The sequence below is a fragment of the Kineosporia sp. R_H_3 genome, from assembly GCF_002198675.1.
GTDB lineage: Bacteria > Actinomycetota > Actinomycetes > Actinomycetales > Kineosporiaceae > R-H-3.
Map to the genome: position 1 here is coordinate 1 of NZ_MWLL01000080.1, position 55,352 is coordinate 55,352.

The 55,352-nt window shown below is 75.9% G+C and carries 50 protein-coding genes, 1 tRNA gene and 2 pseudogenes (1 of these 53 running past the window's edge); 30 read left to right on the forward strand and 23 right to left on the reverse strand.

Features of this window, described 5'->3' with window-relative positions; genetic code table 11:
* Positions 1–146: 146 nt before the first annotated feature.
* A tRNA-Pro gene (locus ECOMGDLI_RS05120) sits at positions 147–220 on the reverse strand.
* Positions 221–272: 52 nt separating this feature from the next.
* Positions 273–1,292 (reverse strand): metallophosphoesterase, encoded by a 1,020-nt coding sequence (locus ECOMGDLI_RS05125; RefSeq protein WP_369812717.1) that lies wholly within the window; start codon positions 1,290–1,292, stop codon positions 273–275.
* 40 nt (positions 1,293–1,332) lie between these two features.
* Between ECOMGDLI_RS05125 and ECOMGDLI_RS05130 the strand changes: the two genes are divergently transcribed.
* A complete protein-coding gene (locus ECOMGDLI_RS05130) occupies positions 1,333–1,809 on the forward strand; it encodes a GatB/YqeY domain-containing protein (RefSeq protein ID WP_088314650.1) in 477 nt (158 codons plus the stop codon).
* Between the two features lie 202 nt (positions 1,810–2,011).
* On the opposite strand, the pseudogene ECOMGDLI_RS36680 reads toward ECOMGDLI_RS05130, so the two are convergent.
* Positions 2,012–4,428: pseudogene (locus ECOMGDLI_RS36680) on the reverse strand (penicillin-binding protein); the annotation flags it as partial.
* 364 nt (positions 4,429–4,792) lie between these two features.
* On the opposite strand from ECOMGDLI_RS36680, the gene ECOMGDLI_RS05140 reads away from it, so the two are divergent.
* The gene (locus ECOMGDLI_RS05140; RefSeq protein WP_088290673.1) at positions 4,793–5,122 is read left to right on the forward strand and encodes a WhiB family transcriptional regulator; all 330 of its coding nucleotides are present in this window, start codon (positions 4,793–4,795) and stop codon (positions 5,120–5,122) included.
* Between the two features lie 258 nt (positions 5,123–5,380).
* Here the strand turns inward: ECOMGDLI_RS05140 and ECOMGDLI_RS35270 are convergent, their stop codons facing one another.
* Both ECOMGDLI_RS35270 and ECOMGDLI_RS35275 read right to left on the reverse strand, forming a co-directional pair.
* Positions 5,381–6,589 (reverse strand): ArsA family ATPase, encoded by a 1,209-nt coding sequence (locus ECOMGDLI_RS35270; RefSeq protein ID WP_198954568.1) that lies wholly within the window; start codon positions 6,587–6,589, stop codon positions 5,381–5,383.
* Complete coding sequence (locus ECOMGDLI_RS35275; protein WP_198954569.1) at positions 6,586–7,590, reverse strand: ArsA-related P-loop ATPase; 1,005 nt, start codon at positions 7,588–7,590, stop codon at positions 6,586–6,588. The genes ECOMGDLI_RS35270 and ECOMGDLI_RS35275 overlap by 4 nt, the downstream gene beginning before the upstream one ends.
* A gap of 139 nt (positions 7,591–7,729) precedes the next feature.
* Here ECOMGDLI_RS35275 and ECOMGDLI_RS05150 point away from each other — a divergent pair, with 139 nt between their 5' ends.
* Together ECOMGDLI_RS05150 and ECOMGDLI_RS05155 are read left to right on the forward strand one after the other, a co-directional pair.
* A complete protein-coding gene (locus tag ECOMGDLI_RS05150) occupies positions 7,730–7,891 on the forward strand; it encodes a DUF4177 domain-containing protein (RefSeq protein WP_088290672.1) in 162 nt (53 codons plus the stop codon).
* Positions 7,888–8,358: a RidA family protein gene (locus tag ECOMGDLI_RS05155; RefSeq protein ID WP_088314656.1), complete on the forward strand. Its 471-nt coding sequence runs from the start codon at positions 7,888–7,890 to the stop codon at positions 8,356–8,358. The genes ECOMGDLI_RS05150 and ECOMGDLI_RS05155 overlap by 4 nt, the downstream gene beginning before the upstream one ends.
* Before the next feature lie 34 nt (positions 8,359–8,392).
* Here ECOMGDLI_RS05155 and ECOMGDLI_RS05160 read toward each other — a convergent pair whose 3' ends face one another.
* Positions 8,393–9,100, reverse strand: coding sequence for a MerR family transcriptional regulator (locus tag ECOMGDLI_RS05160; RefSeq protein WP_158220903.1), 708 nt, complete (start codon positions 9,098–9,100; stop codon positions 8,393–8,395).
* A 268-nt stretch (positions 9,101–9,368) separates the two neighbouring features.
* Between ECOMGDLI_RS05160 and ECOMGDLI_RS05165 the strand changes: the two genes are divergently transcribed.
* Positions 9,369–10,283: an NUDIX hydrolase gene (locus tag ECOMGDLI_RS05165; RefSeq protein WP_198954570.1), complete on the forward strand. Its 915-nt coding sequence runs from the start codon at positions 9,369–9,371 to the stop codon at positions 10,281–10,283.
* A 20-nt stretch (positions 10,284–10,303) separates the two neighbouring features.
* Positions 10,304–11,122, forward strand: a complete 819-nt coding sequence (locus ECOMGDLI_RS05170) for an MBL fold metallo-hydrolase (RefSeq protein ID WP_088314781.1) — start codon at positions 10,304–10,306, stop codon at positions 11,120–11,122.
* Between the two features lie 13 nt (positions 11,123–11,135).
* On the opposite strand, the gene ECOMGDLI_RS05175 is transcribed toward ECOMGDLI_RS05170, so the two are convergent.
* A complete protein-coding gene (locus tag ECOMGDLI_RS05175) occupies positions 11,136–11,813 on the reverse strand; it encodes a Crp/Fnr family transcriptional regulator (protein ID WP_233153322.1) in 678 nt (225 codons plus the stop codon).
* Between the two features lie 206 nt (positions 11,814–12,019).
* Entirely contained in the window at positions 12,020–12,547 is a 528-nt protein-coding gene (locus ECOMGDLI_RS05180) for a hypothetical protein (protein WP_088314663.1), read from the reverse strand.
* Positions 12,548–12,804: 257 nt separating this feature from the next.
* Here ECOMGDLI_RS05180 and nth point away from each other — a divergent pair, with 257 nt between their 5' ends.
* The 3 genes from nth to ECOMGDLI_RS05195 are packed head-to-tail and all read left to right on the forward strand — an operon-like array spanning position 12,805 to position 15,445.
* Positions 12,805–13,575 carry an endonuclease III gene (gene nth, locus ECOMGDLI_RS05185; RefSeq protein WP_088314667.1) on the forward strand — a complete coding sequence of 257 codons (771 nt, stop codon included), beginning with the start codon at positions 12,805–12,807 and terminating at the stop codon, positions 13,573–13,575.
* Complete coding sequence (locus ECOMGDLI_RS05190) at positions 13,572–14,267, forward strand: CoA pyrophosphatase (RefSeq protein ID WP_198954571.1); 696 nt, start codon at positions 13,572–13,574, stop codon at positions 14,265–14,267. The genes nth and ECOMGDLI_RS05190 overlap by 4 nt, the downstream gene beginning before the upstream one ends.
* Positions 14,264–15,445, forward strand: coding sequence for a MarP family serine protease (locus ECOMGDLI_RS05195; RefSeq protein WP_088314670.1), 1,182 nt, complete (start codon positions 14,264–14,266; stop codon positions 15,443–15,445). The genes ECOMGDLI_RS05190 and ECOMGDLI_RS05195 overlap by 4 nt, the downstream gene beginning before the upstream one ends.
* 45 nt (positions 15,446–15,490) lie before the next feature.
* Here ECOMGDLI_RS05195 and ECOMGDLI_RS05200 read toward each other — a convergent pair whose 3' ends face one another.
* The 4 genes from ECOMGDLI_RS05200 to nhaA all read right to left on the reverse strand — a co-directional run bounded on the left by ECOMGDLI_RS05200 (position 15,491) and on the right by nhaA (position 19,035).
* Entirely contained in the window at positions 15,491–16,060 is a 570-nt protein-coding gene (locus tag ECOMGDLI_RS05200) for an Hsp70 family protein (protein ID WP_158220904.1), read from the reverse strand.
* A 214-nt stretch (positions 16,061–16,274) separates the two neighbouring features.
* Positions 16,275–17,192 carry an alpha/beta fold hydrolase gene (locus tag ECOMGDLI_RS05205; RefSeq protein WP_088314677.1) on the reverse strand — a complete coding sequence of 306 codons (918 nt, stop codon included), beginning with the start codon at positions 17,190–17,192 and terminating at the stop codon, positions 16,275–16,277.
* Positions 17,193–17,211: 19 nt separating this feature from the next.
* Positions 17,212–17,601: a phage holin family protein gene (locus tag ECOMGDLI_RS05210; protein WP_088290665.1), complete on the reverse strand. Its 390-nt coding sequence runs from the start codon at positions 17,599–17,601 to the stop codon at positions 17,212–17,214.
* A gap of 117 nt (positions 17,602–17,718) precedes the next feature.
* The gene (gene nhaA / locus ECOMGDLI_RS05215; RefSeq protein WP_088314680.1) at positions 17,719–19,035 is read right to left on the reverse strand and encodes a Na+/H+ antiporter NhaA; all 1,317 of its coding nucleotides are present in this window, start codon (positions 19,033–19,035) and stop codon (positions 17,719–17,721) included.
* A 259-nt stretch (positions 19,036–19,294) separates the two neighbouring features.
* Here nhaA and ECOMGDLI_RS05220 point away from each other — a divergent pair, with 259 nt between their 5' ends.
* From ECOMGDLI_RS05220 to ECOMGDLI_RS35285, 4 genes are read left to right on the forward strand one after another with little or no spacing between them, the layout of a single operon-like run.
* Entirely contained in the window at positions 19,295–19,900 is a 606-nt protein-coding gene (locus ECOMGDLI_RS05220) for a SigE family RNA polymerase sigma factor (RefSeq protein ID WP_088314683.1), read from the forward strand.
* The gene (locus ECOMGDLI_RS05225) at positions 19,897–22,245 is read left to right on the forward strand and encodes a hypothetical protein (protein WP_088314686.1); all 2,349 of its coding nucleotides are present in this window, start codon (positions 19,897–19,899) and stop codon (positions 22,243–22,245) included. Before ECOMGDLI_RS05220 ends, ECOMGDLI_RS05225 begins: the two co-directional genes overlap by 4 nt.
* A 21-nt stretch (positions 22,246–22,266) precedes the next feature.
* Positions 22,267–23,700 carry a hypothetical protein gene (locus ECOMGDLI_RS35280; protein WP_198954572.1) on the forward strand — a complete coding sequence of 478 codons (1,434 nt, stop codon included), beginning with the start codon at positions 22,267–22,269 and terminating at the stop codon, positions 23,698–23,700.
* A complete protein-coding gene (locus ECOMGDLI_RS35285; protein ID WP_198954573.1) occupies positions 23,697–24,218 on the forward strand; it encodes a SigE family RNA polymerase sigma factor in 522 nt (173 codons plus the stop codon). Before ECOMGDLI_RS35280 ends, ECOMGDLI_RS35285 begins: the two co-directional genes overlap by 4 nt.
* A 27-nt stretch (positions 24,219–24,245) precedes the next feature.
* Here the strand turns inward: ECOMGDLI_RS35285 and ECOMGDLI_RS05235 are convergent, their stop codons facing one another.
* A complete protein-coding gene (locus tag ECOMGDLI_RS05235; protein ID WP_143447521.1) occupies positions 24,246–25,247 on the reverse strand; it encodes a hypothetical protein in 1,002 nt (333 codons plus the stop codon).
* Positions 25,248–25,452: 205 nt separating this feature from the next.
* On the opposite strand from ECOMGDLI_RS05235, the gene ECOMGDLI_RS05240 reads away from it, so the two are divergent.
* The 4 genes and pseudogenes from ECOMGDLI_RS05240 (at position 25,453) to ECOMGDLI_RS05255 (ending at position 32,273) form a co-directional block, all read left to right on the forward strand.
* Positions 25,453–26,025 (forward strand): SigE family RNA polymerase sigma factor, encoded by a 573-nt coding sequence (locus ECOMGDLI_RS05240; RefSeq protein ID WP_088314692.1) that lies wholly within the window; start codon positions 25,453–25,455, stop codon positions 26,023–26,025.
* Positions 26,022–28,742, forward strand: coding sequence for a hypothetical protein (locus ECOMGDLI_RS05245; RefSeq protein WP_088314695.1), 2,721 nt, complete (start codon positions 26,022–26,024; stop codon positions 28,740–28,742). Before ECOMGDLI_RS05240 ends, ECOMGDLI_RS05245 begins: the two co-directional genes overlap by 4 nt.
* A gap of 91 nt (positions 28,743–28,833) precedes the next feature.
* Positions 28,834–29,325 (forward strand): annotated as a pseudogene (locus tag ECOMGDLI_RS05250) (SigE family RNA polymerase sigma factor); the annotation flags it as partial.
* Positions 29,326–29,444: 119 nt separating this feature from the next.
* A complete protein-coding gene (locus ECOMGDLI_RS05255) occupies positions 29,445–32,273 on the forward strand; it encodes a hypothetical protein (protein ID WP_088314701.1) in 2,829 nt (942 codons plus the stop codon).
* A gap of 91 nt (positions 32,274–32,364) precedes the next feature.
* Here the strand turns inward: ECOMGDLI_RS05255 and ECOMGDLI_RS05260 are convergent, their stop codons facing one another.
* Positions 32,365–33,192 (reverse strand): MerR family transcriptional regulator, encoded by an 828-nt coding sequence (locus tag ECOMGDLI_RS05260; protein WP_088314704.1) that lies wholly within the window; start codon positions 33,190–33,192, stop codon positions 32,365–32,367.
* Between the two features lie 98 nt (positions 33,193–33,290).
* On the opposite strand from ECOMGDLI_RS05260, the gene ECOMGDLI_RS05265 reads away from it, so the two are divergent.
* Positions 33,291–33,887: a DinB family protein gene (locus tag ECOMGDLI_RS05265; RefSeq protein ID WP_088314708.1), complete on the forward strand. Its 597-nt coding sequence runs from the start codon at positions 33,291–33,293 to the stop codon at positions 33,885–33,887.
* Between the two features lie 93 nt (positions 33,888–33,980).
* Here ECOMGDLI_RS05265 and acs read toward each other — a convergent pair whose 3' ends face one another.
* From acs to ECOMGDLI_RS05280, 3 genes are all read right to left on the reverse strand, one after another.
* Entirely contained in the window at positions 33,981–35,948 is a 1,968-nt protein-coding gene (gene acs, locus ECOMGDLI_RS05270; protein WP_088314712.1) for an acetate--CoA ligase, read from the reverse strand.
* A 162-nt stretch (positions 35,949–36,110) separates the two neighbouring features.
* Positions 36,111–36,680 (reverse strand): Asp23/Gls24 family envelope stress response protein, encoded by a 570-nt coding sequence (locus tag ECOMGDLI_RS05275; protein ID WP_143447522.1) that lies wholly within the window; start codon positions 36,678–36,680, stop codon positions 36,111–36,113.
* The gene (locus ECOMGDLI_RS05280; RefSeq protein ID WP_198954574.1) at positions 36,677–37,228 is read right to left on the reverse strand and encodes an RNA polymerase sigma factor; all 552 of its coding nucleotides are present in this window, start codon (positions 37,226–37,228) and stop codon (positions 36,677–36,679) included. The genes ECOMGDLI_RS05275 and ECOMGDLI_RS05280 overlap by 4 nt, the downstream gene beginning before the upstream one ends.
* A gap of 173 nt (positions 37,229–37,401) precedes the next feature.
* On the opposite strand from ECOMGDLI_RS05280, the gene ECOMGDLI_RS05285 reads away from it, so the two are divergent.
* The 8 genes from ECOMGDLI_RS05285 (at position 37,402) to ECOMGDLI_RS05320 (ending at position 42,970) form a co-directional block, all read left to right on the forward strand.
* Positions 37,402–37,908: an Asp23/Gls24 family envelope stress response protein gene (locus ECOMGDLI_RS05285; protein ID WP_088314724.1), complete on the forward strand. Its 507-nt coding sequence runs from the start codon at positions 37,402–37,404 to the stop codon at positions 37,906–37,908.
* Positions 37,905–38,108: a hypothetical protein gene (locus ECOMGDLI_RS05290; RefSeq protein ID WP_088314728.1), complete on the forward strand. Its 204-nt coding sequence runs from the start codon at positions 37,905–37,907 to the stop codon at positions 38,106–38,108. The genes ECOMGDLI_RS05285 and ECOMGDLI_RS05290 overlap by 4 nt, the downstream gene beginning before the upstream one ends.
* A complete protein-coding gene (locus tag ECOMGDLI_RS05295) occupies positions 38,105–38,542 on the forward strand; it encodes a hypothetical protein (RefSeq protein WP_088314731.1) in 438 nt (145 codons plus the stop codon). Before ECOMGDLI_RS05290 ends, ECOMGDLI_RS05295 begins: the two co-directional genes overlap by 4 nt.
* A complete protein-coding gene (locus ECOMGDLI_RS05300; protein WP_088314734.1) occupies positions 38,539–39,183 on the forward strand; it encodes a hypothetical protein in 645 nt (214 codons plus the stop codon). The genes ECOMGDLI_RS05295 and ECOMGDLI_RS05300 overlap by 4 nt, the downstream gene beginning before the upstream one ends.
* Positions 39,180–39,794 carry a hypothetical protein gene (locus tag ECOMGDLI_RS05305; protein ID WP_088314737.1) on the forward strand — a complete coding sequence of 205 codons (615 nt, stop codon included), beginning with the start codon at positions 39,180–39,182 and terminating at the stop codon, positions 39,792–39,794. Before ECOMGDLI_RS05300 ends, ECOMGDLI_RS05305 begins: the two co-directional genes overlap by 4 nt.
* Positions 39,795–39,901: 107 nt before the next feature.
* The gene (locus ECOMGDLI_RS05310; protein ID WP_198954575.1) at positions 39,902–40,480 is read left to right on the forward strand and encodes a SigE family RNA polymerase sigma factor; all 579 of its coding nucleotides are present in this window, start codon (positions 39,902–39,904) and stop codon (positions 40,478–40,480) included.
* Positions 40,477–42,132, forward strand: coding sequence for a hypothetical protein (locus ECOMGDLI_RS05315; RefSeq protein ID WP_088314741.1), 1,656 nt, complete (start codon positions 40,477–40,479; stop codon positions 42,130–42,132). Before ECOMGDLI_RS05310 ends, ECOMGDLI_RS05315 begins: the two co-directional genes overlap by 4 nt.
* Before the next feature lie 85 nt (positions 42,133–42,217).
* The gene (locus ECOMGDLI_RS05320) at positions 42,218–42,970 is read left to right on the forward strand and encodes a response regulator transcription factor (RefSeq protein ID WP_198954576.1); all 753 of its coding nucleotides are present in this window, start codon (positions 42,218–42,220) and stop codon (positions 42,968–42,970) included.
* A gap of 19 nt (positions 42,971–42,989) precedes the next feature.
* Here the strand turns inward: ECOMGDLI_RS05320 and ECOMGDLI_RS05325 are convergent, their stop codons facing one another.
* From ECOMGDLI_RS05325 to ECOMGDLI_RS05345, 5 genes are all read right to left on the reverse strand, one after another.
* On the reverse strand, positions 42,990–43,430 hold the full coding sequence (locus ECOMGDLI_RS05325) for a hypothetical protein (protein WP_143447523.1): 441 nt from the start codon (positions 43,428–43,430) through the stop codon (positions 42,990–42,992).
* A gap of 65 nt (positions 43,431–43,495) precedes the next feature.
* Positions 43,496–44,047, reverse strand: a complete 552-nt coding sequence (locus tag ECOMGDLI_RS05330; RefSeq protein WP_088314747.1) for an ArsR family transcriptional regulator — start codon at positions 44,045–44,047, stop codon at positions 43,496–43,498.
* A gap of 79 nt (positions 44,048–44,126) precedes the next feature.
* Positions 44,127–44,996, reverse strand: coding sequence for a LamG domain-containing protein (locus ECOMGDLI_RS05335; RefSeq protein ID WP_143447524.1), 870 nt, complete (start codon positions 44,994–44,996; stop codon positions 44,127–44,129).
* A gap of 78 nt (positions 44,997–45,074) precedes the next feature.
* A complete protein-coding gene (locus ECOMGDLI_RS05340) occupies positions 45,075–48,125 on the reverse strand; it encodes an aminotransferase class III-fold pyridoxal phosphate-dependent enzyme (RefSeq protein ID WP_088314753.1) in 3,051 nt (1,016 codons plus the stop codon).
* A gap of 16 nt (positions 48,126–48,141) precedes the next feature.
* Positions 48,142–48,810, reverse strand: a complete 669-nt coding sequence (locus ECOMGDLI_RS05345) for a PadR family transcriptional regulator (RefSeq protein ID WP_158220905.1) — start codon at positions 48,808–48,810, stop codon at positions 48,142–48,144.
* A gap of 79 nt (positions 48,811–48,889) precedes the next feature.
* On the opposite strand from ECOMGDLI_RS05345, the gene ECOMGDLI_RS05350 reads away from it, so the two are divergent.
* The 4 genes from ECOMGDLI_RS05350 (at position 48,890) to ECOMGDLI_RS05365 (ending at position 54,052) form a co-directional block, all read left to right on the forward strand.
* The gene (locus tag ECOMGDLI_RS05350) at positions 48,890–50,455 is read left to right on the forward strand and encodes a GMC family oxidoreductase (RefSeq protein ID WP_088314760.1); all 1,566 of its coding nucleotides are present in this window, start codon (positions 48,890–48,892) and stop codon (positions 50,453–50,455) included.
* Positions 50,452–51,225, forward strand: coding sequence for a maleylpyruvate isomerase family mycothiol-dependent enzyme (locus ECOMGDLI_RS05355; protein ID WP_088314763.1), 774 nt, complete (start codon positions 50,452–50,454; stop codon positions 51,223–51,225). The genes ECOMGDLI_RS05350 and ECOMGDLI_RS05355 overlap by 4 nt, the downstream gene beginning before the upstream one ends.
* Positions 51,226–51,315: 90 nt before the next feature.
* Positions 51,316–52,407: a HAMP domain-containing sensor histidine kinase gene (locus tag ECOMGDLI_RS05360; protein ID WP_198954577.1), complete on the forward strand. Its 1,092-nt coding sequence runs from the start codon at positions 51,316–51,318 to the stop codon at positions 52,405–52,407.
* Positions 52,400–54,052, forward strand: coding sequence for a DUF4153 domain-containing protein (locus ECOMGDLI_RS05365; protein WP_088314766.1), 1,653 nt, complete (start codon positions 52,400–52,402; stop codon positions 54,050–54,052). The genes ECOMGDLI_RS05360 and ECOMGDLI_RS05365 overlap by 8 nt, the downstream gene beginning before the upstream one ends.
* Positions 54,053–54,067: 15 nt before the next feature.
* Here ECOMGDLI_RS05365 and ECOMGDLI_RS05370 read toward each other — a convergent pair whose 3' ends face one another.
* A protein-coding gene (locus tag ECOMGDLI_RS05370) for a nitronate monooxygenase (RefSeq protein WP_088314769.1) crosses the window boundary here: on the reverse strand, positions 54,068–55,352 show its 3' portion. 206 nt of this gene lie beyond the right edge of the window; only the last 1,285 of its 1,491 coding nucleotides appear in the window; its start codon lies beyond the right edge, outside the window; it ends in the stop codon at positions 54,068–54,070.

Consider the following 55,352-nt stretch of genomic DNA (forward strand, 5'->3'; position numbering starts at 1 on the left):
GGGTGGGCCGATAGAGGAGGTGGGGGTGACAGGACCCGTCGCGGCCGGGTCCTGCTCCTTCGTCGCAGGTCCCGGACGCTCCTCCCAAACCTGTCACCCCGACAATGCGAGAGGCCCGGTCCTGGCGGACCGGGCCTCTCGCATTGTCGGGGTGACAGGATTTGAACCTGCGACCTCTTCGTCCCGAACGAAGCGCGCTACCAAGCTGCGCCACACCCCGGTGGAGCGTCGCAAGCATAGCCGAGGGCGTGCCGTGGCACGAAACCGGTTCCCTAGGACACCCCGGCCGGTACCGCCCAGGCGTCCGCCAGGTCCTCGGTGCGGGCGTCCGCGGCGCCGGTCGGCACGAAGGTCAGCAGGCTCGCCTCGGGGCGGCAGGCGAAGCGCACAGGGGTGTACGGGTTGGTGCCCAGACCTGCGGAGACGTGGAGCCAGGGCCGCGGGTCCGGCGTCCCCGGGAGCCCGCCCGCGGCCGGCCGGGCGGGCCAGCGGGAGACCCCCTTGGCCTGACGGCGGGGCAGGTCGCAGTTCGTCACGAGCGCGCCGACGCCCGGCAGGCAGAGCTGGCCGCCGTGCGTGTGGCCGGCGAGGAGGAGCTCGGCGCCGTCGGCCGTCATCGCGTCGAGGACCCGGCGGTACGGGGCGTGCATGACACCGACGGTCAGGGTCGCCGTCGGGTCCGCCGGGCCGGTGACCCGGTCGTAGCGGTCGAGCCCGAGGTGCGGGTCGTCGACGCCGACGAAGTCGAGGCGCGAGCCGCGGACCGTGAGGCTGCCGCGGCGGTTCGTCAGGTCGAGCCAGCCGGCGCCCCGGAAGCCGTCGACGAGGTCGGACGTCGGGAGCCGGCGGCCCAGCAGCTTGGGGCCGCCGTTGCGCAGGAGGTAGCGGGCCGGGCTCTTGCGGCGCGGGGCCCAGTAGTCGTTCGAGCCGAGGACGAAGACCCCCGGCCGGGTCAGCAGGTCGCCGTGCGCCTCGAGGACGGCGGGGACGGCGTCCATGGCCGCGAGGTTGTCCCCGGTCGACACGACGAGGTCGGGCTCGAGGGCCGCGAGGGAGCGCACCCAGGCGAGCTTGTCGTGCTGACGGGGGACCAGGTGCAGGTCGGACAGGTGCAGCACCCGGATCGGGGCGCTGCCCGCCGGCAGCACGGGCAGCACGAAGCGGCGCAGCGTGAAGGACCGGGCCTCGTAGGTGGCGTAGGCGAGACCGGCGGCGCCGGCGGCCAGGACGGCGAGGGGCAGGGTCGGGCGCACCGGACCAGTGTCCCCGAAGCGCGGCGTCGGCGCGGACAGTCGTGGGAGCCCGGCGCGGCCCCGGTGGGAGGATGCCCTCATGTCCGACACCCCGACCGGCCTCAAGGCCCGTATGCAGTCCGACCTCACCGAGGCGATCCGCAGCCGCGACGAGCTCACCGCCGCCACCCTGCGGATGGCGCTCACCGCCGTCCGCTCCGAGGAGGTGGCCGGTACGTCCGCCCGGGAGCTGAGCGAGGACGAGGTCGTGACCGTGCTCGGCCGCGAGGTGAAGAAGCGTCGCGAGGCGGCGACCGCGTTCGCCGACGCCGGCCGGGCCGAGTCCGCCGAGCGCGAGCGGGGCGAGCTCGCCGTGCTCCAGACGTACCTGCCCGCGCAGCTGTCCGACGAGGACCTCGCCGCGATCGTCGCCGAGGCCGTGGCCGCCGTCGCCGCGGAGGGGGCCACCGGGATGGCGGCCATGGGCAAGGTCATGAAGGCCGTGCAGCCGAAGGTCGCCGGCCAGGCCGAGGGCGGCCGGGTCGCCGCCCTGGTCCGGGCCGCGCTCGCCGGCTGACGCACCCGCCTCCACGCGGAAGGCCCGCCCCGTTGTCGGGGCGGGCCTTCCGCACGAGGGTGGTGCTCGGTGGTCAGCCGCCCGGCGGCCGGATCGGCGAGACCGCAGGGTTGGTGATCACCGGGGTGTTGTTGTTCCCGTTGTTGCCACCCCCGCCGTTGCCGCCGCCGTTGTTGTTACCGCCACCTACGAGGCCCGGTCNACCAACCCTGCGGTCTCGCCGATCCGGCCGCCGTTGTTGCCGCCGTCGTTGCCACCGCGGCCGGTCGAGGGGTAGATCGTGACCCGGGCGCCGCGGGCCGACCGCGACCCGCCACCGGGCGAGGTCTCGGCGACGTACCCGGCGGGCACCTTGGAGTCGCGCGGTGATCCGATGGAGACCTTGAACCCGGCGCCCTCGAGGATGGCTCGGGCCGTGCCGATCGAACGGCCCTTGACGTCCGGGACGCCCACGCTCTCGCCGCGGAGCATCTTCGCCGGCGGGCGCGGCCAGTCCTTGTCGGGCAGCCCGGCCTGCGCCGTCCGCATGATCTGCACCCAGATCGGGCCGGCCAGCGTCGCGCCGTACACGGCCCGGTAGCCCTGGCCGTTGATCGTCACGCCCTGCAGGTTCTTGCGGCGTCCGCTCTCGTAGATCGTCGGGTTGCCGACCCACACCGCCGTCGCGCGCTGCTTGGAGTAGCCCGCGAACCAGGTGTCGAGCGAGCGGTTCGTCGTCCCGGTCTTGCCGGCCGCCGGGAACGGCTGGCGGCCGAGCCGGGCGGCGGTGCCGTCGATGAACGCGCGCTTGAGCGTGAACGTGACGCCGTGCGCGACGTCCTCGCTGAAGGCCTGCTTGCACGACAGACCCGGGACCGCGACGGAGACGTCCTTGTTGTTCGACCGCTTGGTGATCTTCGTGATGGCCCGCGGGGCGCAGTACTTGCCGTCGGCCGCGAAGCCGGCGTAGGCGGCCGCCACCGTCAGCGGCGCGACCTCCTTCGGCCCGAGGGTCAGGGACGGGATGCACGCGGGGATCTTCGACGTCACCGGTGCGCCCTTGGCCCCGCAGACGTTCTGCGGGAACGCCAGGTGCATGCCGAGGCTCATCTGGGTCTGCGCGATGTCGCAGAGGTCGAGCTGGGACTCGATGTCGACGTACGCGGTGTTGACCGAGTTCCGGGTCGCGTCGAGCACGCTCATCGAGCCCGACCCGATGCCGTCGCCGGCGTTGCCGAACGAGTAGGGCTGGCTCGAGCGCAGCGGCGACCCGCAGGACTCGAAGTCGCTGAACGGCCGGACGTCCTGGGAGGCGTCGACGTACGCGTACACCGACTTGCCCGCCTTGAGCCACGTCGCGAGCGTGAACGGCTTGTTCGTCGACCCGTTCTGGAACCCGTTGGAGCCGCCGAGCTCCTTGTCCACGCTGTAGTTGAGCACCGTCGACGAGGGCTTGCGGTCGGGGGAGTAGATCCGGTTCTGGGTCATCGAGATGACCTTGCCGGTGCCCGGCTCCACGGTGACCGCCGCGGTCGCGACCCGGCTCTTGTCGTTGTACGGGATGTACTTGTTGACGGCCTTCCAGGCTGCGAGCTGGGTCTTGACGTCGACGGTCGTGTAGATCTTCAGGCCGCCGCGCTTGAGGGTGTTGAGCCGGTCGGCCTCGGTCTTGCCGAGCGCCTTGAACGCCGGGTCGATCTGGATGAGCTTCTCGACGTAGGCGCAGAAGTAGTGGGCCTGCTTCGAGGCGTTGACGCAGCCGCTGCGCACGGGCGTGCGCTTGAGCATCTTCGAGACCGGGATCGCCTTGGCCTTGTCGTACTGCGCCTGGTCGATCTTGCCGAGCTGGAGCATCCGCAGCAGGACGGTGTCCCGGCGGGCCTGCGCGAGCTTGGCGTCCTTGAACGGGTTGTACCGCGACGGCTGCTGGACGAGCCCGGCGAGCAGGGCCGACTGCTCGACGTTGAGCTTGGCGGCGGAGGTGCGGAAGTAGTACCGCGCCGCGGCCTCGACGCCGTAGGCGTTGTTCCCGAAGAAGGCGATGTTCAGGTAGTTCTCGAGGACCTGGTTCTTGCTGATCTTCTTCTCGAGCGCGATCGCCTGCCGCATCTCGGTGATCTTGCGGGCCGGGGTCTGCGCGATGGCGGCCTTGTACGCCGCGTCGTCGTTCGCGATGACGGCCCGCTCGATGTTGACGTTCTTGATGTACTGCTGCGTCAGCGTCGAGGCGCCCTGCGTGCCGCTGCTGCCGAACTGGTTGTTCACCGCGGCCCGGACGACGCCCTTGGGGTCGATGCCCCCGTGCTCGTAGAAGCGCGAGTCCTCGATCGAGATGATCGCGGTCTGCATCGTCGGCGAGATCGACTTCAGCGGCGTGAGCACGCGGTTCTCGTCGAAGAAGGTCGCGATGACGGTCTTGCCGTCGTTGGCGTACATCTTCGAGGCCTGCGACAGCGGCGGGCTCTCGAAGTCCGTCGGCAGGTTGTTGAAGTAGTCGACGCCCGAGCGGGTGGCCATCGCCGAGGCCCCCACGGCCGGCAGGAAGAGACCCGCCCCCAGGGCCCCGACCAGGACGCTCACGACGACGAACGAGCCGAGGAGCGCCAGGGCGCGGGCGGCCGTTGCGGAGGTGCTTCGCATGCTCTGGTTGCTCCTCGCGGTGCGGACCGAACGGATGACAGCCTACGTGCTCCCGCGGGTTGCTCCGGTCGGGTGACGCATGACCTGCCAGCCGGAGGACGCGCGACACGCCGTCGGGGTTGCGCCGGTCCCGGGATGCCCGCAAGGATCCGTGGCTTGGTGTCGGGTCACCGGGGGGCGACCAGGCATGAACCGATAGAGGTTGACCAGTGACGCACGGTGAGAAATCGCCAGTTCGGTCCAGGCACAATCATCCGTCTGGCCCGTATCCGCACCACTGACGGTCACCTAGGGTTTCGAGTCAGGTCCTCCTCGGGGGCGAGGCAGGACCTGACCGGGGGCACACGGGAGGAATGAGTTTCTGATGGTGAACATGTACGACTGGGCGTCGCGGGGTGCGTGCCGGACCAGCGACCCGGACTCGCTCTTCGTCCAGGGCGCTGCCCAGAACCGGGCCAAGACGGTCTGCATGGGTTGCCCCGTGCGCACCGAGTGCCTGGCGGACGCGCTCGACAACCGTGTCGAGTTCGGTGTCTGGGGCGGGATGACCGAGCGCGAGCGTCGTGCGCTCCTGCGCCGCCGCCCGAACGTCCAGTCGTGGCGTCGTCTGCTCGAGATCGCCCGCGACGAGCACGAGCGCGTGGTGGCCATCGCCGCCTCGCGCGAGGAGAGCGCGTCGCGGCTCGTCGGCTGATCTGAAGGACGCACCACCTCTCACGACGGCGTGGGGTGGCGTCGCCCGGGAGGCGATGCCACCCCACGCCGCTCGTTTGGGGCGTGGTCGCGCAGGGGTAGCAGGGGTAGATGTCCCGGTCGTCCGCGACCGGGGCGGGGGGTAGCAGCGCCGGCTCCGCCGGGATCGGTCGTGGTGAGGGCGAACGACCGCATCCGGCCGGGGCCGGCGCTCTCCTGCGTGCGCCACCGGGCCCGGCCGTCGGGCGGGGTGCGGCGGTCAGCCCTTCGAGAGGTCGGCCCCGACGGCGCGCAGGCCCTCGAGGTCGTGGACGTCCTCCGCCCGCGCCGGCACCTCGACGACGGGAACCGTCGGGTGGGCGCTGGTGAACCGGACGGCGAGCGACCGGTCCCGGTCCCGCCGCCGCATCCGGTCGGCGTGCACCCGGAGGAGCCCGGCCGTGAGGGCCTGACCGCCGGTGGCGTCGAGGTCCTCGGCCGCGGCGGCCGCCCGGTCGGCGGACAGGTCCTCGGCGAGGGCGACGTGCACCCGGTTGAGCACGAGCCCCGCGAGCGGCATCCGCTCCGCGCCGAGCCGCTCCACGAAGTAGGAGGCCTCGCGCAGGGCGTCGGGCTCGGGGGCCGCGACGACGACGAACGCCGTCCCCTCGGCCTGGAGCAGCCGGTAGGTCCGGTCGGCCCGCTCCCGGAACCCGCCGAACATCGTGTCGAGCGCCGAGACGAACGTCTGGACGTCGGTGAGGAAGCCGGCGCCGAGGATCTTCGTCATGACGTTGCCGGCGGTGCCGACGGCGAGCGAGACGACCTTGAGGTAGGCCCGGCCGCCGGCCTTGGCGGGTGCCGAGAGGATCCGGATGAACCGGCCGTCGAGGAACGAGCCGAGCCGCTGCGGGGCGTCGAGGAAGTCCAGGGCCGACCGGCTGGGCGGGGTGTCGACGATGATGAGGTCCCACGCCTCGTCGGTGCGGCCGGCGGCCTTCGCGGCCTCGGCCCGGGTGCGCAGCTGGCCGAGCTTCTCCATGGCCATGTACTCCTGCGTGCCCGCGAAGGAGCTGGAGAGGGCCTGGTAGAAGGGGTTCGCGAGGATCTGCTCGGCCTTCTCCGGGGTCGCGTGCGCCTCGATGACCTCGTCGAAGGTCCGCTTCATGTCGAGCATCATCGCGTCGAGCGAGCCGCCCGCCGCGGTGTCCGCGCCCTTGACCGGGCGCGGTGCGTTGTCGAGCTCGACGAGGCCCATCGACTGGGCGAGCCGGCGGGCCGGGTCGATCGTCAGGACGACGACGCGCCGTCCGCGCTCGGCGGCCCGCAGGCCGAGGGCCGCGGCCGTCGTGGTCTTGCCGACGCCGCCGGAGCCGCAGCACACGATGACGCGCGTCGCCGGGTCGTCGAGGAGCGCGTCGACGTCTAGCGGGGCGCTGCGGCGTCCGGACGAGGTCTTCGCGGGGCGGGCGGTTCGCTTCTCGGTCACGCCATGCCCTGCTCCCGTAGCTCCTCGGCGAAGTCGTACAGGGCACCGAGGTCGATGCCCTCCGACAGCGCCGGCAGCTCGTAGACCGGTCGTTCGAGGGCCGCGAGCTCCTTGCGCTGGGCCGACTCGAGCGCGACCCGCAGCGCGTGCTCGCCGGCCTCCGCGAGCAGCCCGTCGACGAGGGTCGCGGAGCGGCCGCCGAGCCCGGCGGCCTCCAGGCCCGCCACGACCGCGGCGCGGTCCAGCCGGCCCTTCGCGGCGGCGGCGAGGCTGCGCTGCGGCAGGACCGGGTCGCGCACCATGTTGACGACGACCCCGCCGACCGGCAGCCCGGCCTCGTGCAGCTGGGCGACGCCGTCCTGGGTCTCCTGCACCGGCATCTCCTCCAGCACCGTCACGAGGTGGACGACGGTCTGCGGGCTGCGCAGCAGGCTCATGATCGAGCCGGCCTGGTTGCGGACCGGGCCGACCTTCGCGAGGCCGACGACCTCTTCGTTGACGTTGAGGAACTGGGTGATCCGGCCCGTGGGCGGTGCGTCGAGGACGACGGCGTCGTAGACCGGCCCGGTCTTCCCGCGGCGGCGCGCGGCCTCGTAGACCTTGCCGGTGAGCAGGACGTCGCGCACGCCCGGTGCGATCGTCGTCGCGAAGTCGACGGCGCCGAGACGCTCGAGCATCTTGCCCGCCCGGCCGAGCCGGTAGAACAGCTCGAGGTACTCCAGGAGAGCGGCCTTGGGCTCGATCGCCAGGGCGAAGACGTCGCCGCCGCCGGGGGCGACGGCGATCTTGCGCTCCTCGTACGGCAGCTGGGGGACGTCGAAGAGCTGCGCGATGCCCTGCCGGTTCTCGACCTCGCAGAGCAGGGTCCGGCGGCCGCCCGCGGCGAGCGCCAGGGCGAGCGCGGCCGCGACGGTCGTCTTGCCCGTGCCGCCCTTGCCGGTGACGACGTGGAGCCGGACGCCGTCCCAGTCGGTGTCGGAGCTCGGCTCGGTGGGGGGCACCTGACGAGCGTATAGACCTCACGCCGGGACCGCCGGGTGGAGGGGGCCGGTGCCCCCGGACGGGTGCCGGCAGGGTGCCGGACGCGTGCCCGCCGGGCTCCGGCCGCAGGCCCGCCGGCCGGGCAGTAGGGTGCGCTCCATGTCGCAGAAGTGGGAGTACCTCACGGCACCGCTGCTCATCCACAACACCAAGGCGATCCTCGACAACTGGGGCGAGGAGGGCTGGGAGCTGGTCCAGATCGTCCCGGGCCCGACCGGCGGGGAGAGCCTGGTGGCCTACTTCAAGCGACCGAAGCCGTGAGCCCCGCCGAGGGCGTGACGGCGCGGCTCGCAGAGCTGGGCATCGTGCTGCCGCCGGTGGCCGCACCCGTCGCGGCCTACGTCCCGGCGGTGCTGGACGGCGACCGGGTGTGGACGTCCGGCCAGCTGCCCTTCGTCGACGGCGCGCTGCCGGCGACCGGCAAGGTCGGCGAGGGGCCCGGGCTGGTCCCGCCCGCCGACGCCGCGGGCCTGGCGCGGGTCGCCGCGCTCAACGCGCTCGCGGCGCTGGGCTCGGTCGTCGACCTCGACCGGGTCGAGCGCATCGTCAAGGTCGTCGTCTTCGTCGCGAGCGACCCGTCGTTCACCGGCCAGCCCGCGGTGGCGAACGGCGCGAGCGTGCTGCTCGGCGAGGTCTTCGGCGTCCCGCACGCGCGCAGCGCCGTCGGGGTGGCCGTGCTCCCGCTCGACGCCCCGGTCGAGATCGAGGTCGTCGCGCGGCTGCGCTGACCCGCCCGCGCCGCCGTCGGTCAGCCGGGGGCGGTCAGCCGGTCGCCGCGGCCCGCTCCGCGAGCGCGCCGTAGAGCACGCCGCGCAGCACCCCGGACGCGAGGTCCGCGACGTGGTCGACCACCTCGGGCGTCCCGGACGTCACCTCGGTGCCGAACCGCCCCGCGAGGTCGGCCGCACCCTCGGCCGCGCGCAGCGCCACCGTGAGGCACAGCCCGACGGGCAGGCCGTACCGGTGCAGCGCCGTCACCGCGGCGACGAGGCCGGGGCCCGCGACGATCCGCCGTCCGTGCCGGGCGACCACGCCCGCGGACAGGAGGTCCTCGACGATCGCGAGGACCGCCGGGTCGTCCGCGACCCGGGCCCGGTCGAGCAGCGGCGAGAGGTCGGCGCCGCGCTGCTGCTGCGGCACCCGCGACCGGCTCGTCCCCGCCTCGGTGAGGTCCGCCGAGACCCGGGGGCCGGGCAGCCACTCGTGCGCGGACGACGACGGCAGCCGGGTGAGGTCGATCGTGTCGCCGCGCGAGAGGCAGTCGGAGATGAGCGTGAGCGTGGCGCCCTGGGCCCTGGCCCGGTGGATGGCGCGCAGCCGCTCCAGGTGGTGCGTCGTGTACTCCGACCGGCGACCGACCCGCAGCGGCGGTGGGATGAGCCCGCGGGTCTGGTACGCCCGGACGTTGCGGGTGGTCATCCCGGCCGCTCTGGCCAGCTCCCCGAGGGAGAAACGCGTCTCGTCCCCCATGCGTGGTACGTCCCCGTGACAGCGCGACCGGGTCGTCCCGGCCGCGGAACCTTGCAGCCGGCGGACCCCGTGCTCTGCGAACCGGCTGTCACTGCTACGGCGGACCGGGTGCAGTACCGGCCAGCCGGGCTCACGCTCGGTGCCCCTGGCGGGGGCACTCGCTACCGTGAGTCCGAGACAGTAGCAGGTGGCGATCATCATCTGTCAGCAGGCTGATGATTCACCCGGACGAGGTCGACGAGGGCGTCGACGACGAGGAGCGACACCCGTGATCCGACAGTTCCCGGCGCCCGCCGCGCTCGCGGCCCAGCTCACCGGAGCCGGGCCCGGCGCGGGCGGCGATCCTGCCGGGCCGGCCCTCCTGCGGGACGCCGCCACCGTCATGCTCGTGCGCGACGGCGCCGACGGCGTCGAGGTCTTCCTCTTCCGCCGGGTCCGGAGCATGGTCTTCGCCGCGGGCATGCACGTCTTCCCGGGCGGGCGCACCGACGCCGCCGACGCCGACCCGGCCGTCCCCTGGGAGGGACCGGACCCGGCGGTGCTCGGCGCGGCGCTCGGGGCCCCGCCGGACGCCGCCCGCGCGCTCGCCGTGACCGCCGTCCGGGAGACGTTCGAGGAGTGCGGCGTCCTGCTCGCGTCACCGCCCGGCGGCGGCCCGGTCGTCGGCCTGCCCGGCGGCTGGGACGACGCCCGCCGCGCGCTGCTCGACGGCTCGACGACGCTGCCGGACCTGTTGCGGGACAACGGTCTCGTGCTGCGGGCCGACCGGTTCGCGGCCTGGGCCCGCTGGGTGACGCCGCCCGGTGAGGTCCGCCGCTACGACACCCGGTTCTTCCTCGTGCCGATGCCGCCCGAGCAGACCGCGCACGACCTCGGCGGCGAGGGCGAGCGGGCCGAGTGGGTCCCCGCGCGGGAGGCGGTGCGGCGCTGGCGGACGGGGGAGGCCGCGATGCTGCCGCCGACGATCGTCTGCTGCGAGGACCTCGCCGCGGCGCCCGACGTCGCGGCCCTGCAGGCCACGCCCCGGGCGATCTCGCCGGTCATGCCGTGGGCCGTGCGGGCCGCGGACGGCGGGGTCGTCGTCCAGGTCGTGCTCGACGGGCGCGGCGGGGGTGCGTACGGCGACCCGGCCCACGGTGCCACCGGTCCGGACGCCACCGACTTCTCCGGGGTCCGGCCGTGAGCGCCCGGCCGCCGGCGCGGATGCCGACCGGCGCCTGGACCGGCGGCGCCGCCGGCCCGGCGGCGCTGTGCGTGCTCGCCCCGAACGCCTCGCCGATGACGCTCGACGGCACGAACACGTGGGTGCTCGGCAGGCCGGGCGGGCCGTGCGTCGTCGTCGACCCGGGGCCGGACGACGAGCCGCACCTGCGTGCCGTCCACGAGGCCGTCGCGGCCCGCGGCTCGACGGTCGCCGCCGTGCTGCTCACGCACGGGCACGCCGACCACAGCGAGGGCGCGGCGGCCTTCGCGCGGGCCTGCGGGGCCGGTGTCCGGGCGCTGGACCCCGCTTACCGGCTCGGCACCGAGGGACTGGCCGCGGGGGACACCGTCGACCTCGAGGGCGGCCGGCTCGACGTCGTCGCCACGCCGGGCCACACGAGCGACTCGCTGTGCTTCGTGCTCCGCACGGACGACGAGGCGCCCGCCGTCCTCACCGGGGACACCGTGCTCGGGCGCGGCACGACGGTGGTCGCCCACCCCGACGGCCGGCTCGCGGACTACCTGGCCTCGCTGCGCCGGCTCGAGGCGCTGCTCCGCGACGAGGGCGTCGGCGCGGTCCTGCCGGGGCACGGGCCCGTGCTCGCCGTGCCGGACGTGCTGCCCGCCGACGTCGTCGCGTTCTACCTCGCGCACCGCGCCGAGCGGCTCGACCAGGTGCGTGCCGCCGTCGCCGCGGGCGCGACGAGCGCGCGCGAGGTCGTCGAGACGGTCTACGCCGACGTGCCGCGCGCCGTCTGGCCCGCGGCCGAGCTCAGCGTGCGGGCCCAGCTGGAGTACCTGGGCGTTACCCCGGTCTGACCGGGGCGGCGGGTCAGCGGGCGCGGCGGCGCATCCGCTCGATGTCGAGGAGGACGACCGCGCGGGCCTCGAGGCGCAGCCAGCCGCGGGACGCGAAGTCCGCGAGGGCCTTGTTCACCGTCTCGCGGGAGGCGCCGACGAGCTGGGCGAGCTCCTCCTGCGTGAGGTCGTGCGCGACGCGCAGCCCGTCGTCCGTCGGGCGGCCGAAGCGCTCGGAGAGGTCGAGGAGCGCCTTGGCGACGCGGCCGGGGACGTCGGAGAAGACGAGGTCGGCGAGCGCCTCGTTCGTGCGGCGCAGCCGGCGGGCGAGCGCGCGCAGGAGCTGCCGGGAGACGTCGGGGCGGCCGTCGAGCCAGGACCCGAGGTCGTCGCTGCCGAGGCCGATGAGGGTGGTGTCCGCGACCGCGGTCGCGGTGGCGTTGCGCGGGCCCGGGTCGAAGAGGCTGAGCTCGCCGAACATCTCGCCGGGGCCGAGGATCGCCAGGAGGTTCTCCCGGCCGTCGCCCGAGGCGCGCCCGAGCTTCACCTTGCCGTCGACGATCACGTAGAGGCGGTCCCCGGGGTCACCCTCGTGGAAGAGGATCTCGCCACGGCCCAGCTCGACCTGCGTCATGGTCGAGCGCAGGGCCGAGGAGGCCTCCTCGTCCAGGGCAGCGAACAAGGGCGCCTGGCGCACGACGTCGTCGTCCACCGCTCCTCCTCTGCGACCGTCCGCCGGGTTCCGCCCCCGGCGTGCCAGGACGCAGTCTGCCGCACCGGACGCCCCGCCGGGTGGGCGGGGTCACACCGCGTGCCGCAGATCCGGCCCGCTCACCCGCTCGGAGGGGTGCGTGCACCCACGGGAACGGATGAATCGGACCTCTCGCCACCCGCGGCCGCAGGCGGCGTGTCGGTGCGTCAGGAGGCGTCGGCGGCGGGCCGCGGGGGCGGCACGAGGCGTGGCCGGAACCGCTCGACGCCGTTCTCGGCGGTCGCGAGCCGGGGCGTCCGACGGGTGCCGGACGCCGCCCTGGACGCCCTTGTCCGGGACGGCGGGTTCGTGGGGCGAGCCGGGGCGACCGCCATCCGGGCCCGCGGGACGCCGGCCGCGCGGGCCGCGGCGCTCACCCCGGGCCGCAGGGCGCAGGCGTAGGCGTCGAGCTCGTCGAGGGCGGCGCGCAGCCGCAGCAGGACCGCGGCCTCGGTGCAGGCGTCCTCCACGTGCGGGATCCCGAGCAGGCCGCGCAGGTCGACCGGCGGCGGGCAGCCGCCCGGCAGCGGGTGGCTCGCGAGCTCGTCGATGTCGGTGACGGCCGCGACGGCCAGGTCGAGCCGGGCGGCGACCAGGCGGCGCCAGTGCTCGACGTCGCGCAGCTCGGCGACGAGCTGGTGGTACGTGTCGAGGGCGTCGTCCCGGGTCGTTCCGCCGGGCAGTGTCACCGACATGCCGTGTCCCTCCTGTTCGCCCGTCTCGTCGGGGTGCTGCAGGTCCGTGGTCGTCCGTCCGCCGTCCGCCCGTGGTGCGGGTTGCCGGCAGGAAGGGGTTCGTCGGCGGCGGGGGGCCGCTTGAGGCGGTGATCCACCGCACCACCCCCGTGGCGCAGGGCGCTCACCCGGTTGCGCGGCGACGACCCGCTCGGCGGGGCGGCGCCGTCCACCCGGACGGGCGACGGCGGGTGCGCCGGGGATCGTAGGCTGGGCGGGTGAGCACCCCCGAGACGCCGCTGGCGCGCACCCGCCGGGCCCGGCGGATCAACAGCCTCCTCGGGGAGCGGTACCCGGACGCGCACTGCGAGCTCGACTTCCGCAACCCGCTCGAGCTGCTCGTGGCGACGATCCTGTCCGCGCAGACGACGGACAAGCGGGTCAACCTCGTGACGCCCGTGCTCTTCGCGAAGTACCGGACGGCGGCCGACTACGCCGCGGCGGACCGCACCGAGCTCGAGACGATCATCCAGTCGACGGGCTTCTTCCGGGCCAAGTCGGACTCCCTCATGAAGCTCGGGGCCGCGCTCGTCGCGGACTTCGGCGGTGAGGTGCCGGGCCGGCTCGACAAGCTCGTCACGCTGCCGGGGGTCGGCCGCAAGACCGCGAACGTGGTGCTCGGGAACGCGTTCGGCGTCCCCGGGATCACCGTCGACACGCACTTCGGCCGGCTCGCGCGGCGCTTCGGGTGGACCGAGGAGGAGGACCCGGTCAAGGTCGAGGCCGAGGTCGGGGCGCTGTTCCCCAAGCGGGACTGGACGATGCTGTCCCACCGGCTGATCTTCCACGGCCGCCGCACCTGCCACGCCAAGCGCCCCGCGTGCGGCGCCTGCCCGGTCGCCCGGCTGTGCCCCGCCTACGGCGAGGGCGAGACCGACCCGGCGAAGGCCGCGAAGCTGCTCAAGGACGCCGCGTTCGAGCACACCCTCTCCGAGGCCGCGCTCGTCGCCGGCGCCGGCCGCGGCGGGCGGGCCGGTGACCGCGCGTGACCGCCGACCCCGTGCAGCACCTGCCGTCGTCCCGGGCGGACCAGCCGGACGGCGGCTGGCCCGACTGGTTCGAGCCCCTGGCACGGATCATCGGCAGCACCCCGGCCGACGCGCTGAGCCGGTTCCACCCGCCGCCGGGGCACCGGCGCACGTCCGCCGTCCTCATGCTCTTCGCCGAGGGCGAGCACGGGCCGGACGTCCTGCTCACCGAGCGCTCGGCGACCCTGCGCTCGCACGCCGGCCAGGTCGCGTTCCCCGGCGGGGCGATCGACCCCGGTGACGGCGGCCCGGTCGGTGCGGCCCTGCGCGAGGCGCAGGAGGAGACCGGTCTCGACCCGGCGGGCGTCGTCGTCGCGGGCACCCTGCCCGATCTCTACCTGCCGGTGAGCGACTTCGCGGTGACGCCGGTCCTCGCCTGGTGGCGGACGCCGTCCCCGGTCGGGCCGGTGGACGCCGCCGAGGTCGCCAAGGTGGTGCGGGTGCCGGTCGCCGAGCTCGTCGACCCGGCCAACCGCTTCCGGTGGCAGCACCCGAGCGGGTACATCGGCCCCGGCTTCCGGGCCGGCGGCCTGTTCGTCTGGGGCTTCACGGCGGGCATCGTCGACCGGCTGCTGCACCTGTCCGGATGGGAACGTCCGTGGGACGCCACACGTGTTGAGACCATGAGCCTGCCCCGGGACGACGCCTCGTGATCGACCTCATCCTCGTCCTCGTCCTGCTGGCCTACTCGGTGTCCGGGTTCCGCCAGGGCCTCGCGCTGAGCGCGCTGTCGCTCGGCGGGTTCGTGCTCGGGGCCTTCGCCGGCATCCTCGCCGTCCCGCTGCTCGCCGAGCGGCTCGAGGCCGGGCCGCAGCGCTCGTTCGCCGTGCTGGCCGCCGTCCTCGTGCTCGCCTGGCTCGGGCAGGTGCTCGGCGCGATGATCGGCGGCCGGCTGCGCGACCAGCTGCCCAAGGGCGGGGCACGGCACGTCGACCAGGCGCTCGGCGCGGTCGCGGGCATCGTCGCGGCGGCCGTCGTCATGTGGTTCGTCGGCGGTGCGCTGCGCAGCGTGCCGGCCGTCTCCAGCGCGATCGGCTCCTCGCGCGTGCTCCAGGGCATCGACGCGTTCATGCCGCAGAAGGCGAGCACGCTCGCGAGCCGGTTCCGGGAGAGCGTCGCCGCGAGCGACTTCCCGCGCGTGTTCAGCGGGGCCGGGCCCGAGCAGATCTCGCCCGTCGAGCCGCCGAGCGAGACCGCGGTGTCGGCGGCGGTCGCCAAGCGGGTCAAGGCGGCCACGGTGAAGATCACCGGTGACGCGCGCAAGTGCGGGCAGACCCAGGAGGGCAGCGGCGCCGTCGTCGCGCCCGAGCGGGTCGTGACGAACGCGCACGTCGTCGCGGGCGTGACCCGCCCGCAGATCCAGCTCGGCGGCACGGGCCGGCGCTACGCGGGCAAGGTCGTGCTCTTCGACCCGCAGCGGGACCTGGCGGTCATCGCGGTCCCGGGGCTGCCGGCGTCCGCCAAGCCGCTGCCGATCGGGGCCGACATCGCGCGCGGCGCGGACGCCGCCTTCGCGGGCTACCCGCGCAACGGCCCCTACGTGCTCGGTGCCGCCCGGGTCCGGTCGGTGCTGCGGGCCAGCGGCGACGACATCTACGGCAAGCCCGGTGCGGTGCGGCGGGTCTACTCGCTCTACGCGACGGTGCAGCCGGGCAACTCCGGCGGACCCGTCGTCGACGCCCAGGGGGCGCTTGTCGGCGTGGTGTTCGCGAAGTCGCTCGACGACGCGAACACCGGCTACGCGCTGACGATGCAGGAGGCCCGCTCGGACATCGACGCCGGGATCGGCGCCGTCGACGCGGTCTCGACCGGGGGCTGTGCGGCGGGCTGACGCGCCCGGCGCGCCGTGATCGGGCGCCGAGGTGCACCCGGCCGGTCAGTTCCGTGCGGTGACCGTCACCGGCGCTCCGGTGGCCGAGTCGGTGGCGGTCAGCCGGAAGACGCCACCGGCGTCGACGTCGAAGGTGACCCTGATCTGCGGAACGCCCTTGGGCTGGGCCGCAGGCACGCTCAGCTCGTAGCCGCCGATGCGACGGGCGTCGGCGAGGCTCGCGGAGACGCTGTAGAACACCGCGATCTTGATCGTCTCCTGGTTGTCCTCGTCGGTGGTGAAGTTCTCGCTGGTGCTCGCCGGCAGGGCCGTGCCCCGGTCGATGAGCGGAAGGAACGTGCCGCCCTTGAGCTCGATCCCGAGGTCGGCGTCGCTCGTGCCCTCGCGGACCGGGACCGTCGGTGCGGGCCGGGGCTCGGCCGCCGCTGTCTCGACCGTCGCCGTCGCGGCCGCGTCGGTCACGACCGCCCCGGTCGTGCGGCCGGTCGCCGACGGCACGGCGGGATCCGGGTCGCCGCTCGGTCGTGAGCACGCTGCGAGCCCGAGCCCGAGGGCGAGCCCGATCACGACGACGGCGGCGTCCGCCCGCAACGCCCACGTGGGCATCCTGCCCATGGAGTCCCTCCTGATCGCTGCTGGTGCACAAGGGAAACGAACGCATCCGGCCGGGCATGGACCCTGTGCGCGAGCGCTGAACGAGTCACGGCCGGCCCGGATGCGTGACATGAGCAGATGATGAACATCTGCCCTGCTGCGCCACATTATCGGCGGGCCGATCACCACGACCGGTCGCGTGCGCCGGCTCGAGCGCGCGCAGGCACGAGCCGGCTCAGGCGTCGAGGCCCTTGAGCCACGTGAGCAGGGCCTGGGTCACGGCGTCCGGGGCCTCCTCGGGGAGGAAGTGCCCGGCCCCGGGGACGACCTCGTGCGTCCACGGCCCGGCCACCCAGCGCCGTGACCGTTCGACGGCGCCGGCGGGCACGAAGCGGTCGTCCGCCCCGGCGAGGGCGAGCACGGGGACCTCGATCGGGACGTCCACCCCGGCGGCGAACCGGCGTCCGTCGCGCCGGTACCGCGAGCGCAGGGCCCAGCGCAGGTACTCCAGCGAGGTGTGCGCGACGAACGGCACCTGCATGGCGCGCTCGTAGCGCTCGAGCGTCGCGGCGTCCGGGTAGCCCGGGCCGCCCCACGCGGTGAGCAGGTCGCGGACCTCGGTGCCGTGCGCGAGCCGCCGCTCGGGGAGCATCGGCACCTGGAACGACAGGACGGCGGCCGCGGCCGCGCGCTCGTCGGCGCCGCGGAACGGCGCTGCCGCGAAGTAGGGCCGCAGGAGCAGCGGGTGCGCCGCCGAGACGACGGCGACGGCCCGGGTGACGCGCGGCGACAGGCCCGGCATCGACCAGGCGACCCAGCCGCCCCAGTCGTGCCCGACGACGACCGCCTCGGACTCGCCGAGCGAGCGGACGACCCCGGCGACGTCCGCCGCCGTGGTCATCGTGTCGTAGCCCCGGGGCGGCTTGTCGCTCGCGCCGTAGCCGCGCAGGTCCATCGCGGCGACCCGGTAGCCCGCGGCCGCGATCGCGGGGACCTGGTGCCGCCAGGCCCACCAGAACTGCGGGAAGCCGTGCAGGAGGACGACGAGCGGGCCGTCCCCCGTCTCCGCGACGTGGAAGCGTGAGCCGTTCGCCGCGACGAACCGGTGCCGCCACGGGCCGTCGACGAGCACCTCGGAGGAGTCGACGCTCATCCGCCGGCCGCCGGGGGCGTCATCCGACGCGGGCGGATCCCGGCTTGACCGCCGCGATCGCCGCCTTGGTCGAGCGGATCGTCCGCTCCGGCGGGCGCACCTTCGAGACCTGGCCCTTGCCGACGAGCGCGAGGATCCCCGCGACGACCAGGAGGGCCACCCCGAGCACGAGGAAGGCCGCCCAGGCCGGGAGCCCGGCCTCGGTGAGGCCGTAGCCCGCCGAGATCGTCAGGATGATCGAGGCGAGGAAGCCCAGGTACCCGGCGGCGCCGAACATGCCGGCCCCGACGCCCACCCGCTTGGCGTCCTGTGCGAGCTCGGCCTTCGCGAGGGCGATCTCGGCCCGGACGATCTCCTGGACGTCGGCCGTCGCCTCGGCGACGAGCTGGCCCAGCGTGCGCTCCGTCATGGCTGCCTCCCTGCCCGCACGAGGCGTGGCCGAACCCTTCGGGCGGCGCCCGGGGGCCCGGACCACCCTCCGTACGAGCCTAGAGGGTGATCGCGGGCCCGCCAGGGCGGGAGGGCATCAGCTCTGGCCGGCGGGCTGCCCGGCCGGCCGCCCCGACGGCCCGGGGCCCGCCGCGTCCCGGGCCTCCGCCTCGGCGATGAGGCGGTAGTGCCGGTCGCGCCGGCGCAGCACCACCGCGGCGAGCGCGGCGGCGAGAAGCGACCCGGTGAGGACGGCGGCCTTCACGTGGTCGTCGCGCTCGCTGCCCGCGCCGAAGGCGAGCTCGCCGATGAGCAGCGACACGGTGAAGCCGATGCCCGCGAGCAGGCTCACCGCGAGCACGTCGCTCCAGCCGAGGTCGTCGGACAGCTCCGCGCGGGTGAAGCGGGCCGTGAGCCACGTGCCGCCGAGGACCCCGACGGCCTTGCCGAGCACGAGCGCGACGGTGATCCCGATGAACACCGGGTCGCGGACCGCCTCGCCGAACCCGCCGCCGACGACGGTGACGCCGGCCGCGGTGAGGGCGAAGACCGGGACGGCGACGCCGGCGCTGAGCGGCCGGACGACGTGCTCGAGGTGCTCGCCGATGCTGTGCTCCTGGCCCGCGCGGGCGACGACCGGGACCGCGAAGCCGAGCAGCACGCCCGCGACGGTCGCGTGCACACCGGAGGCGTGCACGAGGGCCCAGGTCGTGAAGGCGAGCGGGAGGAGGAGCCAGGGCGTCGTGATCCCGCGGCGGACGACGAGGGCGAAGACCACGAGCGGCACGAGCGCACCGGCCAGCGGGAGCAGCGCGAGGTCGCTCGTGTACGCGACGGCGATGATCGTGATGGCGATGAGGTCGTCGACGACCGCGAGGGTCAGCAGGAAGGACCGCAGCGCGGTCGGCAGGTGGCTGCCGAGGACCGCGAGGACCGCGAGGGCGAACGCGATGTCGGTCGCGACGGGGATCGCCCAGCCCTGCGCCGTCCCGGGCTCACCGGCCGCGAAGGCGAGGTAGACGCCGGCCGGCAGCAGCACGCCGCAGATCGCGGCGACGACGGGGAGGGCGGCCTTGGCGGGGTCGCGCAGGTCGCCCGCGACGAGCTCGCGCTTGAGCTCGACCCCGGCGACGAAGAAGAAGATCGCGAGCAGCCCGTCCGCGGCCCACGCCGCGACGTCGAGCTGCAGGTGCAGCGGGTCGAGCCAGGCCGGGCCGAGCGTCGTGCCGAGCATCGCCGAGTAGCCCTCGCGCCACGGCGAGTTGGCCCACACGAGGGCGATGAGGGCGCCGGCGAGCAGGAGGGCGCCACCGACGGTCTCGGTGCGCAGGATGTCCGCGACGTACGTGCGCTCGCGGTCGGTGACCTTGTCGAAGATGCGGCGGACGGCACGTCCGGGCGTGGGCAGGGTCATGGAGGCTCCCTGGGTCGGAGATCGGGGCGGTCATCAACGGCGACGCATGACGTCGTCCGTGCCGACCAGGCTTCCCGGCGCTCCGTGACCCATTGTACGTGGCGATCACGATCGGCTGCCGGGTGAGACGGCGAGATCCGGCTCACCCGGGAGCGTGTGACCGGGGTCACGTCGCCACGGTCCCTCCGCGGCACGTCCCTGGGGCGTGGGAGCGGTGAGAGGGTGTCGCATCGCGGCGCCCCGGCGGGAGGGGACGGCAGTGCTCGGACGGCGGTCGGCGGCGGACGGTGCGGAGGAGTCCTTCCGCGCGTTCGTCGTCGCGCGCCGTCCGGCGCTGCTGCGGACCGCCTGGCTGCTCACCGGCAGCCGGGACGACGCCGAGGACCTCGTGCAGACCGCGCTCGTGCGCGCCGCGCGGCACTGGGCCCGGGTCGTCGCGGCCGGTGACCCGGAGCCGTACGTGCGGCGGGTGCTCGTCACGGTGCACGTCTCGGCCTGGCGGACGGCGTCCCGGCGGGTCGTGACGACCTCGCTCGAGGGGCAGCTCGACGGATCGCCCGACGGGTCGCCCGACGTGCTGCTCGACGGACCTGCCGACCGGCGGTCCGGCGACAGCACGTCCGTCGACGACCGGCTCGTGCTCGCCGCGGCGCTGGCCCGTCTGACGCCCCGGCAGCGCGCCGTCCTCGTGCTGCGGTTCTACGAGGACCTCACCGAGACCCAGACCGCCGCGGCGCTCGGGATCGGGGTCGGGACCGTGAAGTCGCAGACCCGGCACGCGCTCGCGCGGCTGCGCGACGTCGCCCCCGAGCTCGCCGTCTTCGCCCCCGCCCGCACGCCGGACCACGAGGAGGTGACGTCGTGAACGCCCTGGACCCGTTCGAGGAGAACGACTTCCGCGCCGTGCTGACCCTGCTCGCCGAGGACCGGCCGGAGCCCGCCGTCACCGACCTCGTCGCGGCGCAGCAGGCCTGGGCCCTCGCGCACCGGCCGGCCCTGCCGCTGCGGGTCGCGCGCTCGGTGCGGGACGCCGTCCGCACGGCGGTGCGGGAGCACCCCCGGCTCGTGCTGCCGGCGCTCGCCGGGCTGGCGCTGGTCCTCGTGCTCGGGGCGCTCGCGGTGCTGCCGGCCCTGCATGTGTCGAGGCCGCAGCCGGCGACGACCCCGAGCGGGCCGGGCGCGTTGCCGGACCGGTTGTTCGTGCCGCCGGCGTCGACGCCGCTCGTCACCGACGAGCCGATCTCGCGGGCTGCGTACCTGGTCGTGGCAGGCCGCCCCAACGGGGACGGGAACATCCCGGACCAGGCCGGGTACGTCGTCGGGGCGGACGGCGGCGAGTACCGGCGCCTGCCGGAGGGCGCCGAGAGCGGCGTCCTCTCCGCCGACGGCCGGCTGCTGGCCTGGGCCGTTCCGAAGCCCGAGGGGGACGGGGAGCGGCCGGTGCGCGCGCTCGCGAGGGTCCGTGTGCTCGACCTCGCGACGGGACGGACTGGCGACGTCACGTTGCCGAGCGTCTTCAACGCGGACACGTCCGTCGACGGCCTGGACCTCGACGCTCCCGGGCGACGGCTCGTCGTGTGGGGCAGGGACTCCTACGACGGCGTGTCCGCCGTGGGGGCTGCGTTCCTCGTGGATCTGTCACCGTTCGTCGACGGCGACGATGCGCCCGTCCTTCTCGACCGCTGTCTGCGCTGTCAGGGGCCGCTCGCCTGGCTGGCGGACGGGCGTCTCGGGAGCATCACGCAGGAGGGCGCGCCCGTTGTGCGACTCGGGGGTCTCGGGGCGGTCGACCTCCCGCCGGACCCGCGCACGGAGGGCACGTCCACGATCGGCCTCGTGGGTCCGGCGATCCTCGTCGACGCCGCGGGGACGACGACCTACTGGGTCACCTCCGCGGACCCGACGAGCGCCGGTCCGCCCGACACCTTCACCCTGCTGGCCCGAGGAAGCAGCGGGGATCCTCGGAAGACGTCGCTCGGGCGGGCGACCGAGGTGCGTGGGCTGGCCGTCGTCCCGTCCGGCGTGCTCACTGTTCGGTGGAACGCGCCCCCCGATGGGCTGGCCTACCTCGGCGAGCAGCGCGTCGACCTCGTGCTGCCCGCCGGCGGCCGCGACCGGGCCCTCACCACGGGGGAGAACGGGGTCTTCGTCCAGCAGGTTGCCCGGGATGTCGCGGCGGGCGGCCGGGTCATGCCCGGCGTCGCGCCGGTCGGGAGCGACGGGTCCGGTTCCCGGATCGCGTCCTTCGCCCGCGACGTGCTCGTCCTCCTCGGTGGCACAGCGGTCGTCGTCGGTGCGGTGGTGCTGCTCGGGTACAGCCTGAGCCACGCGTGGTGGCGGCCCGTCGGGCGCCGCGTCCGGCGTCTGCTGCGGCTGCTCGTGCGGCCACGGACCCTCGGTCTCTTCGCGGCCGGGATCGCCGCGATCGCCGGGCTCGTCCTGCTGGCGGCACCCGCTGTCGTCGAGCCGATGTGGGCCGCGCAGCAGCCGCGGGCCGACGCGAGGGCACCGGCCGTCTTCCCGATCATCGTTGCGGACCAACGGGTCCGGCCGCAGCGGGCCTTCGACACGCAGGGCCGGCCAAGAACGGTCCGCGTCGCATTCGCGTTCGTCACGACGGTCGCGCAGCGCGGCGGTGTCTACGCCCTCGACCCCGCGACGGCGATGCTCGTGCGCCTCGACGACCTGCCGGGCGTCCCGAACTCCTTCCGTGAGCCGGGGGTGCAGCAGTCGCTCGCAGTGAGCCCGTCGGGTCGGTGGGTCGCACTGTGGAACGCCGCAGACCCCGGTCCCGGTGTGGCGCTCGTCGATCTGCGGGAGGCGGAGGTCGTCGTGAAGGCCGAGGTGCTGAAGGACGAGAACGGGTGGGTGGCGGTCGACGAGACAGGGGCTCTCCGGGCCGTCGAGCCGCCCGTCCAGCGCACGACGCTGGACGGCGTCCTCCCGCTGGACGTGAAGGTGCAACTGCCGGTCGGACCGTCCGACGTCGCGGTCGACGTGTTCGACGGTGCCATGGTCCAGATGGGCTACGGCCGGCTGCCCGAGCACTGGTGGACCTGGCTCGGCACCCCGCAGGCGGCCGCGCTCGGCCGGATCCTCGCCATCGCGGGCGGCCTGGTCTGGCTGGGGCTCGGCCGGACGTGGTTCGTCACCCGACGCGCCGGACGGGGTTCCACCCGGATCCGGGTCCCGCGACGTGTAGGAGGCTGACACCGACCTCCTGGGGGGACCATGACCGCCGACCGCACGGCGCCCGTGCTCGACGTGGACCGGCTCGACGCCGCCGCCGACGCGGCGCTGGCCGGCGTCCGGCTGGACCTGGCCGCCGTCCGGGCGCGGGCCGGGAGCGCACGCCGCGACCGGGTGCGCCGGTGGGGGCTCGTCGCCGCGGCCGCGGCCGCCGTCCTGCTCGTCGCATCGGTGGTCGGCGGGGGTGTCGGGGCGCTGCGCGGGGCACCGCAGCCGGCGGCGACGCCGAGCGGGCCGGGGGCGCTGCCGGAGCGGGTCTACCCGCTGCCGCGGGTGGTGCCGAGCGTCACCGACCGCCCGGTCGCGCGGGTCGCGCTGGTGCTCGCGGGTGAGATCACCGACCTGGGGTGGGGCGGGCCCTCGACGGTCATCGGTCCGGTGCTCGTCTCCGCGGACGGCGGGGAGTACCGGCGGCTGCCGGGCGGCGGGGTCGGAGCGCTCTCGGTCGGCGACGACGGGAGGATCGTCGCCTGGGCCGGAGTCCGCCGGGACGACGGGGCCGCCGAGAGCGGCATCCGCTACGAAGCAGTCGTCCGGTGGGTCGACGTCTCCACCGGTCGCGTCGACAGTGTCGCGCTCACCGGTGCGCCCGACGAGCAGGTCGGTGTCGGCTGGACGTCCGTCTCGCCGGACGGGTCGGCGATCCTCGTCGGTACCGACCGGACCTCCGCGAGCGGCGCGGCGGCGATCGAGGGCCAGGTCTGGCAGGTCGACGTCGGCCGCCGCGCCGTCCGCCTGCTCTGCGTCTGCTCGACCGAGGACGTCGCCTGGGACGGTGCGGGTCGTCGGCTCGGGCCGGGCGCCGACCCGCTGCCGGTCACGGCGCACGAGACGAAGCCACCGGAGAAGACCTTCGGAGCGGCCCGGACCGAGCTCGTGGCATCCCCGCGGAGCTTCGTCAGCAGGGACGGTGCCCGTCAGCTGCTCCTCGACGCGAACAACGCCACGAGCGCCGGCGAGCCGGACGACCTCCGGCTGGTCGAGGTGGACCGGCAGGGAGCGGTCGCGCGGACGGTGCCGCTGGGCCGCCTCCCCGGCGCCACCCTCCTGGCATGGGCGGACGACCGGGCCTGGGTGCGCGTCGACGACGTGACGCGCGCGTCGGCGACGGGCTCGCGCGTCGTCGAGGTGGACCTGAACACGGGCGCGCAGTCGCCGGCGCTCGTCGCGGCGCAGCAGGGCCGCGGCCGCGCACCGGTGGTGGATCTCGTCGTCGGGAGCGTCGCCGCGGGCAGCCGCGTCGCCGCGACCCCTGCGCCCGCGTCCCCGTGGTGGTCGCCCGTCGTCGCGGTGCTGGACGTCGTGCTGAGGCCCGAGTTCCTCACCGTCGTCGGGTTCGTCCTCGTCTCGTCCCTTCTCTCGTTCGTCGTCCGGGTGGCGCGGCGGCGCGCGATGGACGAGGAGCCGGTGCCGTGACGCTCGAGGAGTTCGTCGCGGCCCGCGGCCAGGCCCTGCTGCGCCTGGCGTGGATGCTCACCGCGGACCCGGACGCCGCGCAGGACGTCGTCCAGGACGCCCTCGCCCGGGTGCTCCCGCGCTGGAGCCGGATCGCCGCCGCGGGTGACCCGGAACCCTATGTGCGGCAGGCGATCCGTTCGGTGTGGGTGGACGCGTGGCGACGCTCGGAGCGGCGGCCCGTCGTCGTCCCCGACGCGCTGGACGACCTGCCCGACGGCGGCGGGCCGGACCCGGCGGTGGAGGGGACCGCCGTCCGGCTGGCCGTCGGGGAGGCGCTCACGCGGTTGACGCCGCACCAGCGGGCGGTGCTCGTGCTGCGGTTCTACGAGGACCTCACCGAGACCGCGACGGCCGACGTGCTCGGCTGCTCGGTGAGCACCGTGAAGTCCCAGACGAGGCACGCCCTGGCCCGCCTGCGCCTGTTGGCCCCCGACCTCGTCCTGCTCCAGGACCCGGTGGCCGCAGATCGTGGGTGATCCCGCGGCGGTCTGCCGCGGGATCGGTCACGATGACGGCGTTCCGAACCGGCAGGTGGGGGCGCACGGGGTCGGGTGGCCGGTCCAGCCCTCCTGCGCGAGCACGTCCGCGACCTCGGCGGCGACCCAGCACGGGTCCTCGAGCACCTCGCGCCAGCCGAAGCCGAGGCTGCGGCGCCGGGAGCGCTCGACCGAGTTGTCGCGGCGGCGGTCGAGGTGGAGTGCCCAGCGGGCGTGCGCCTCGAGCCCGTCGAGCTCGACGACGAGAATGCCGTACTCGACGTCGCGGTAGCGGTTGCGCGCCAGACCGGTCGGGCCGTCGGTGCGGCGTTCCTGCCGGTTGCGCCGGCCGCGCGGCAGGCCGTGCGGTCGCTCGACGGTGCGCAGGTAGCGCCGCTCCAGCGCCGACCCCACACCTTCTGCCGCTTCCCCGAGGACCTCGTGGAGCAGCATGCGGTGCCGGTGCCGGCTACGACCGGCGAGCGCCAGGAGGACCCGGGCGGGTGTGGTGCGGCGGCTGTTCGTCGCGCGCAGCACGAGGTCGATGAGGGTCACGCTCGAGGGCGTGTCCGTCGCGTCGAGCAGGGCCGGCTCGAGCCGCAGCCGCCGGGGTGACGCGGACGGGTGCACGACGTCGTCCAGCCGTCGGCGCCGCACGACCCGGACGCCGGTACCGGCGACGACGTGCCGGTCGTCGGGGATGCACACCGTGACGACGTCCGGCGGGTCGGGGAGCACGCCGCACAGCCAGAGCGCGGTCGTGCCGCCGAGCGCAGCGCCCGGGCCGGCCGCGAGGAGGGCCGCCCACGCCTTCGCCTGCGGTGCCGGCTCGCCGCCGAAGGTCAGGTAGACGCCGGGGCGGACGGCGTCCCAGCGGTGCCGGTCGAGCAGCGCGCCGACCTGGCCCTCGCCGTACCCCAGCTCGAGGAGCTGCCGGCGCGCGACCACCCCGGCCTGCTCCGCCGCCAGGACCTGCCAGCGGTCGAGCCGCGCTGCGGTCGCCGCCGCCCGCCGGTCCCGACCCACCACGGCCCCGAGCATGCCCCGAACGGCGGCAGACGTGCTCTGCTCGTCCACAGGCCGGGCCGTCGGCGTGATCGTGACCGATCCCGCGGCATCGCGCCGCGGCATCACCCACGATCAGACGGACCTGCTCTGCCCTCCAACCTGAGGGCGCACTGCTGCGTCTCGGTGGGTGTCGGGGGCGGGCGGGGTACGCAGGAGGGGAGGGACCGTGCGCGACGAGGCAGCGTTCACCGCGTTCGTCGTCGCGCGCGGCCCTGCCCTCCTGCGGCTCGCCTGGCTTCTCACGGCGGACTCCGACGCCGCGCAGGACCTCGTGCAGGAGGCGCTCGCCCGGGCCGTCGGCCGCTGGGACCGGATCGCGGACGGCGCGCACGAGGCGTACCTGCGGACGACGATCCGCTCGGTCTGGGTCGACGGCTGGCGGCGCCGGCGTGGGGCCTGGCTGGACGTCGTCCCCGACCTGCCGGACGACCCTGCGGCGGGCGGCCGCCCCGGTCCCGGTGACACCGCCGACGACACCGCGACCCGGCTCACGCTCGAGGACGCGCTCGCCCGTCTCACCCCGCGGCAGCGTGCCGTCCTCGTGCTGCGGTTCTACGAGGACCTCGGCGAGGCCGCGACCGCGCAGGCGCTCGGCTGCTCGACCGGCACCGTGAAGTCCCAGACCAGCCATGCCCTGGCCCGCCTGCGGGTGCTCGCGCCCGAGCTCGCCGAGGCGTTCGGCCGGGCGCCCGCCGTCCTGACCGGCCGCACCGGCCCCGCCGCGGAGGTGACGCGATGAGCACGACCCCCGTCCGCGACCTCCTCGACGAGGCGGCCGCGCGGGCGCTCCTGCGGGACGCCGTCCCGCCGGTCGACCCGGCGCTCGCCCTCGCCCGGGCGGCCGTGCGGCGCCGCACCGCCGTCCGTCGCCGCACCGCCCTCGCGGCCGCGATCGGAGCCGCGGCAACGGTTCTCGCGGTGCTCGCCGGCCAGTGGCTCAGCGTCGACCCGACCCCGCGACCCGCACCGCCGGCCGCGCCCGGCACCCCGCGCGGCCTGCCCGACCGGTGGTGGACACCACCGGTGTGGACGCCGTCCGTGACGCAGGCCCCGATCGAGGCGGCGAGCCTGCTCCTGGAGACGCCGGTCGCCTACGACGAGCCCGACACCGGCTTCGCCTGGCTGCACCCCGGGGTCGTCGCAGTGTCCGCCGACGGCCGGGACCACCGCCGGATCCCGGTGTCGTACGGGGCGTCGAGCGTGGCCCTGTCGCCGTCGGGACGCCGCGTCGCGTGGGTCGAGCCGGAGCCCGAGGCCCTGGTGCCGGTCCTCGAGCTCGTCGTCCTCGAGCTCGCGACGGGGCGCAGCACCCGGACCGTCATCAAGGGGACGGTGCCGAGGTCGGTGTCGTGGCTGCCCGACGAGCAGCGGCTGGCGGTGACGGCGCTCGTGACGACGGGCGGTGCCACCGAGAGCCTCGGGCAGGTCGTCGGGACCGACGGCGCGGTGTCCGAGGCCTGCCGCTGCGGGCCCGACGGGCTGCTCGTCGCCGACCCCACGGGGACCTTGCGGACCGTCGGCGAGGTCGGGGACGCGCCCGGTGCCGTGCCGTTGGAGGTCCCGGCCGGCGACGGCGGGATGCTCGGCGACCTCGCGTCGCGGGCGCCCGTCATCTCCCCCGACGGGCGCAGGACGGCGTCCGTGCCGGGCTTCCGCCCTGTCACCTGGACCTCGCGCGGGGTGCTGCTCGTGGACGGCCGACCGGGCGAGGCGGCCACGGGGCTGTGGCTGCTCCCGCCGGGAACCGCTGCCGCGCAACCGGTCTCGCGCGGCAGCGGCCGGGCGACGGTGATCTCCGTCGCCCGCGACCTCGCCGCGAGCGGCACCGTCGTCCGCGGGGCCGAGCCCGACGGCTCGCGGCGCAGCAGGGCCTACGTCGCCTACCGGTGGCGGGTGTCCTCGCTGCACGAGAACCTCACCGACGACCCTGACCGCTGGATCATCGGGACCTGCGCCGTCCTCACCGTGCTCGTCCTTGCCGGCCCGTACGCCCTCGACCGGCGACGGCGGCGCCGCTCGGGCCGCCTGCCCCGGCCGCCCGCTGCGGCGACAGGCCGCCGGCTGCCGCGGCCCACCCGACGAGGGCTGCTCGCCACGGCGGGCTTCGTCGTCGCGGCGACCTGGCTGACGCCGCTCCTGCTGCCTGCGGCCGGTCCGCCGGTCCGGGACGCCTCGCCCGCCGCGTCTGCGACCGTGACCCCGATGCTCCCGGCGCGCGTCGTCGCCCCGGCCGTCGAGCCCGCCCTCGCCCTCGCCGGCACCGGCTCGGTGCGGACGCACCGGCTCACCGCCGTCTTCACGGCGACCCTCGCGGGGCGGCGCGGGGTCTACGGGCTCGACGCCGAGTTCGGGGGGTTCGTCCGGCTGCCGTCCAGGGCGTCTGACGTCGCGTCGGGTGCGCTCGGCCGCAACCCGCCGGTCGAGCGGACCAGCCTGGACCGGTTGGGCGGCTCGACCGGGCAGGTCGCCGCGGTGCTCAGCCCGGGCGGCTGGACGGCGGTCGTCATGGACGAGCGCGACCGCGGCGTCGAGCTGGTCTGGTCCGACCTGCGGACCGGGCTCGTGCACAGCGACCTGAGGCCGGGCGCGCGCCTCACGGACCTCAGCGGGTCGCTGCTCCCGCTCGACGACGGCACGGCCGCCGAGGTGTCGGCCGACGGCGGTCTCCTCCTGCGGCGCTGGGACGGCGGTCCGGGCGCGGACACCCGGATCGCGCTGCCCGGGTGGAGCGCCCCGACGGCCGGGGGAGCGGGCCGGCCCGTCGCCACCGTGACCGCCGCGGGCGGCGGCGCTGCCGTCGTCCGAAGCGCGGACGGCGCGCGGACCTGGCTCGTCGACCTCCTCGGCGGGAAGGCCGACGACCTCCCCGGGGTCACCGACGCCGAACCCGGTTACGCGTTCACGCCGTCGAACGGTGTGAGCTCGCTCGGCGGCGCCCCCTGGGGGATCACGCCGAGCGTCTGGGCCTTCCGGGACCGCACGCTCGTCTGGGCCATCGCGACCGTGGTCCCGGGCGGCGAGCCGCTCGCCGGTGCCGACGGCCCGACGAGCGGCTCGGTCCCCTGGGCCGACCTGCAGAACCGGTCGCTGGTGCCCGCGACCGCCCGGGTCGTCGGCTGGTCGCAGCACGACGGCGGGCGGCTGGTCCTCGCGGACGACGCCCCCGGGGACGGCGGCCCGCGCGCCTTCGAGCTCGTGCGGGTGACGCCCGAGGAGGGAACCGTCCAGCCCTGGATGCAGGTCGACGCCGCCGTCGGCAACGCCGGCTGGAGCTTCGCCCCCGACACCCTCACCGAGGCCCTGGGCAGCGCCTCGTCGACGACGCAGCCGTTCTGGACCAACCTCGCGGACCGCCGCGTCACCGCCGTCCTCGCGCTCGTCCTCGCCGGGGCCGTCGCGCTGCTCGTCGGCGCCGACCGCCGGTACCGCACCCGGCGCGGCTACCTGCGCCGCTGATCTCGTCGCGGAACGACCCACCCGAACGGCAGCACCCTGCGTCTGACCCTGTGAACGACAATGATCACCTCGGGCTCAGGGGGACGACGGCATGGACGACGCGGCGGGCTTCACGGCCTTCGTCACGGCGCGCGGGCCTGCGCTCCTGCGCCTCGGGTGGCTGCTCACGGGGGACGCCGACGCCGCCGAGGACCTCGCCCAGGAGGCGCTCGCCCGGCTCGTCCGGCACTGGGACCGGGTGAGCCGCGACGGCAACCCGGAGGCGTACGTCCGGACGTCGATGCGCTCGATCTGGATCGACTCGTGGCGCCGCCGGCACGGCTGGTCGGTGAGCCCGACGGACACCGTCCCGGACGCCGGGGCGAGCGACCCCGCGATCGACGCCGTGCCCTCCCGACGGGCCGTCGTCGCCGCGCTCGCCCGGCTCGCGCCGCGGCAGCGCGCCGTCCTCGTGCTCCGCTTCTACGAGGACCTCACCGAGGTCGCGACGGCCAAGGCGTTGGGCTGCAGCGCCTCCACGGTGAAGTCGCAGACCCGCGAGGCGCTCGCGAACCTGCGCCGGCTCGCGCCGTGGCTCGCCGACGAGCTCGACGGGGCCGCCGAGCCGCCCGACGACCGCTCCGACGGGCCACCGGGCCGCGGCCCGCGGCGCCTGCGACCAGCCACGAGCCCAGCCGTCTCCACCGCCCGGGAGGTGACCCGATGAGCCTGTCCGACGTCCTCGACGACGCCGCCGACGAGGCGGTCGCCGGGCGCGGCCTCGACCCGGCCGCGATCCTCGCCCGGGCGCAGCGCCCCGAGTACCGGCCGGGCCTGCGGCCCCTCGTCGGCCTCGGTGCCCCCCGGTGGCGGGCGCCCCGCGGGCTGCCCCGGCAGCCGCTGGCCCGCGGCCTGCTCGTCGCCGCCAGCCTCGTCGCGGTGGCGACCCTGCTGCTCGCCCTGCTGCCCGTCGCGCAGCGCGCGCTGCCGCAGCCGGCCGACGTCCCGCGCACGCCCGCCGGCGTCCCGCGCAGCCTCGTCACGCCGCCGGGGTGGATCCCGACGGTCACCGAGCGGCCGGTCTCGCGGGCGCTGTACGTCGTCAGCGCAGCCGGCCCGGTGAACGACGGCCCCGAGTACGACGGGCTCGTGGCACCGCCGCGCGGGCCGTGGATCGTCGGTGCCGACGGCGGCGAGCTACGGGCGCTGCCGGTGGACGCGCCCGTCGGCGCGAGCGACGTCCGGGCCCTCGCGCTCTCGCCGGACGGCCGGTGGGTCGCCTGGACGACGAGCGGCCGGTACGGCTCGTCGACACGGCTCGACGTCGTCGAGGTGCGCACGGGTGCCCGGCGCACCCTCGACCTGCCGGGCAGCGGGCGCCGCGGGTTCGACGTCCTCGGGGTGGCGTTCTCCCCGGACGGCGACCGCCTCGCGCTGTGGGGGACCGACACCGGGGCCGGGGCGCAGACCACCCGGCTCGCCGTCCTCGACGTCCGGGCCGGCACCCACCTGCCTCTGACCCGCGGGGCCGCGGGGACTACCGGCCCGACCTGCCGCTTCGACGGTGAGGAGTACACGGGGTACGTCGCCGCATGGGTGCCGGACCCGGCCCGGGGAACAGCCACGCTGCTCACCCCGGGCTGCGAGGTCGAGCCGGACGGCGACCTGGTCCTCGGGGTTCGGATCGCCGGCGGTGTCGTCACGGTGTCCGGGACGCTCGCACCGCGACCGCAGGACGCCGAGGACCCCGTCGGTCTCGGCAGCCCGGTGGGGTCGGGCGGCCCGGCGGCCGTCGTCGACGCCGGTGGGACGCGGTACTCGGTGACGGTGCCCGCGGGCAGCGCGGACCAGGCGGTGCGCGACCTCGTCGCGACGGGGCCCGACGGTGCGACCCGCACCGTGCTGGCCCTGGGCCGCCCGGCCGGCGCGAAGGTGCTCGCAGCCGTCCCGCGCGGGGTCCTCGTCAGCCGGTGGACGGCGGACGGCTCGTACCCGGACGGGCAGTTCGGCCCGGCGGCGGTGATCCTCGTGCGCCCGGACGGGACGACCGAGCAGGTCACCGAGACCGACGTGCAGGCGAGGGTCGCGGCCGTCGCCGGCGCGGCCTTCGACGGCGGGCGCCCGGTGGACGGCACGGCCACCCGGCCGCGGCTCCTCGACCTCGGCTGGTGGACGTGGGTGGCCGGAGGGCTCGTGGCCACGGTCGCCGACTGGTGGGTCGGGTCCGTCGCGTTCTGGCTCGTCGTGGTGTTCGTCGGCGTCCCGCTGGCGCAACGGCTGCTCACCCGCCTCGTGCTGCTGCGCCGGCGGCGCCGCGCCGCCGCCCAGGGGGCGGCCCCGTCCGCGGACGAGGCGATGCCCCGGGCCGTCCGCCTCGGCCCGGCGTTCGTCGTGCTGGTGCTGGCGGCCCTCACCATGGTCCCGGCGCCGGCCGCGCCCCGGGCCGCGGCATCCGCCGGGGCGAGCGGGACGGTGGTGCCGCGGGTGATCCGGGACCAGGCGCTCGTGCCGCCGCGCGCGTTCGACGAGGTCGGCGTCCCGCGGACGACGGCCGTGGGCATCGTGTTCAGCGGCACCGTCGCGGAGCGGCCCGGGCTCTACGCGACCGACGCCGCGACCGGGCAGGTCGTGCGGCTCGACGACCTGCCGGGCCTGGCCGACGACCCGGGATCGCCGAGCTGGTTCGCCTCCGGGGTCGCCGTCAGCCGGAACGGCCGGTACGTCACCGACGGTGCGGTCTACGTCGACCTGGCCCGGGGCACCGCGGTGCACCTCGGTTCAGGTTCGGCCGACTCCAGCCGGCCGTCGCAGAACCTCGACGGCATCGCGGTCCTCGACGACGGGTCGCTCGTGTTCGCCGGGTCGAACGACCACCGGCTGTGGCTCGACGAGCAGGTCGGCGACGGGAAGCCCGGCCGGGTCGTCGCCGACGTCACCGACGCGTTCGCCGTCGAGCCCGCCGGCGACCGGCGCTTCGTCGTCCGGCTCATGGGCGAGGACCGGAAGGAGACCGACCCCTGGGTCGTGCTCGTCGACGTCGGCTCACCGGGCTCGGGGGCCACCCCGGACAAGCCCGTCGTCACGCCGCTGAGCAGCGACCAGAACGCGCTCGTCGCCGTGCTCGGGCGGTCGGCGGTGCGGGGCGGTGCGGCGGGGCTGCTCCAGGTGCCGCTGGACTCGGGCGTCGACGGTGCCGAACCGGCGACGGCCCAGCGGGTCGTGACGCCGGGCGCCGTCGACGCGATCTGGCTCGCGGGGCTCGACGGGGACGGCAGCGCCCGTCAGGACGGCAACGACGACGCCCGCACCGCCGTCGTGCTCGGCGCCGGGGCGACCGTCGACCTCGCCGTCAGCCGGATCGCGATCCCGGCGGGCGGCGACGCGACGGAGGTCACGCAGCTGACGACGATCGACCCCGCCCTCGTGCCCTCGGTCACCGACCGGCTCGACGCCGCGCCGTCCGTCATGAGCATCGCCGCCGAGGTCGTCGCCGGGGCCCGGGTCGTCGACCCGCCCGCGCCGACCCGCTGGTGGTCCTGGGCGGTCCGGTGAGCCGTGATCGTGACCGGTCCCGCGGCAGCGCGCCGCGGGACCGGTCACGATCAGGTCAGGTGCCCGGGCAGGTGCCGGGTCGGGTCCGGGGTCAGGCGCGGCGGACCGGTTGCTGGAGCTCGGTGACCCAGGCGTCCGGGTCGTCGAACGGGGTGCTCAGGTAGACCTCGCGGCAGACGCCGTCGAGCACCCAGCCGTCGGCGTCGACCCGGCGGACGAGCTGCTGCCAGGCGTCACCGATCCCCGCCATCGAGCCGCGGTAGACGTACCGGGCGCACTGCGGCAGCGGTGGCAGGTCGACGACCTCGGCGCCCTCGACCGGGACGCCGTCCGCCGCCTCCCACGGGAACCCGGCCGTGACCCGGACGGTGTCGTCGTCCGCGAAGTCGTACGTCGCGACCGTCGGGCCGGACGGCGTGCTGCCGGCGGTCGCGAGCGCCTCTCCGAGGCGGCCGAACAACGGGCCGACGACGGCGCCGACGGTGGGCTGGCCGTCCGCTGTCGCGGACAGCGCCAGCAGCCGGTGGCCGGTGACGGAGGTGATCTCGTAGTCCTTGTCGGACAGGGGGTTCATCGCACTCTCGCTCTCGATGGACCGGAGCCGCGCCTCGACCCGGGCCAACCGTTGCCTGTCGGCATCGATCTGCTCGGCGAGCTCGGCCCGGCGCAGCCGGAGCATGCCACGCAGCTCCTCGGACGACACCTCGTCGTCGAGGATGGTCCGGACCCGTTCGAGCGTGAACCCGAGGTCCTTGAGCGCGAGCAGCCGGTCGAGCCGCGTGAGCTGGCCGACGGCGTAGTAGCGGTAGCCGGACGCCGCGTCGACCCGCGCCGGCACGAGCAGGCCGGTCGCGTCGTAGTGCCGCAGCATCCGCACCGACACACCGCCGAGGCGGGCGAAGTCTCCGATGGTCAGCATGACCCCTTCACCTCACGGCCTGACACGGTGTGAGGGTCAAGCGTGTCACGGTGCGATATCCCCTGGGGGCTGTCGGACGGCGGTGCGAGGCTGGGCGCATGACCGCACCCGACGCGTTCCTCGAGGCCTGCAAGGCCGACCTGCACCGGTACCTCAAGGGCGCCCGCGAGGCCCTCGTCTGGAAGCTCGAGGGCCTGTCCGAGTACGACGTCCGCCGCCCGCTCGTCGCGACCGGCACGAACCTGCTGGGCCTGGTCAAGCACGTCGCGAGCGTCGAGGCCGGCTACCTCGGCGACGTCTTCGGCCGGCCGTCGCCTGAGCGCTTCCCGTGGTTCGCGGACGACGCCGAGCCGAACGCCGACCTCTGGGCGACGCAGGACGAGACCCGGGAGGAGATCCTCGACCTCTATCGCCGGGTTTGGGCGCACTCGGACGCCACCGTCGAGGCGCTGCCGCTCGACGCGACCGGTGAGGTGCCGTGGTGGTCGCCCGAGGGCCGGCACGTGACGCTGCACCGGATCCTCGTGCACATCACGACCGAGACGCACCGGCACGCCGGCCACGCGGACCTCGTCCGCGAGCTCGTCGACGGTGCCGCCGGGCTGAGCACCGGCAACGACAACCTCTGGATCCCCGAGGGCGGCTGGCCGGCCCACCGCGAACGGCTCGAACAGGTCGCGCGGACGTTCCGCTGACGCCGGGGTCACGCTGCGGGCGGGACGACGACGGCCCGTCCGGAGGTGTCCGGACGGGCCGTCGTCGTGCGTGGAACCGTTGTGCCGCAACGATCAGTCGTCGCTGCCCTTGCCCGCGTGCAGGCCCTTGCTGATGAGCGACATGACACCGGCGTCGGCGAGCGTCGTGGCGTCGCCGACCTCGCGGTTCTCCGCGACGTCGCGCAGCAGGCGGCGCATGATCTTGCCGGACCGGGTCTTCGGCAGCTCCGGGACGACCATGATCTGGCGCGGCTTGGCGATCGGGCCGATCTCCTTCGCCACGTGGTTGCGCAGCTCGGTGATGATCTCCTTGCCCGCGCCCTCCTCCTCCGAGACCGTGCCGCGGAGGATGACGAACGCGACGACCGCCTGGCCCGTCGTCTCGTCGGTCGCGCCGACGACGGCCGCCTCGGCGACCTTCGGGTGCGACACGAGCGCCGACTCGATCTCCGTCGTGGAGAGCCGGTGGCCCGACACGTTCATGACGTCGTCGACGCGGCCGAGGAGCCAGATGTCGCCGTCCTCGTCCTTCTTGGCACCGTCGCCGGCGAAGTACATGTGCTCGAAGCGGGCCCAGTACGTCTCCTTGTAGCGCTCCGGGTCGCCCCAGATGCCACGGAGCATCGACGGCCACGGCTCGGTGAGCACGAGGTAGCCACCGCCGCCGTTGGGCACCGGGTGCGCCTCGTCGTCCAGCACCTCGGCCGAGATGCCCGGCAGCGGGATCTGCGCCGAGCCGGGCTTGAGCGTCGTGACGCCGGGGAGCGGGCTGATCATCATCGCGCCCGTCTCGGTCTGCCACCAGGTGTCGACGATCGGGGCCTTGTCGCCGCCGATGACGCGGCGGTACCACATCCACGCCTCGGGGTTGATCGACTCACCGACCGAGCCCATGACGCGGATCGTCGACAGGTCGAACTTCGCGGGGATGTCCTCGCCCCACTTCATGAAGGTCCGGATCGCCGTCGGCGCGGTGTAGAGGATCGTCACGCCGTACTTGGCGACGATCTCCCACCAGCGGCCCTTGTGCGGGGAGTCCGGCGTGCCCTCGTAGATGACCTGTGTGGCGCCGTTCGCGAGCGGGCCGTAGACGATGTACGAGTGCCCGGTGACCCAGCCGACGTCGGCGGTGCACCAGTAGACGTCGGTCTCGGGCTTGAGGTCGAAGACGCATCTGTGCGTGTACGCGGCCTGCGTGAGGTACCCGCCGCTCGTGTGGAGGATGCCCTTCGGCTTCCCCGTCGTGCCCGACGTGTAGAGGATGAAGAGCGGGTGCTCGGCGTCCATCGGCTCGGGCGTGTGGTCGGCCGAGGCCGCCTCGAGCGCGTCGTGCCACCAGACGTCCCGGTCGGTCCAGGCGACGTCCTGCCCGGTCCGCTTGACGACGAGCACGTGCTGCACGGACGGCGTCGACGCGACCGCCTCGTCGACGGCCGGCTTGAGGGCGGACGGCGCACCGCGCCGGTAGCCGCCGTCGGACGTGATGACGACCTTCGCCTCGGCGTCCTCGATGCGGCTGCGCAGCGCCTCGGCGGAGAACCCGCCGAAGACGACCGAGTGCGGGGCGCCGATCCGGGCGCACGCGAGCATCGCGACCGCGGCCTCGGGGATCATCGGCAGGTAGATCGCGACCCGGTCGCCCTTGGTCACGCCGAGCGCGAGCAGCGCGTTCGCGGCCTTGGAGACCTCGTCCTTGAGCTGGGCGTAGGTGATGGCGCGGGTGTCGCCCGGCTCGCCCTCGAAGTGGATGGCGACCCGGTCGCCGTTGCCGGCCTCGACGTGCCGGTCGACGCAGTTGTAGGCGACGTTGAGCGTGCCGCCGACGAACCACTTGGCGAACGGGGCGTCGCTCCAGTCGAGGGTCTGGCCCCAGGGGCTCGCCCACGTGAGCGCCCGGGCCTGGTCGTCCCAGAACGCGAGCCGGTCGGCGGCCGCGGCGGCGTAGAGGTCGGCGCCCGCGACGGCGTTCTTCGTGAACTCGGGGTCCGGCGGGAACCTTCGCTCCTCGTGGAGCAGGTTCTCCAGGCTGGGGTTCGACATTCAGGCCCTCCGCGGTCGACGTCGGTGTCGGGAATGCCGGCGTACCCCGTGCGGGGTGCGCCGGACGTCTGAGGTGAGGCTAGTCACCCTGACCGGCGCAGGACAGGCCAGGGCACGCCGCTCCGCCGAGCGGGCCGGCGCCTGCGACGGGCGGTGCCGGGGTCACCGTCCGGGCGGCGGCGCTGTGACGTCCACGACGTCGACATCCGTTGACCTGGGCGTCAGCCCGACGTCGGCCAGCCCGAGGCCGGCGGCCGCGCGGACCCGCTCCGCGACGTCCGGCACGTTCGCGCCGTGGTCGACGACGACGCCGACCACGAGGTCGACGACCCCGGGCGAGCCATCGACGGGCCGCACCCGGACCCGCCGGGCCAGCGCCCCGGGGACGGCGTCCACGTGCTCCCGGACGGCGGCCGCGACGACGTGCTCACCGACGTGGACCCCCGGCTCCGCGAGCGGCACACGCCGCCCGCTGCGCAGGTCCGTGAGCACCTCGGAGAGGATCCGGACGACGAGCCCCGGCTCGTCCGCCTCGCCCTCGGGGACGTCGAGGAGCAGGTTGAGGCCGGCCACGTGCCGCGCGAGGTCGGCGCACCAGGGGCAGGTCCGGGCGTGCTCGTCGGGGACCGGGGCGGTGACCGCCTCCCAGGCCTCGTCGAGCCGCCGTCCGCAGGGCAGCCGCTCGTCGGCCTCGTCGGGCGGGCGCACGCGCCCGCCGTCGGGCTCGCTCATCGCCACGCTCCCATCTCCCGCACCAGACCGCTGCGGGCCCGGGCGATCCGGCCCCGCACGGTGTCGACGCCGACCTGCTCCAGCCGGGCGATCTCGTCGTACGACAGCCCGGCCTGCTCCCGGAACAGCCAGGCCCGGCGGACGGCGTCCGGCAGCCGGGCGAGGGCGGCGTCGAGGTCGGCGACCGCAGCGTTCATCGTGGCCTGCGCCTCGGGGGACGTCGAGACCGGCGCCGGGACGTCGACGCCGTCGAGGGTGACGCTCTCGCGGCGGCGGCGCAGCACGTCGACGCACCGGCGGGACGCCGTCCGCAGCAGCCAACCCTTGAAGGCGCCCGGGTCGGAGAGCGTGCGCAGCGACCGCCAGGCGGCGATGAAGGACTCCTGGACGACGTCGTCGGCGTCGGCGTCACCGCCGAGCACACGGCGGGCCATCGCCCGTGCGGTCGGGGCGTACCGGCGCACGAGGACCTCGAAGGCGACGACGTCCCCGTCCTGCGCGCGCTCGACGAGGGTCGCGTCGTCCGCCCCCGCCAGCCTTTCCACCACCAGCCGATGGTGTGGTCGTCGGTACGCCGGGGCACCCGCAGTTGGCCCGCCGCCCGCCGCTGAGGGGCGTGTGTGACGGGGGTCACCGGGATGCGCTCGTGAGGATCCCGTCGCCGGGCCCGTCCTTCCCGTGACGCCGCCGCAGGGGCGGCGCCGGAAGGAGTCCACCAGCCATGACCGAGACCGTCACCACGAAGACCACGCCCGTCGGCACCGGCGTCACGACCGCCGGCACGACCGCCCGCCAGGGCACCGTCGGCCGCGGCATCGACGTCACCGGCGTCGAGGGCACCGGCGGCGGGACGACGACGATCCAGGAGAACGTCGTCGCGAAGATCGCCGGCATCGCGGCCCGCGAGGTCCGTGGCGTGCACGCGCTCGGCGGCGGCGCCGCCCGCGCGATCGGCGCGCTCCGCGAGCGGGTCGGCCGCGCCGACGTCACGCAGGGCATCGGCGTCGAGGTCGGCGAGAAGCAGGCCGCGGCGGACGTCGTCCTCGTCGTCGAGTACGGCGTGCCGATCCAGGACGTCGCCCAGGACGTGCGCCGCAGCATCGTCACCGCCGTCGAGGAGATGACCGGGCTGCAGGTCACCGAGGTCAACGTCCTCGTCTCCGACGTCTTCGTCGCCGGTGACACGGACGGCGACACCGACGCCGACCAGCCGCGGCGGGTCCAGTGACCCCGACGCCCACCCCCACCGCGCTCGGCCTGCTCGCAGGGATCGCGCTCGGTTTCGCCGCGGCCTTCGGCGGGTTCGGCGCGTTCGTCCTCGTCGCCGTCCTCGGTGGGCTCGGCCTGCTCGCGGGCCGAGCCGCCGAGGGCCGGCTCGACCTCGCCGCGCTGCGCGACGCCGTGAGCGGCCGGAGGTCCCTGACATGACCGCCGGCCTCGTGGAGCCCGCCGCCCCGGGCACCGCCGCCGGTGCCGCCGACGTCGCGCCCGCACTGCGGACGGCGCCCGCCGCCGACCGCGGCCGGACGACCGTCTCCGGACGGGCGCTGCGGTCGGTCGCCGCCGCCGCGGCGGCCGCCGAGCTCGGGGTCGGGCACCGCGAGGTGCACGTCGACCTCTCGGACGACGGCGGCCGGCTCGCCGTCGTCGTCCGTGCCCCCGTCACCGTCGACGAGAGCCTCGTCGCTGCGGACGGCGGCACCGGGACGGTCCTCGCGCTCGCCGAGGCGGCCCGGCAGCGGGTCGCCCGCGACCTCACCGCGCTCGCCGGCGCCGGGGTCGGCTCATGCCGGCTCGTCGTGACCGCCGTCGAGCTCGTCACCCGCGGCCGCGTCGGCCGGACGGAAGGAGCACTCCCGTGAGCACGCACGACGCCACCGGGCCGGGCCCGGCCCGCGCCCGCCGGGACGCCACCCGGGTCCGCCGGTCCGGACGGCGCGGCCCGGCGACCCTCGTCGGCCTCGTCACCGGCCTGGGCGCTCTCGTCGTCGCCGCCGACCTCGTCGCCGTCGCCACCGTCGGCGCCCGCCCGGTCGCCGCGCTCGGCGGCCTCACGCCGGTCGACCCCGTCCGTGCCGGCAGCACCCTCGCCACGCTGCCCGGGGACGGCCTCGCCGCGGCGGTGACCGCCGCCGCGCTCGCCGTCGCCGGCCTCGTGCTCCTCGCGCTCGCGGTGCTCCCTGGCGGCCGTCGCCGCCGGGTCCTCGCACCCGAGGGCGTCGCCCCCGTCGTCGCCGACACGGGCGTGCTCGCCGACGCGCTCGGCGAGGTCGCGCACCGGGCGGCCGGGCTCCCGGCCGACCAGGTCTCCGTCCGGCTGCGGCGCCGTCGCGCCGACGTGGAGGTCCGCCCGCTCAACGGGGTCCCCGTACCGGTCGCCGAGGTCGGCGCCGCGCTCGCGCCGGCCGTCGACCGCTGGGGGCTGCGCGCCGGACGCCGTGCCGGCGGCCGGCCGCTGCCCGCCCGGGTCGTCGCCGCGCGTCGCGGGACGGTGGCGTCATGACCCGCGGCGTCCACGCGGTGAACCGCGTCGTCCTCGGTCTGCTCGGGGTGCTGCTCGTCCTCGCCGGCGTCGCGCTGGCGCTCGCGACGACGGACGCCGCGCCGCGGTCCGGGGCCCGTCTCTGGGCCGACGCGGCCGACGGCGCCCGGCGCGCGGCCGGTGCGGTCGTCGACGCGACGTCCCGGACGACGACGCTCTGGCTCGGTGCGGCGGCAGCGCTCGCCGTCGCCCTCCTCGCGCTCTGGTGGGTCGCCGTCCAGCGGCGCGGCCGGGCCCGCACGGCCGTCGTCCGCGAGGGCGCCGACGGCAGCACGGTCCCCGGGCAGGTCGTCGTCACGGCGGCCGCCACGGAGGGTCTCGTCCACCGCCTCGTGCGGACCGGGCCGGACACGGTCGGCGCCTCGGTCACCGCCGTGCGCCGGCGCCGGTCCGACCCGCGCTACGACGTCGTCGTCGCGCCGCGCCGGGGCGCCGACCCGCTCGCCGTCGCGACCGGCGTCCGTGCCGCCGCCGGCCGCGCGGAGCGTGTCCTCGGCACCCCGGTCGAGCCGACGGTGCGGCTGCGGGCGTCCGCCGTCCGCCGGGTGCGGAGCCGCCGCCGGGTCAGCTGACCCGCCCACGAGCGCCCCGCGTTCCGTCCCTGCCCCGGGCGGAACGCGGGGCTTCGTGCGTCCGTAGAGGGGGTGGGACGCTGGCGGAGCAGGGAGGGGAGGTCGCGGTGACCTCGGACGACGTGGAGCACGGGTTCACGGCCTGGGCCGTGACGGCGTGGCCGCGGCTGCTCCGCACCGCGACCGCGCTGACCGCCGGCGACCACCACCTCGCCGAGGACCTCGTGCAGACGGCACTCGCCAAGACGTACGTCGCGTGGCCCCGCGTGCACGCCGACGCGTCGCGTGGCGAGCACCCGGACCGCTACGTGCACCGGGTGCTCGTCCGGGTGTTCGTGGACGAGACCCGGCGGCCGTGGTGGCGTCGCGAGCGCCGGAGGATCCCTTCTGCTGCAACGGGTCCTGGCGTCCTCGCCGGTGTTCCTGACCGGCCCGACGACTCCGTGTCGGCGCCGGACGACGTCCTCGCCGTCCGTGACGCGCTCGGCGCGCTGCCGCCGGACCAGCGGGCCGCGGTCGTCCTGCGGTACTGGCTCGGGCACGACGTCCGGGAGACCGCGGCGCTGCTCGGCTGCCCCGAGGCGACCGTGCGGTCCCGGTCCGCGCGCGGCCTCGCCCGGCTGCGCGCCCTGCTCGGCCCGCTCGACGACAGCGACCTGCCGACCCCGAAGGGAGCCGCGCGATGAGCGACCTCCGGCAGCGTGTCGAGGCCTGGCTCGACGCCGACCTCGGCCCGGTCGGCCCGGACGACGGCACCGGCCCGGTGCCGGTCCGCGCCCGGGACGCCGTCGCCGCCACTGTCGTGCACGGCCGCCGCCTGCGGGCCCGACGCCGGGCCCTCGCCGCCGGATCCGCGGCCGCCGGGATCGTCGCCGCCGGGACACTCGGCGCGATCGTGCTCGGCGGGGGCTCGGTGACGACCGCGCCGCAGCCGCCGGCGTCCCGGACCCCGAGCGGGTCGTCGTCCGCGCCGCAGCCGGCGCCGGCCCCGGTGGTGCCCTCGCCCTCGGCCGGGGCGATCGACGTCCGCTACCCGTTCGCGAGCGGCACCGTCACGGTCACCTGGCCGGCGCCGGCGAGCGGGCGGCCCTGGCGGCTCAGGGACGTCGGCGTGCTGGAGGCCGACGACTCCGCGACCGGCTTCTGGCGGGCGGTCGCCCCGGCCCTCGGCGCCGACCCCGCCGCGCCGGCACCGGACCCGCGGGTCACGATCTGGGGCGTCGCCGGCATCCCGACGACGTACGGCCTGTTGTTCGACGTCCCTGTCGACAACGGGGCGGGCGCCGGGACCGCCACCGCATCGGTCCTCGTCTCCCGCGGCGCCGTCCCCGACGACGGCGCCGTCCTCGACCCCTGCGGTGCCTGGCCGGACGGCGCCCCCGGGTTCGGTGCCGCCCGCCCCGATCACCCGGAGCGCTGCTCACTGCTCGCCGAGGTCGACGAACAAGGGCGCGACCTGCACCTGGTGCACGTGGAGACCCCGGCGACGTCGACCGACGGCCCGCAGCGGTCCGTCTTCACGGTCCGCCCGGACGGTGTCATGGTGAAGGTGTCCTTCAGGGGGCCGGTCGGGGCCCCTCGGCTGCCGGGGTTCGACGCCCTCGACGACCTCGCGCGGGAGATCAGCCTGCCGGACGGCGGGACGCCCCCGACGGGAGCGACCACCGTCGGCTACCGGGTCGAGGGTGCCGACCGCACCGTGCGCTGGCCGGCGCCCGCCTCCGGGTACCCGTGGGCGGTCGACGATCCCTCGGTGGCCCCGGGCGAGGTCGCCGGCCCGGCCACCGACGGCGCCCGGGACCTCGCCGCCTCGCTCGCAGCGGCCCTGCCCGGCACCGCGCTCGACGTCACCACAGGGAAGCCGCCGTACGCCGCGGTCGTCGGCAGCGTCGGGGGGCGTCCGACGGCGTACCTCGCGACGGTGCAGGTGCCCGGAGACGCCGGCCGGACCGGATGGACGGTGCGGGCCACCCGGGGCGGGGTGACGACCCGGCCCGTCGCCTTCGACCTGTGCGGGACCTGGCCGGGCATCCGGTCGTCCGGCGGGGGGCTCGGGATGTCACCCGCCGAGCAGTCGGTCTGGTTCGAGGAGTCCGGGTGGCCCCGCCGCTGCACCCTCGTCGAGCGGGACGGCACGACCGTCGTCCACCTGGTCGTCCCGTCGACCCGCCCCGACACCCAGGACCGCTCGCCGGCGCAGGCCTACGCGTTCACGGTCCGCCCGGACGGCACCGCGTTCGCGGCGCAGGTCGTGGGGCCGGTCGGGGCGGAGCCGTCCGACTGGTTCGACCGGCTCGACCGTCTGGTGCTCGACCTGCCGTACCCGTCACGGCCCTGACCGCCCGTGAACGGGTTGTGGAGAACCCGTGGACGCGGCAGGGGTCGCTGCACGCGTCGTGCGGGCCCGCACTACCGTCGTTTCCGTGACGAACCCAGCGGAGCAGGCGTCAGCGCCCCGTCGGCTGCTCGTCGTCGAGGACGACCATGCGATCGCGGACGCTGTCGTGCGCCGGCTGCGCAGCGAGGGCTACGCGGTGGACGCCGTCCACGACGGGCCCGCCGCCGTGGCCGCCGCGGAGCGCACCCGGTACGCGGCGGTCGTCCTCGACGTCATGCTCCCCGGCCTCGACGGGCTCGAGGTGTGCCGCCGGATCCAGGCCCGCGACCCGGTGCCGGTGCTCATGCTCACCGCCCGGGACGAGGAGCCGGACCGGATCGTCGGTCTCGGGGTCGGCGCCGACGACTACCTCACCAAGCCGTTCAGCCCGCGTGAGCTGGTCGCCCGGGTCGCGGCGCTCCTGCGCCGGGTCGACCGGGCGGCCGCGCTCGCGGCGTCCGCAGTCTCCGCCGAGCGCGAGGAGGGCCAGGTCGACGCGGGCGGGCTGTCCATCGACGTCGGGGCCCGCCGGGTCGTCGTCTGCGGCGACGAGGTGCACCTGACCCGGACCGAGTTCGACCTGCTGCTCGCGATGGCCCGCCGGCCCGGCCAGGTCGTCGACCGGGACCACCTGCTCACCGAGGTCTGGGACTGGCCGGACCTCGCGTCGGCCCGCAGCGCGCACGGCACCGCCGCCCGCGCGGTCGACAGCCACATCAAGGCGTTGCGCCGCAAGATCGGGGCGCAGCGGATCCGCACCGTGCACGGGGTCGGGTACGCGGTCGAAGCCCTCCCCTGACGCTCGCGGGCGGAGGTCGCTAGAAGACCCCGAGCTCCCTCTCGGCCACGAGGCGCGTGGCCGAGGCGAGGCAGGTGGCCGCCACCAGGAGTGCGTCCTCGACCTCGGGCCCGACGACCGGGTCGTACGAGCGAGGGTCGGGGTACTCCGCCTGGTTCCGCCGCCTGCGGAGCCGGTCGAGCGACGACAGGCCCGCGACGTCAGGGAACTGGGCGCGCATCGCGTCGACGACGACGAGGTGGCCCCCGCGGCTCGTCGGTCGCAGCCCCTGCCGGGCAAGAACGGCTGTCGCCGCCTTGCGTGCAGCGTCGTAGGCGAGAGCGAAGGCGCCCTCCGGGTCGACCGCGCCGCCGGAGCGGGCCAGGTCCAGGTGCCGTCCGGCCGACTCGAGCAGCGCCGCGACCGACTCGTCGCTCGTCTCCACCCGTTGCAGGCGGCGTTCCGTCAGCAGCCTGTCCACGACGTCGGCCCCTTGTGACCAGCGTGGCACCGTTCCCCCTCCGTCAGCCCACCACGGTCCGGACCCTACGCGCGGGGTAGGACACGGAGCAGGGCCGCGCCTCGGAGCTGGCGGGTGAAGGCGTCGTCGGCGTGGGCCCACTGGTCGGCCGTCCGCAGGATGACGTTGACGTCCCGGCCCAGCCTGTCCTGCGCCCGGTTGGCCGCGGCGTAGGCGTCGTCGCGGTCGGGCGAGCCGACGAGCAGGACGTCGACGTCGTTCGGCGGCGGCCCGGGCTCGCCCAGGTACCGGGCGGCCCAGGAGCCGACGACGACGACCTCGTCGACGCCGGTGAGGTCCGCGAACTCCTCGGCGACGACGACCGGCGGGCCGAACGACATCGACACCAGCCGGGCGAGCGGCTCGAAGTACGGGTTCGTCTCGTCCGCCCGGACCAGCTTCGTCCGGCCGATCGCTCGCGTCGCGAGAAGTGCCGCGACGGACAGTCGTCGGACCTCGCTCGCGACGGTCTGGTACGGCTGCCGGGTGCGGGTCGCCAGCTCCTCGATCGTCCACTCACGTGCCGGGTCCGCGCACACGAGTGCGAGGACGTCACCCTGGAGCCGAGAGCGGAACACCGGGACGAGGGGAGGAGGCGCGGTACGCACCGATCCAGTATTGCTTCTTTAGAGAGCGATATCAATCGCTAATCGAGCGTCATTGCGATGCGGCGTAGCCGTGGTGGTCGGAGATCTCGGCCGCGGTGAGCGCCCGGTCGTAGACGGCGACCTCGTCGAGCCAGCCGTCGACGTACCCGGAGTCGACGTCGCCGTCCCGGCCGAGCGCCACCCCGCCGCCGACGCCGCAGCAGTCGTCCGCCGGGGGCACCGCGAGCGCGAAGAGCGGGCCGGTCGTCGCTGCGTCGTCGACGGGGACGCCGTCCACGAACAGCCGGGTGCTCTGCGCGTCCCGGCTGAGGACGACGTGGTGCCAGCCGTCGTCGAGCACCGGGCCGGCGAGGGTCTTCTGCACCGGCTGCTCGCCGTCCCGACGCTCCCAGGCGCTCGCGGTGACCCGGCCCGCGTCGACGGCCAGGTCCCAGCCGTACCAGCGCCAGCGGGCGAGCACCATGCGCCCGTCACCGGCGCCCGGGGCGGCCCGGAACCACAGCTCGACGCTCACCGCGTCCCGCGGTGCAAGGCCGGCGGCCCGCGCGTCCGAGGCGTCGACGACGTAGACGTGGGCGCCGCTGCCGTCGAGCCGCACCGACGTCCCGGCACCGGCCACCGCGCCGGGCTCACCCGTGACGACGTCGCCGACGAAGCGGGCGTCGTACCCGCCCGCGGAGTCGGCCGCCGTCCGGCCGGTCGTCTCGTCGAGCCGCCACCAGGCGACCGGTCCGGCGGTGCGGACGGCACCGGCGTAGTCGTCGCCCGTCGCGGGGCTCGCGGCCGGCGTCGTGGTCGCCGGGGCCGAGGTGGACGACGACGGGACGCCGGGTGCGGCCGACCCGGCGGTGCAGCCCGCCGTGAGCGCGACGGCGGCCGCCCCGACGAGCCACCGGCGACGTCCCCCTGACCCGTGCATCACCGCTCCCGTCGTCGTGCCCGGTGCACCCGCACCGGCGCGTTCCTGCACCGGCGTTCCGTGCCCGGTCCCGATCCGTCAGCCCGGCAGTGCCGCCTCGACCTCGGTGAGAGCCTCGTCGACGGCCCGCACGAGCAGGTCGCCGTCCGCGTCCGAGAGCACCATCGGTGGCTTGATCTTCAGGACATTGTGGTCCGGGCCGTCGCTCGACAGCAGGACGCCGCGGCGCTTGACCGCCTCGACGACCGCGGACGCCGCGGCGCCGGCCGGGGTGCGGGCCTGCCGGTCGGTGACGAGCTCGACGCCGAGGAACAGGCCCCGGCCGCGGACGTCACCGACGAGCGGGTGCCGCTCGCCGACGGCGCGCAGGTCGGCGAGCAGCCGGCCGCCGAGCCGGGCGGCGTGCGCGCGCAGCCGCTCGTCGACGACGACGTCGAGCACGGCCTGCCCGACCCGCGCCGACACCGGGTTGCCGCCGAAGGTGTTGAAGTACTCCATCCCCGTGAGGAAGGACCGGGCCACCTCCGGCGTCGTGACGACGGCCCCGATCGGGTGCCCGTTGCCGATCGGCTTGCCGAGGGTCACGACGTCGGGGACGACGCCGTGCTCCTCGAAGGCCCACCAGGCGGTTCCGACCCGGCCGAACCCGGTCTGCACCTCGTCGGCGACGCAGATCCCGCCGGCGGCCCGCACCCGCTCGTAGGCCCCGGCGAGGAAGCCCTCGGCGAGCACGACCTGGCCGGCCGTCCCCGGGATCGCCTCCGCGAAGAACGCCGCCGGGCGTCGTCCCGCCTCCGCGATCCCGTCGAGCAGGCCGTCGAGGTCGCGCAGGTACGCGGGGACCCCGGCGTCGTCGCCGTCGCGGTGGACGCCGCGGTAGGCGTCCGGCATCGGGACGACGTGCGTGCGCTCGGGCTTGCCGAGGCCGCCGGGGGCGTCGAACTTGTACGGGCTGATGTCGATGATGCTCGTCAGGTGCCCGTGGTAGGCGTGGTCGAGCACGACGACGTCGCGGGCGCCGGTGTGCGCGTAGGCCAGCCGCAGCGCGAGGTCGTTGGCCTCGGAGCCGGAGTTGACGAGGAAGACGACGCTCAGCGGGTCGGGCATCGTGCCGGCGAGCCGCCGGGCGTACGTCGTCACCGCGTCGTGCAGGTAGCGGGTGTTCGTGTTGAGCAGCGCCTGCTGCTCCGCGGCGGCGGCGACGACCCGCGGGTGGCAGTGCCCGACGTGCGCGACGTTGTTCACGAGGTCGAGCCAGCCGCGGCCGTCGGTGTCGTAGAGGTGGGCGCCCTCGCCGCGGACGATGTGGAGCGGCTCGCGGTAGCTCAGGCTCAGTGCGGGGGAGAGGTGGTGGCTGCGCTCGCGGGCGATCTCGGGCGCGCTCCGGGGTGCGGCGCCGCGCAGGCCGCGCGGGTCGGCGAGCACGAGGTTCGGGTCGGGGGACAGGCTCTCCCAGACGGCGAGCTCCGCGCGCGGCGCGACGCCGGGCACGTCGACGCCGAGGCCGAGCAGGTCGGTGAGGAGCTGGAGGTGGAGGTGCGGCGCCCAGCCGCCGTTCTCGTGCCGGTCGCCGACCTCGGCGACGACGGCGCCTGCCGGGACCCGTTGCCCGGGCGTGAGTCTCGGCAGGGACGGGCGGGACAGGTGGCCGTACAGCGTGAAGAACGGGGCGCCGTCCGGGTGCTCGGGGGTCGCCGGTGTGCGGTGCTCGAGGATGACGACGGGCCCGTAGTCGAGCGGCGCCGCGTTGTCCGCGAGGGCGACGACGACACCGTCGACGGGGGCGTGCACCGGGGTGCCCGCCGGCACGAACAGGTCGACGCCGAGATGCACGGACCGCTTCTCCGGCAGGCCGTCCGGCCCCGTCTCGCCGGTGTCGAAGAGGTCGGTCGTGTAGACCTGCCGGTCCTCCAGGTACGGACCGATGCCGACGCGGGCGGCGTCGATCGCGTCGGCCGACCAGTCGTACGGCCCGCGCGGCAGGTCGGCGAGCGGGGCGGCGAGCACGGGGGCGAGAGCGTCGGTGGGCAGCTGCGCGAGGTGCGCCCGGACGGCGCGCGCGTGCGGCACCGGCTCGAGGCCGCACGCCTCGCGCAGGCGGTACGTCGTCAACGGGTCGTCGCCGGACCCGTTGCGGCACAGCCGTTCCAGCAGTGCCCGGACGGCGGCCTGGCTCACGAGCAGGTACGCGTTGCCCGGGTCGGCCGCGTGCTGGACCGCGGCCATGACGATGCTCGTCGCGAGCCGGGCCTTGACGAGTCCCTGAAGCAGCACCACCTCGGCGGCCGACAGCGGCGCCTGCGCGTGGTAGCCCTCGACGACCGGCAGGACGGCCCGCCACGGGTCGCCGGCGGTGTTGCGCGAGGCAGAGCCGTTGCGCGAGAGCGTGTCCGCCATCGCGTAGGTGAGCGCCACCCCGAGCCCGCAGACCCGCGGCGCCCGGCAGAGGTCGCCGAAGTCGACGAGCGCGGTGACGGTGCCGTCCGGCCCGAGGACGACGTTGCCCTCGTTCGCGTCGTTGTGGACCGCCTGCTGCGGCAGCGACCCCAGCCGCGGCAGCGTGTCCGCGGCGAACCGGGTGAGGACGCCCGTGACGACGGCGCGCAGGCCCGGGTCGGTCACCGCGGCCGCGTCGGCGAGCCGGTCGGCCGCGGTGAGCAGGTTCCAGCGGTGGGTCCGGCCCAGGTGCGGGTGCTCGAACGGCGCCAGTGCTGCGTCGACCACGGCGACGGTCCGGCCGAGGCTGCGCAGGGCGGCCGCACGCGCGCTCCCGTCGGACGGTGCTCCGTCGGCCCAGGTCGTGCCGTCGGACCAGGACAGCGCCCGGCCGATCCTCGTCGCCGTCCCGTCCCCGTCAGGTGCGACGTCGACGTCGACCCACGCGGCGCCGTCCGGGGTCCGAAGGACGTGCGGCACGAGACCCGCGGCCGGCCCGCCGGCGAGGTGCTCCAGCGCCGCGTTCTCGAGGTCGACGTCGTCGCCGTCCTCGGGTGCGTGCACCTTGACCACGGCCCGGCGCCCGGTCGCGCCGTCCTCGACGAGGCCGTTCCAGGTGCGCTCGCCCGGGAGCGGCCGCACCTGTCCCTCGATCCCGAACCGCGCCGCCACTCGTCCGATGACCCGATCCATCTCCACCCGCCGGAGCCTAGGGGAGGGGCAGCGCGGCGACGCGCTCGACCATGGCGCGCGTCCCCGGCGTCAGGCCGACCCCCGCGGTGCCGGGCCAGGTGTCGACCTCGGCGCGGGCCCGGGCGACCCACGCCCGGGTGAGGGTGTAGAGGTCGGCGTAGTAGTCCGCGACGAGCCCGTTGATGTGCAGGCGCTCGGGGAACGGCGCCTCGTCGGCGAGGTAGCCCCGGCAGATCTCGGCCCCCTCGGCGATCCGGGCGGCGGCCCAGTCGTCGAGCGCGTCGAGGCTCGCGCGCAGGTCGTCCAGGCTGCCCTGGTCGGCGAAGAGCACCCGGAGCAGCGGTTCGATGTCGAGCGAGGGCTCTGCGGGGGGTGTCCCGAGCCAGGACCGCAGCGCCTCCCGCCCCGCCGGGGTGATCTCGTAGACCCGCCGCCGGCGTCTGCCTGTCAGCTCCTCCCGGACGGCCGCGAACCCTTTCGCGACAAGGCGTTTCGGCTCGGCGTAGAGCACGCTCTCGGCCCGGGGGAGGACGAACCGCAGGCTCCGTCGTGCCTGGGCGGTCAGGTCGTACGTGCCCCACGGGCGCAGCGCGAGGAGGCCGAGCACCCCGGCGGCCGTCGTCGAGCCCGGACCGGCCGGATCAGGTGTCGCGGAGGTCCCGTCGGGGCGGGCGTTGTTCGTCACGGGCTTGACTTTACTCCGCATCGGAGTAACTCTCGAATGGTCCGAACCGGAGTATCGTCGAGGAAGTCAGGGGAGAGAGATGTTCGACTACGTCGTCGTGGGGGCGGGGGCCGCCGGGTGCGTCCTCGCGGCGCGGCTCACGCAGGACCCGGATGTCCGGGTGCTGCTCGTGGAGGCGGGCGGGGACGACCGGGCGCTCGACGTCCGGGTGCCCGCCGCGTTCGCCAAGCTGTTCCGCACCGCACGGGACTGGGCCGTCGACACCCGGCCGCAGCCCGGGCTCGGCGGGCGCCGGCTCTTCTGGCCGCGCGGGCGGATGCTCGGGGGCAGCACGTCGATGAACGCGCAGATGTGGGTGCCCGGCGAGCGCTCCGACCTCGACGGCTGGGCCGCGGCCGGGGCCGTCGGCTGGGCCTGGGACGACGTCGCGCCCTACCTGGACCGGGCCGCCCGCACCGTCGGCGTCCGGCCGCTCCAGGAGACCGGGGTGCTCACCGGGGCCTTCCTCGAGGCCGCCGCCGGGGCGGGCGCGGACAGCGCCCGGGCGAGTGACGTGACGCAGCAGGGCGGCCGCCGGCGCAGCGCTGCGGACGCGTACCTGCGCCCGGCCCTCGGCCGGCCCAACCTCGAGGTCCGCACCGGCGTGACGGTGCGCAGGGTCGTCGTCGAGGCGGGCCGGGCGGTCGGCGTCGAGGTCGCCGGGCCGGCGGGTCCCGAGGTCGTCCGGGCCCGCCGCGAGGTCCTGCTCTCGGCGGGTGCCGTCCACAGCCCGTACCTGCTGCTGCGGTCGGGGATCGGCCCGGCGACGCACCTCGCTGCATCGGGCGTCCCGGTCGTCGCCGACCTCCCGGGCGTGGGCGAGCACCTCGCCGACCACCTCATGGCCATCACCGTGCGCCTCACCGACGCGCCGGTCTCGCTCGCGGACGCCGCCGCGCTGCGCAACGTCGTCCGTTACCTCGTCCGGCGCCGCGGACCGCTCACCTCGAACGTCGCCGAGGCGTACGCGCTGGCCCGCACCCGCCCCGGCCTCACCGCACCCGACGTCGAGCTGGTCTTCGCCCCGGTGCCGTACCTCGACCACGGTGCGACGCCGCCGCCCGGGCACGGGTACTCGGTGGGTGCGGTGCTGCTCACCCCGCGGAGCACCGGGTCGGTCCGGCTCGCGCCCGGGGACGCCGGGGCCCCGCCGGCGGTCGACCCGCGGTACCTGTCCGACCCCGACGGTGCGGACCTGCGGGCCCTCGTGGCCGGCGTCCGTCTGACCGGCCGGGTGCTCGACGCCCCCGCCTTCGCCCGCTTCCGGGGCCGTCCGCTGCGCCCGGCCGCCGGCGACGCCGCCCTCGCCCCGGACGCCACCGACGCGGACGTCGCGGCCTTCGTCCGGGCCCAGGCGGAGACGATCTACCACCCGGTCGGCACCTGCCGGATGGGCACCGGCCCGGACGCCGTCGTCGGCACCGACCTGCGGGTGCGGGGCGTGCCCGGGCTGCGCGTCGTCGACGCCTCCGTCATGCCGGGCGTCGTCCGGGGACATCCTCAGGCCATGACGTACGCGATCGCCGAGAAGGCGGCCGAGGCCCTGCGGGCGGACGCCGTCCGGGGCGGCCGCGAGCGGGTCGAGCTCCGGCCGGGCCGGCGGTGACGGCGCCCCGGCTCGTCGTCGACCGCGCCGGCGTCGCCCGCGGGCTGCTCGAGGCGGGGGCCGACCTCGCGGCGCTCCTGCGATCGCTGCCCGGCGGCGCGGCCGACCGCCCGGTGCCGGGGCTGGACTGGACCGTCGGCGAGACGGCGGCCCACGTCGTGACCGTCGTGCGACGCTCGCTGGGCGACCGGCGGCGCAGCGCGTCGCCCGCCGACACCCACGTCCTCAACGCGACCTGCCTCGACGAGCTCGCCGAGCGCCGTCCGGACCGGCTGGCGGACCTGCTCGCGGCCGAGGTGCCCGTGGTCGTCGGCGAGGTGCTGCCGCGGTTCCCGGACGACGACCTGCCCGTCGCCTTCCACGGCGGCACGACGACCCGGCTGCTCACGGCCTACGGGATCATGCTCTTCGACCTGCTCGTGCACCGCCGGGACATCGCGGCGGCGGTCGGCCGGGACGTCCGGCTGCCGCCCGGGCCCGCGGCCCTCGGTCTGCAGGCCCTGCTCGAGCTGCTCCCTGCCTGGCTCGACCGGCGGGCCGCCGGCCCGCACGCCCCGGGCCTCGACGTCGTCCTGCGGGTCGCCGGGGACCGGTCGTACCGGCTGGTCGTCGCCTCCGGCACCCTGAGGGTCGGGCCCGCCGACGGCGTGGAGCAGGCCGCGCCCGAGGTCCGGGTCGACCCGGAGCACCTGCTGCTCGTGCTGTGCCGGCGGGTGACCCCCGACGACCCGCACCTGGCCCGGCTCCAGGGGTTCCTCGCGCCGATCTGAGGGGCGTGGCCGACCTCCACCGCTCCTCCACACGAAGCGACCAGCAGGTCCACAGCGGCTGGCTACCGTCGTGGGCATGAGGTCGGACTCGTGAGGCTGGACCTGCGCCCGCTCGACCCGGTGCGCTCCATCAAGGCCAAGCTCGGGCTGCTCGTCGCGTCGAGCATCGTCGCGGGCGTGCTCACCACGTGGATCGGGTTCGACTACCTCGGGTGGCGCGGCCGCTGGAGCATGGCGTTCGCCGTCGCGGTGGGGCTGATCGTGACCCAGGTGCTCGCGCACGGCATGACGTCCCCCTTGCGGCAGATGACGTCCGCGGCGCGGGAGATGGCCGCGGGCCGGCCGGCGACACCCGTCCGGACGACGAGCCGCGACGAGGTCGGCGAGCTCGCCCGCGCGTTCACCGCGATGTCCCGCGACCTCGCGAAGGTCGACCGGCAGCGCCGCGACCTGCTCGCCAACGTGGCCCACGAGCTGAAGACCCCGGTCGCCGCGCTGCGGGCCCAGCTCGAGAACCTCGTGGACGGCGTCCGCGAGCCCGACGGACCGGCCCTCACCGAGGCGCTCGACCAGACCGAGCGGCTCGCCGCACTCGTCGAGGACCTCCTCGACCTCGCCCGCGCCGACGCGGGCGTCGCCCCGCTGCGCCGGACCGCCGTGGCCGTCCGGGCGGTGGCGGACGACGTCGCGCACGAGGTCGGCATCGCCCGGCCCGGCCGCGACGTGCTCGTGGACGTCCCCGAGGACCTCACCGCGGACGCCGACCCGGCCCGGCTGCGCCAGGTGCTCGTCAACCTCGTCGACAACGCGGCCCGGCACGCCACGGAGGGCGGCCGGGTCGACGTCCGCTGCCGGTCCGACGGTGCCGGCGGGCTCGTCGTCGAGGTCACCGACGACGGCCCCGGCATCCCGCGCGACCAGTGGGACGCCGTCTTCGAGCGCTTCGAGCACGGCACCACGCCGGAGCCCGCCGGCGCCCCGGCGGGCCGGTCCGGCGGCGGCGGGACCGGGCTCGGCCTCGCCATCGCCCGTTGGGCGGTGGCGCTGCACGGCGGCCGGATCGCGGTCGTCCCCTCACCCCGCGGCTGCCGGATCCGCGCCGAGCTGCCGGCCGCACCTGTGGCGCCGTCGAACGGCACCACCCCGAACGCCCCGACGAGGCAGGAGACCTCCCGTGCCTGACGAGACCCCGAGCACCGACCCGAAGAGCCCTGCCGCGCCGGGCGCGCCCACGACCCGGACCGCGCCGGTCGCCGGCGGCACGGTGCACGCGACCCCGCCGCCCGGGCGGACCCAGACCGTGGAGACCGCCTGGGCGGGGCACCCCGGCTACACCGCGCCGTACGCCACGCCTCCCGGGTTCATCGGCCCGCGCCGCCCCACGCTCGTCGAGCGCTACTGGCCGAAGCCGGCGACACCGCCGTCCGTGGCCCTGCTCGCCGCCTGCCTCGCTGTCGGCCTGGTCGTCGCGTCGACGTTCTACGCGCCGCGGCTGGGGCTGCAGTCCGGGCTCGTCGCGGCCGCGCTCACCGTGGTCGCCGTCCTCGCGACCCGGGGCGACGACCGCCCCCGCTCGGCCTACCGGACGACGGCGGCCGGCCTGGCCGTCGCCCTGGCCTGGGTCCCGGCGGTCCGGGACGCCGCCCCGACCGTCGCGCTGAGCGTCGTCGGCGCGCTCGGGCTCGCGCTGCTCGCCGCCGCGGACGGCCGGACCTGGCCGTCGGTGTTCCTCACGGGGCCGGCCACGGCCGTCGCGAGCGTCCGCGGGGCGCTGTGGGCCGGCTCCCGGTTCGCCTCGGTGAAGCGGCCCGCCGGGCTCGGCCCGTGGCTGCGCGGAGGTGCTCTCGGCCTCCTCGTCGTCTGGGTCGTCGGCGCCCTGCTCGCCTCCGCCGACTCGGCGTTCGCCGCGGTCGTCGACGCCGTCGTCCCGAGCCTGGACCTGGAGTCGCTGCCCGGCCGCGCCGTGCTGCTCGTCATCGGGGCGGTGTTCGCGCTCGCCCTCGCGACGCTCGCCGCCTCGCCGCCCCGCTGGGAGGCCGTGCGGGTGCCGTACCGCGCCGGGTCCACCGTCGAGTGGGCGGTGCCGCTCGTGCTCGTCGACGCCGTCCTCGCGGTCTTCGTCGCCGTACAGGCGGCCGTCATGTTCGCCGCCCGCCCGGACGCGCTCCTCGGCACCGGGACGACGGCCGCCGAGCGGGCCCGTCAGGGCTTCGGCCAGCTCGTCGCCGTCACGCTCATCGCCGTCGTCCTGCTCGCCTGGGCCGGCCGCCGGGCCGGCACCGACCGGTCGAGCGGGCGGCGGCTGCTCGCGCTGCTCGGCGGCGGCCTCGTCGTCCTCGTGCTCGTCGTCGTCGCGTCGGCGCTGCGCCGGATGGCCCTCTACGAGCAGTACTTCGGCTGGACCGTGCTGCGCCTGCACGTCGCGGCGTTCGAGGTCTGGCTCGCCGTCGTCCTCGTGCTCTGCGGGCTGGCGTGGACGGTGCGCCGGGTCGACCTCGTCGCGCGCGGCGTCGTCCTCGCCGCCGCCGGCGCGCTGCTCGGGCTGAACCTCCTGAGCCCCGACGCCGTCGCCGCGTCGGCGAACGTCGACCGGTACGCGGCGACGGGCAAGGTCGACCTCGCCTACCTGGCCCGGCTGTCGGACGACGCCGTGCCCGCCCTGACCCGGCTGCCCGCCGCGGACAAGGTCACGGTGCTCGAGGGGCGCGTCGCCAAGCACGACCCCTGGTACGCGGTGAACCTGTCCCGGCTGCGGGCCGCGGGGATCCTGCCGGACACGGCCCCGCCGTCGGAGCTCGGGCGGCTCGAGATCCCGGACCAGTCGTGAGCCGGCCGGCCCGCCTCACACCCCGCTGGCCACCGGGTTCGGGTCGGTCGGGGCGACGGCCACCTCGCGGAGCAGCCAGGCGACGGCCTCGGTCGCCGTCCAGCCCTCGGTGTTGCCGCCGTGCAGCCAGTGCTCGCTGTCGAGCCGCCGGGCGCCGGCGAGGTCCGCGCCGAGGGTGACCATCGGCTCCTCGACGTAGCCGTCCTTGCGGTGCTGCCCGAGGCCGACGTCGGAGGTGAGCGCGTTGCACAGGCACTTCGCGCCCGCGGTGCCGTCCGGGTCGCCGCCCTTGCGGATGAACACGTCGACCGGCTCGGCCGGGCAGCGGTAGCCGACCTGCCCGTTCGCCCGGGCGTACGGCTGGCGCAGGTAGCCGAGGTCGCACAGCCGCGGACGGCGCTCGTACTCGGCGTCGTCCGAGAGCGTCCCGGGGAGCTGGGCGACCTTGAAGGGGAACCCGGTCGGGGACGCCGAGGCCTCGGTCCGGACCTCGAGCGTGCCGGCGCGCAGGGCGAGGAGGAGCTCCTCGCGGAGCGGGTCGAGCAGCCCGGACTCCCGGGACAGCGCGAAGAGCGTGCCGACCTGGACGCCGGCCGCACCGGACTCCAGGGCCTTCTTCACCATCTCCGGCTCGCCGTAGCCGCCCGCGAGCCAGAACGGCAGGCCGATCGAGGCGAGCGCCTCGAGGTTCGCGTCGTCCCGCGGGCCGTAGACCGGCTGGCCGGTCTCGTCGAGCACGAGCTTGCCGCGCGGCGGGGCGTTGTGACCGCCCGCGACGGGGCCCTCGACGACGAAGCCGTCGGGGCGGGTGGAGTCCTCGCGGTTGAGGTACTGCGCGAGGACGTGCGAGGACACGATCGCGAGGAAGGTCGGCCGGCGCAGCGGCGGCAGCGCGTCGCGCGGAGCGAGCGTCGTCGGGTCGAGCGTGACGTGCCCGGACTCGCCGCCCGCGACGTCGACGGTGACGGTGCCGGGCCGGTGCTCGGCGAGCTCGTCGAGCAGGTGCGGGATCTCGCGCGGGATGCCCGCGCCCATGAGGACGACGTCGATCCCCGCGAGCATCGCGCCGTAGGCCGCGGCCGGGGTCGCCATCTGGATCTTCTCCAGGAAGTTGATCCCGACGAGGCCGGTGTGGCCCTCCTTGGCGAGCCAGACCTCGACGAAGTTGCCGACGACGCTCAGCTCGTCACGGTGCTGGTCGGGGCGCAGGCCGAGCCGCGGGACCGGCCGGTACGGCTCGCCGTCGCGGCCCTCGGGGCGCAGGTAGGCGTCCACGACCCGGCGGGCGACGTCCGGCAGG

What these genes read in the sequence shown, in the direction of transcription:
- ECOMGDLI_RS05130 (WP_088314650.1), top strand. Translation starts at nt 1,333, where the DNA reads ATGTCCGACACCCCGACCGGCCTCAAGGCCCGTATGCAGTCCGACCTC.
- ECOMGDLI_RS05140 (WP_088290673.1), top strand. Translation starts at nt 4,793, where the DNA reads ATGGTGAACATGTACGACTGGGCGTCGCGGGGTGCGTGCCGGACCAGC.
- ECOMGDLI_RS05150 (WP_088290672.1), top strand. Translation starts at nt 7,730, where the DNA reads ATGTCGCAGAAGTGGGAGTACCTCACGGCACCGCTGCTCATCCACAAC.
- ECOMGDLI_RS05160 (WP_158220903.1), bottom strand. Translation starts at nt 9,100, where the DNA reads ATGGGGGACGAGACGCGTTTCTCCCTCGGGGAGCTGGCCAGAGCGGCC.
- ECOMGDLI_RS05170 (WP_088314781.1), top strand. Translation starts at nt 10,304, where the DNA reads ATGCCGACCGGCGCCTGGACCGGCGGCGCCGCCGGCCCGGCGGCGCTG.
- ECOMGDLI_RS05180 (WP_088314663.1), bottom strand. Translation starts at nt 12,547, where the DNA reads ATGTCGGTGACACTGCCCGGCGGAACGACCCGGGACGACGCCCTCGAC.
- ECOMGDLI_RS05200 (WP_158220904.1), bottom strand. Translation starts at nt 16,060, where the DNA reads ATGGGCAGGATGCCCACGTGGGCGTTGCGGGCGGACGCCGCCGTCGTC.
- ECOMGDLI_RS05205 (WP_088314677.1), bottom strand. Translation starts at nt 17,192, where the DNA reads ATGAGCGTCGACTCCTCCGAGGTGCTCGTCGACGGCCCGTGGCGGCAC.
- ECOMGDLI_RS05210 (WP_088290665.1), bottom strand. Translation starts at nt 17,601, where the DNA reads ATGACGGAGCGCACGCTGGGCCAGCTCGTCGCCGAGGCGACGGCCGAC.
- nhaA (WP_088314680.1), bottom strand. Translation starts at nt 19,035, where the DNA reads ATGACCCTGCCCACGCCCGGACGTGCCGTCCGCCGCATCTTCGACAAG.
- ECOMGDLI_RS35280 (WP_198954572.1), top strand. Translation starts at nt 22,267, where the DNA reads ATGACCGCCGACCGCACGGCGCCCGTGCTCGACGTGGACCGGCTCGAC.
- ECOMGDLI_RS05245 (WP_088314695.1), top strand. Translation starts at nt 26,022, where the DNA reads ATGAGCACGACCCCCGTCCGCGACCTCCTCGACGAGGCGGCCGCGCGG.
- ECOMGDLI_RS05255 (WP_088314701.1), top strand. Translation starts at nt 29,445, where the DNA reads ATGAGCCTGTCCGACGTCCTCGACGACGCCGCCGACGAGGCGGTCGCC.
- ECOMGDLI_RS05260 (WP_088314704.1), bottom strand. Translation starts at nt 33,192, where the DNA reads ATGCTGACCATCGGAGACTTCGCCCGCCTCGGCGGTGTGTCGGTGCGG.
- ECOMGDLI_RS05265 (WP_088314708.1), top strand. Translation starts at nt 33,291, where the DNA reads ATGACCGCACCCGACGCGTTCCTCGAGGCCTGCAAGGCCGACCTGCAC.
- acs (WP_088314712.1), bottom strand. Translation starts at nt 35,948, where the DNA reads ATGTCGAACCCCAGCCTGGAGAACCTGCTCCACGAGGAGCGAAGGTTC.
- ECOMGDLI_RS05275 (WP_143447522.1), bottom strand. Translation starts at nt 36,680, where the DNA reads ATGAGCGAGCCCGACGGCGGGCGCGTGCGCCCGCCCGACGAGGCCGAC.
- ECOMGDLI_RS05285 (WP_088314724.1), top strand. Translation starts at nt 37,402, where the DNA reads ATGACCGAGACCGTCACCACGAAGACCACGCCCGTCGGCACCGGCGTC.
- ECOMGDLI_RS05295 (WP_088314731.1), top strand. Translation starts at nt 38,105, where the DNA reads ATGACCGCCGGCCTCGTGGAGCCCGCCGCCCCGGGCACCGCCGCCGGT.
- ECOMGDLI_RS05305 (WP_088314737.1), top strand. Translation starts at nt 39,180, where the DNA reads ATGACCCGCGGCGTCCACGCGGTGAACCGCGTCGTCCTCGGTCTGCTC.
- ECOMGDLI_RS05315 (WP_088314741.1), top strand. Translation starts at nt 40,477, where the DNA reads ATGAGCGACCTCCGGCAGCGTGTCGAGGCCTGGCTCGACGCCGACCTC.
- ECOMGDLI_RS05335 (WP_143447524.1), bottom strand. Translation starts at nt 44,996, where the DNA reads ATGCACGGGTCAGGGGGACGTCGCCGGTGGCTCGTCGGGGCGGCCGCC.
- ECOMGDLI_RS05340 (WP_088314753.1), bottom strand. Translation starts at nt 48,125, where the DNA reads ATGGATCGGGTCATCGGACGAGTGGCGGCGCGGTTCGGGATCGAGGGA.
- ECOMGDLI_RS05350 (WP_088314760.1), top strand. Translation starts at nt 48,890, where the DNA reads ATGTTCGACTACGTCGTCGTGGGGGCGGGGGCCGCCGGGTGCGTCCTC.